General features: G+C 72.4%; 55 protein-coding genes (1 of these 55 running past the window's edge). 40 read left to right on the plus strand and 15 right to left on the minus strand.

What is annotated here, in order from left to right; all coding sequences use genetic code 11:
• The first annotated feature begins 602 nt into the window (after positions 1-602).
• From ACZ63J_RS19405 to ACZ63J_RS19435, 7 genes are all read left to right on the plus strand, one after another.
• Positions 603-1223: a prepilin peptidase gene (locus ACZ63J_RS19405; RefSeq protein ID WP_465405048.1), complete on the plus strand. Its 621-nt coding sequence runs from the start codon at positions 603-605 to the stop codon at positions 1221-1223.
• 48 nt (positions 1224-1271) lie between these two features.
• Entirely contained in the window at positions 1272-2459 is a 1188-nt protein-coding gene (gene aroC, locus ACZ63J_RS19410) for a chorismate synthase (RefSeq protein ID WP_465307129.1), read from the plus strand.
• Positions 2456-2980, plus strand: coding sequence for a shikimate kinase (locus tag ACZ63J_RS19415; protein WP_465307127.1), 525 nt, complete (start codon positions 2456-2458; stop codon positions 2978-2980). Before aroC ends, ACZ63J_RS19415 begins: the two co-directional genes overlap by 4 nt.
• 8 nt (positions 2981-2988) lie before the next feature.
• Positions 2989-4098, plus strand: a complete 1110-nt coding sequence (gene aroB / locus ACZ63J_RS19420; protein WP_465405050.1) for a 3-dehydroquinate synthase — start codon at positions 2989-2991, stop codon at positions 4096-4098.
• A complete protein-coding gene (gene aroQ / locus ACZ63J_RS19425) occupies positions 4095-4526 on the plus strand; it encodes a type II 3-dehydroquinate dehydratase (RefSeq protein WP_465307124.1) in 432 nt (143 codons plus the stop codon). The genes aroB and aroQ overlap by 4 nt, the downstream gene beginning before the upstream one ends.
• On the plus strand, positions 4523-5437 hold the full coding sequence (locus ACZ63J_RS19430) for a GNAT family N-acetyltransferase (protein WP_465405051.1): 915 nt from the start codon (positions 4523-4525) through the stop codon (positions 5435-5437). The genes aroQ and ACZ63J_RS19430 overlap by 4 nt, the downstream gene beginning before the upstream one ends.
• 593 nt (positions 5438-6030) lie before the next feature.
• Positions 6031-7512, plus strand: a complete 1482-nt coding sequence (locus tag ACZ63J_RS19435) for a beta-xylosidase (protein WP_465405053.1) — start codon at positions 6031-6033, stop codon at positions 7510-7512.
• A 102-nt stretch (positions 7513-7614) separates the two neighbouring features.
• Here ACZ63J_RS19435 and ACZ63J_RS19440 read toward each other — a convergent pair whose 3' ends face one another.
• Entirely contained in the window at positions 7615-8193 is a 579-nt protein-coding gene (locus tag ACZ63J_RS19440) for a B-4DMT family transporter (RefSeq protein ID WP_465405055.1), read from the minus strand.
• Between the two features lie 90 nt (positions 8194-8283).
• Between ACZ63J_RS19440 and ACZ63J_RS19445 the strand changes: the two genes are divergently transcribed.
• The 3 genes from ACZ63J_RS19445 to nusB are packed head-to-tail and all read left to right on the plus strand — an operon-like array spanning position 8284 to position 10424.
• Positions 8284-9360, plus strand: a complete 1077-nt coding sequence (locus tag ACZ63J_RS19445; RefSeq protein ID WP_465405057.1) for a M24 family metallopeptidase — start codon at positions 8284-8286, stop codon at positions 9358-9360.
• A 45-nt stretch (positions 9361-9405) separates the two neighbouring features.
• The gene (gene efp, locus ACZ63J_RS19450) at positions 9406-9969 is read left to right on the plus strand and encodes an elongation factor P (protein ID WP_323335269.1); all 564 of its coding nucleotides are present in this window, start codon (positions 9406-9408) and stop codon (positions 9967-9969) included.
• Positions 9969-10424, plus strand: coding sequence for a transcription antitermination factor NusB (gene nusB, locus ACZ63J_RS19455; RefSeq protein WP_465307114.1), 456 nt, complete (start codon positions 9969-9971; stop codon positions 10422-10424). The genes efp and nusB overlap by 1 nt, the downstream gene beginning before the upstream one ends.
• Positions 10425-10505: 81 nt before the next feature.
• Here the strand turns inward: nusB and bldD are convergent, their stop codons facing one another.
• The gene (bldD, locus tag ACZ63J_RS19460; protein WP_003096372.1) at positions 10506-10994 is read right to left on the minus strand and encodes a transcriptional regulator BldD; all 489 of its coding nucleotides are present in this window, start codon (positions 10992-10994) and stop codon (positions 10506-10508) included.
• Between the two features lie 249 nt (positions 10995-11243).
• Here bldD and pyrR point away from each other — a divergent pair, with 249 nt between their 5' ends.
• From pyrR to ACZ63J_RS19525, 13 genes are all read left to right on the plus strand, one after another.
• The gene (gene pyrR, locus ACZ63J_RS19465) at positions 11244-11858 is read left to right on the plus strand and encodes a bifunctional pyr operon transcriptional regulator/uracil phosphoribosyltransferase PyrR (protein ID WP_465405059.1); all 615 of its coding nucleotides are present in this window, start codon (positions 11244-11246) and stop codon (positions 11856-11858) included.
• Entirely contained in the window at positions 11855-12787 is a 933-nt protein-coding gene (locus tag ACZ63J_RS19470) for an aspartate carbamoyltransferase catalytic subunit (protein WP_465307109.1), read from the plus strand. Before pyrR ends, ACZ63J_RS19470 begins: the two co-directional genes overlap by 4 nt.
• The gene (locus tag ACZ63J_RS19475; protein ID WP_465405061.1) at positions 12784-14070 is read left to right on the plus strand and encodes a dihydroorotase; all 1287 of its coding nucleotides are present in this window, start codon (positions 12784-12786) and stop codon (positions 14068-14070) included. Before ACZ63J_RS19470 ends, ACZ63J_RS19475 begins: the two co-directional genes overlap by 4 nt.
• The gene (locus tag ACZ63J_RS19480; RefSeq protein WP_465337769.1) at positions 14070-14564 is read left to right on the plus strand and encodes a PH-like domain-containing protein; all 495 of its coding nucleotides are present in this window, start codon (positions 14070-14072) and stop codon (positions 14562-14564) included. The genes ACZ63J_RS19475 and ACZ63J_RS19480 overlap by 1 nt, the downstream gene beginning before the upstream one ends.
• Positions 14561-15682 (plus strand): glutamine-hydrolyzing carbamoyl-phosphate synthase small subunit, encoded by a 1122-nt coding sequence (carA, locus tag ACZ63J_RS19485; RefSeq protein WP_465337768.1) that lies wholly within the window; start codon positions 14561-14563, stop codon positions 15680-15682. The genes ACZ63J_RS19480 and carA overlap by 4 nt, the downstream gene beginning before the upstream one ends.
• Positions 15682-18996, plus strand: a complete 3315-nt coding sequence (gene carB, locus ACZ63J_RS19490; protein WP_465405063.1) for a carbamoyl-phosphate synthase large subunit — start codon at positions 15682-15684, stop codon at positions 18994-18996. Before carA ends, carB begins: the two co-directional genes overlap by 1 nt.
• An 8-nt stretch (positions 18997-19004) precedes the next feature.
• Positions 19005-19847 carry an orotidine-5'-phosphate decarboxylase gene (gene pyrF, locus ACZ63J_RS19495; RefSeq protein ID WP_465405226.1) on the plus strand — a complete coding sequence of 281 codons (843 nt, stop codon included), beginning with the start codon at positions 19005-19007 and terminating at the stop codon, positions 19845-19847.
• 107 nt (positions 19848-19954) lie between these two features.
• Positions 19955-20272, plus strand: a complete 318-nt coding sequence (gene mihF, locus ACZ63J_RS19500; protein WP_003096398.1) for an integration host factor, actinobacterial type — start codon at positions 19955-19957, stop codon at positions 20270-20272.
• Complete coding sequence (gene gmk / locus ACZ63J_RS19505; RefSeq protein WP_465405066.1) at positions 20269-20937, plus strand: guanylate kinase; 669 nt, start codon at positions 20269-20271, stop codon at positions 20935-20937. The genes mihF and gmk overlap by 4 nt, the downstream gene beginning before the upstream one ends.
• Complete coding sequence (gene rpoZ, locus ACZ63J_RS19510; RefSeq protein WP_005152353.1) at positions 20934-21203, plus strand: DNA-directed RNA polymerase subunit omega; 270 nt, start codon at positions 20934-20936, stop codon at positions 21201-21203. The genes gmk and rpoZ overlap by 4 nt, the downstream gene beginning before the upstream one ends.
• Entirely contained in the window at positions 21196-22416 is a 1221-nt protein-coding gene (gene coaBC, locus ACZ63J_RS19515; RefSeq protein ID WP_465337764.1) for a bifunctional phosphopantothenoylcysteine decarboxylase/phosphopantothenate--cysteine ligase CoaBC, read from the plus strand. Before rpoZ ends, coaBC begins: the two co-directional genes overlap by 8 nt.
• A gap of 94 nt (positions 22417-22510) precedes the next feature.
• The gene (gene metK, locus ACZ63J_RS19520; RefSeq protein ID WP_465405228.1) at positions 22511-23713 is read left to right on the plus strand and encodes a methionine adenosyltransferase; all 1203 of its coding nucleotides are present in this window, start codon (positions 22511-22513) and stop codon (positions 23711-23713) included.
• 88 nt (positions 23714-23801) lie between these two features.
• Complete coding sequence (locus tag ACZ63J_RS19525; RefSeq protein ID WP_465405068.1) at positions 23802-25895, plus strand: primosomal protein N'; 2094 nt, start codon at positions 23802-23804, stop codon at positions 25893-25895.
• 49 nt (positions 25896-25944) lie between these two features.
• Here ACZ63J_RS19525 and ACZ63J_RS19530 read toward each other — a convergent pair whose 3' ends face one another.
• Both ACZ63J_RS19530 and ACZ63J_RS19535 read right to left on the minus strand, forming a co-directional pair.
• Entirely contained in the window at positions 25945-27297 is a 1353-nt protein-coding gene (locus ACZ63J_RS19530) for a pyroglutamyl-peptidase I (RefSeq protein WP_465405069.1), read from the minus strand.
• An 80-nt stretch (positions 27298-27377) separates the two neighbouring features.
• Complete coding sequence (locus tag ACZ63J_RS19535; protein ID WP_465405071.1) at positions 27378-28193, minus strand: lysozyme; 816 nt, start codon at positions 28191-28193, stop codon at positions 27378-27380.
• 205 nt (positions 28194-28398) lie between these two features.
• Here ACZ63J_RS19535 and ggt point away from each other — a divergent pair, with 205 nt between their 5' ends.
• On the plus strand, positions 28399-30198 hold the full coding sequence (gene ggt, locus ACZ63J_RS19540) for a gamma-glutamyltransferase (protein WP_465405074.1): 1800 nt from the start codon (positions 28399-28401) through the stop codon (positions 30196-30198).
• A 1-nt stretch (position 30199) separates the two neighbouring features.
• Here the strand turns inward: ggt and ACZ63J_RS19545 are convergent, their stop codons facing one another.
• The gene (locus ACZ63J_RS19545) at positions 30200-30808 is read right to left on the minus strand and encodes a GNAT family N-acetyltransferase (RefSeq protein ID WP_465405076.1); all 609 of its coding nucleotides are present in this window, start codon (positions 30806-30808) and stop codon (positions 30200-30202) included.
• A 432-nt stretch (positions 30809-31240) separates the two neighbouring features.
• Here ACZ63J_RS19545 and fmt point away from each other — a divergent pair, with 432 nt between their 5' ends.
• Genes fmt through ACZ63J_RS19560 form a run of 3 tightly spaced genes read left to right on the plus strand, consistent with a single transcriptional unit; the run spans position 31241 to position 34082 of the window.
• A complete protein-coding gene (fmt, locus tag ACZ63J_RS19550) occupies positions 31241-32167 on the plus strand; it encodes a methionyl-tRNA formyltransferase (protein WP_465405078.1) in 927 nt (308 codons plus the stop codon).
• On the plus strand, positions 32164-33588 hold the full coding sequence (locus ACZ63J_RS19555; RefSeq protein WP_465405080.1) for an RsmB/NOP family class I SAM-dependent RNA methyltransferase: 1425 nt from the start codon (positions 32164-32166) through the stop codon (positions 33586-33588). The genes fmt and ACZ63J_RS19555 overlap by 4 nt, the downstream gene beginning before the upstream one ends.
• Positions 33585-34082 (plus strand): flavoprotein, encoded by a 498-nt coding sequence (locus ACZ63J_RS19560; protein WP_465405082.1) that lies wholly within the window; start codon positions 33585-33587, stop codon positions 34080-34082. The genes ACZ63J_RS19555 and ACZ63J_RS19560 overlap by 4 nt, the downstream gene beginning before the upstream one ends.
• Before the next feature lie 55 nt (positions 34083-34137).
• On the opposite strand, the gene ACZ63J_RS19565 is transcribed toward ACZ63J_RS19560, so the two are convergent.
• The 5 genes from ACZ63J_RS19565 to ACZ63J_RS19585 form a co-directional block, all read right to left on the minus strand.
• The gene (locus tag ACZ63J_RS19565; RefSeq protein WP_465405084.1) at positions 34138-35262 is read right to left on the minus strand and encodes a serine hydrolase domain-containing protein; all 1125 of its coding nucleotides are present in this window, start codon (positions 35260-35262) and stop codon (positions 34138-34140) included.
• 35 nt (positions 35263-35297) lie between these two features.
• Entirely contained in the window at positions 35298-36416 is a 1119-nt protein-coding gene (locus ACZ63J_RS19570; protein ID WP_465405086.1) for a serine hydrolase domain-containing protein, read from the minus strand.
• 156 nt (positions 36417-36572) lie between these two features.
• Positions 36573-37967 carry an alkaline phosphatase gene (gene phoA / locus ACZ63J_RS19575; RefSeq protein ID WP_465405088.1) on the minus strand — a complete coding sequence of 465 codons (1395 nt, stop codon included), beginning with the start codon at positions 37965-37967 and terminating at the stop codon, positions 36573-36575.
• Between the two features lie 156 nt (positions 37968-38123).
• Positions 38124-38783 (minus strand): response regulator transcription factor, encoded by a 660-nt coding sequence (locus tag ACZ63J_RS19580; RefSeq protein WP_465405090.1) that lies wholly within the window; start codon positions 38781-38783, stop codon positions 38124-38126.
• Positions 38780-39979, minus strand: coding sequence for a sensor histidine kinase (locus ACZ63J_RS19585; protein ID WP_465405092.1), 1200 nt, complete (start codon positions 39977-39979; stop codon positions 38780-38782). Before ACZ63J_RS19585 ends, ACZ63J_RS19580 begins: the two co-directional genes overlap by 4 nt.
• Positions 39980-40113: 134 nt before the next feature.
• Here ACZ63J_RS19585 and rpe point away from each other — a divergent pair, with 134 nt between their 5' ends.
• The 5 genes from rpe (at position 40114) to ACZ63J_RS19610 (ending at position 43768) form a co-directional block, all read left to right on the plus strand.
• A complete protein-coding gene (gene rpe, locus ACZ63J_RS19590; RefSeq protein ID WP_465405230.1) occupies positions 40114-40785 on the plus strand; it encodes a ribulose-phosphate 3-epimerase in 672 nt (223 codons plus the stop codon).
• Positions 40786-40864: 79 nt separating this feature from the next.
• Entirely contained in the window at positions 40865-41491 is a 627-nt protein-coding gene (locus ACZ63J_RS19595) for a riboflavin synthase (RefSeq protein ID WP_465337742.1), read from the plus strand.
• Positions 41488-42816 carry a bifunctional 3,4-dihydroxy-2-butanone-4-phosphate synthase/GTP cyclohydrolase II gene (locus tag ACZ63J_RS19600; RefSeq protein ID WP_465311156.1) on the plus strand — a complete coding sequence of 443 codons (1329 nt, stop codon included), beginning with the start codon at positions 41488-41490 and terminating at the stop codon, positions 42814-42816. Before ACZ63J_RS19595 ends, ACZ63J_RS19600 begins: the two co-directional genes overlap by 4 nt.
• A complete protein-coding gene (ribH, locus tag ACZ63J_RS19605; protein WP_465311157.1) occupies positions 42813-43319 on the plus strand; it encodes a 6,7-dimethyl-8-ribityllumazine synthase in 507 nt (168 codons plus the stop codon). The genes ACZ63J_RS19600 and ribH overlap by 4 nt, the downstream gene beginning before the upstream one ends.
• Before the next feature lie 47 nt (positions 43320-43366).
• Entirely contained in the window at positions 43367-43768 is a 402-nt protein-coding gene (locus tag ACZ63J_RS19610) for a PH domain-containing protein (protein ID WP_465311419.1), read from the plus strand.
• 27 nt (positions 43769-43795) lie between these two features.
• On the opposite strand, the gene ACZ63J_RS19615 is transcribed toward ACZ63J_RS19610, so the two are convergent.
• Together ACZ63J_RS19615 and ACZ63J_RS19620 are read right to left on the minus strand one after the other, a co-directional pair.
• Entirely contained in the window at positions 43796-44572 is a 777-nt protein-coding gene (locus ACZ63J_RS19615; protein ID WP_465405094.1) for an exodeoxyribonuclease III, read from the minus strand.
• 72 nt (positions 44573-44644) lie between these two features.
• Positions 44645-45367 (minus strand): S1 family peptidase, encoded by a 723-nt coding sequence (locus tag ACZ63J_RS19620; RefSeq protein WP_465311159.1) that lies wholly within the window; start codon positions 45365-45367, stop codon positions 44645-44647.
• A gap of 165 nt (positions 45368-45532) precedes the next feature.
• Between ACZ63J_RS19620 and uvrC the strand changes: the two genes are divergently transcribed.
• Genes uvrC through whiA form a run of 4 tightly spaced genes read left to right on the plus strand, consistent with a single transcriptional unit; the run spans position 45533 to position 50380 of the window.
• Complete coding sequence (gene uvrC, locus ACZ63J_RS19625; protein ID WP_465405096.1) at positions 45533-47494, plus strand: excinuclease ABC subunit UvrC; 1962 nt, start codon at positions 45533-45535, stop codon at positions 47492-47494.
• Positions 47495-47536: 42 nt separating this feature from the next.
• Positions 47537-48394, plus strand: coding sequence for an RNase adapter RapZ (gene rapZ, locus ACZ63J_RS19630; RefSeq protein WP_003101350.1), 858 nt, complete (start codon positions 47537-47539; stop codon positions 48392-48394).
• A gap of 1 nt (position 48395) precedes the next feature.
• Positions 48396-49388 carry a gluconeogenesis factor YvcK family protein gene (locus tag ACZ63J_RS19635; protein ID WP_465337736.1) on the plus strand — a complete coding sequence of 331 codons (993 nt, stop codon included), beginning with the start codon at positions 48396-48398 and terminating at the stop codon, positions 49386-49388.
• Entirely contained in the window at positions 49388-50380 is a 993-nt protein-coding gene (gene whiA / locus ACZ63J_RS19640) for a DNA-binding protein WhiA (protein ID WP_395923744.1), read from the plus strand. Before ACZ63J_RS19635 ends, whiA begins: the two co-directional genes overlap by 1 nt.
• Here whiA and ACZ63J_RS19645 read toward each other — a convergent pair.
• The gene (locus ACZ63J_RS19645; protein WP_465405097.1) at positions 50346-51203 is read right to left on the minus strand and encodes a hypothetical protein; all 858 of its coding nucleotides are present in this window, start codon (positions 51201-51203) and stop codon (positions 50346-50348) included. The genes whiA and ACZ63J_RS19645 overlap by 35 nt on opposite strands.
• A complete protein-coding gene (locus ACZ63J_RS19650; protein ID WP_465405099.1) occupies positions 51200-51610 on the minus strand; it encodes a DUF6086 family protein in 411 nt (136 codons plus the stop codon). The genes ACZ63J_RS19645 and ACZ63J_RS19650 overlap by 4 nt, the downstream gene beginning before the upstream one ends.
• Positions 51611-51767: 157 nt before the next feature.
• Here ACZ63J_RS19650 and ACZ63J_RS19655 point away from each other — a divergent pair, with 157 nt between their 5' ends.
• Positions 51768-52766 carry a glucosyl-3-phosphoglycerate synthase gene (locus tag ACZ63J_RS19655; protein WP_465405101.1) on the plus strand — a complete coding sequence of 333 codons (999 nt, stop codon included), beginning with the start codon at positions 51768-51770 and terminating at the stop codon, positions 52764-52766.
• 1 nt (position 52767) lies between these two features.
• Here ACZ63J_RS19655 and ACZ63J_RS19660 read toward each other — a convergent pair whose 3' ends face one another.
• Positions 52768-53628 (minus strand): sterol desaturase family protein, encoded by an 861-nt coding sequence (locus ACZ63J_RS19660; protein ID WP_465405103.1) that lies wholly within the window; start codon positions 53626-53628, stop codon positions 52768-52770.
• A gap of 70 nt (positions 53629-53698) precedes the next feature.
• Between ACZ63J_RS19660 and ACZ63J_RS19665 the strand changes: the two genes are divergently transcribed.
• The 3 genes from ACZ63J_RS19665 to ACZ63J_RS19675 all read left to right on the plus strand — a co-directional run.
• The gene (locus tag ACZ63J_RS19665) at positions 53699-54307 is read left to right on the plus strand and encodes a TetR/AcrR family transcriptional regulator (protein WP_465405105.1); all 609 of its coding nucleotides are present in this window, start codon (positions 53699-53701) and stop codon (positions 54305-54307) included.
• Positions 54308-54421: 114 nt separating this feature from the next.
• Complete coding sequence (locus ACZ63J_RS19670; protein WP_465405107.1) at positions 54422-54802, plus strand: hypothetical protein; 381 nt, start codon at positions 54422-54424, stop codon at positions 54800-54802.
• 133 nt (positions 54803-54935) lie between these two features.
• On the plus strand, positions 54936-56557 hold the 5' portion of the coding sequence (locus tag ACZ63J_RS19675) for an FGLLP motif-containing membrane protein (RefSeq protein WP_465405109.1). The gene runs 37 nt beyond the window's last position; the window shows 1622 of its 1659 coding nt (coding positions 1-1622); it begins with the start codon at positions 54936-54938; the stop codon falls past the right edge of the window.

A 56557-nucleotide genomic window follows, 5' to 3' on the forward strand; every position in this document is an offset into this window, starting at 1 on the left:
AGCGCAGCAAGAAACCCCCCCCCCCCCCCCCCCCCCCCCCCCCCCCCCCCCCCCCCCCCTCCCCCCCCTCTCCCCCCCCCCCCCCCCCCCCCCCCCCCACCCACCTCCGCTCGGCACGTGTCGTTCCCCCAGGTACGCGAGTCGTCCACCGACGTACGCGTGTCGTCCGCCGGAGCACGCGTGTTGCCCCTCCAGTCACGCGTGTTGCCCCTCCAATCACGCGTGTTGCCTTCTCGATCACGCGTGTTGCTCCTTCAATCACGCGTGTCGACCCTCTAGTCACGCGAGTTGACCCCTCAATCACGCGAGTTGACCGCTCAATCACGCGAGTCGACTCTCCGATCACGTGTGGTCGGCTGGCGAAGCCTTCGAACCGACCGGCGCAGGACACGAGCCGCCCCTTCGGGCACGTTGCCCGGCCCCTCCCGCGCGTGCCCCGACCCCAGCCACGCCGACCGAGCCTCCAAGCCCGCGTCGACCCGCCCTCCTCCACGCCTCCCCAGCCACCCACAGGAGTGAAATCCACCCCGGAACGCAGCGAACGGTCCGTTCGTGACGCCCGCCGTTTGCCCTGCTCAACCCGCCCGCCGCACGCTGGACCCATGACCTCCCCGATCCTCGTCACCACCGCGGCGGCCACGGCGGCCGCTGCCACCGCACCCGCCACCGCGGCCCTGCTGAAACGCGCCGCCGCGCCGATCCCCGTCGTGGCCACCGCGGTCCTCGCCGCCCTCGGCGTGGCCGTCGTCACGACCGCCCGGCTCGCCGGCGCCCTCCCGAGCTGGTGGCTGCCGGTGCCCGTCCTGCTGACCGTCGTCGCGGTCCCGCTCGCCCTCGCCGACCTGCGCCACCTCCGGCTCCCGGACGTGCTCACCCTCCCCGCCTACCCGCTCTTCGGCGCCGCCGTCGGAGCGGCCGCGCTCGGCGGCGGTGGCCCGTCGCTCGCCGTGCGTGCGGCCGTCGGCGCCCTGCTCTTCGGCGGCGCCCACGCGGTGGTCCGGCGGGCCGCGCCCCGAAGCCTCGGCGCTGGTGACGTGAAGCTGTCCGGCAGCCTCGGCGCCGTCCTGGGCGCGGCCGGCTGGCCCGCCCTCGCGCTCGCGGCCGTCCTGGCGGCGCCGCTCAGCCTGGCCGTCGCGATCGTGCGGAGACGCGGCCGCGTGCCGCACGGTCCGGCCCTGCTCACGGCCACCTGGCTGTGCGCGATCTTCCCGGCCGCGCAGTGACCGGAACACGTTTCCGCCCCCGTCGGCGCCCGTGACAGGATTGAGGACATGTTGCGCTGGATCACCGCAGGTGAATCGCACGGACCCGCGCTGGCCGCCGTGCTCGAAGGCATGCCCGCCGGCGTGGGGGTCACCACCGCCGACGTCACCGAGCAGCTGGCCCGGCGCCGCCTCGGCTTCGGCCGCAGCCCGCGGATGGGCTTCGAGACCGACCACATCGACTTCCTCGGCGGCGTCCGCCACGGCCTCACCCAGGGCGGCCCGGTCGCGATCCAGATCGAGAACGCCGAGTGGCCCAAGTGGGAGCAGGTCATGGCGGCCGACCCGGTCGACCCGCAGATCCTCGAAGGCCTCGCGCGCAACGAACCGCTCACCCGCCCCCGCCCGGGCCACGCCGACCTGCCCGGCATGCAGAAGTACGGCTTCGACGAGGCCCGCCCGGTCCTCGAACGCGCCAGCGCCCGCGAGACGGCGTCGCGGACCGCGCTCGGCACCGTCGCCCGCAACTTCCTCAAGCAGCTGCTCGGGGTCGAGATCCTCAGCCACGTCGTCTCGATCGGCGGCGCGGACGCGCCCGAAGGCCCGCTGCCGGTCGCGGCCGATCTGCCCGCCATCGACGAGAGCCCGGTGCGCGCCTTCAGCCAGGAAGGCACCGACGCGATGGTCGCCGAGGTCGACGCCGTGCGGAAGGCGGGCGACACCGTCGGCGGCGTGATCGAGGTCCTCGCCTACGGCCTCCCGCCGGGCCTCGGCTCCCACGTCCACTGGGACCGCCGGCTCGACGCGCGGCTCGCGGGCGCGCTCATGGGCGTCCAGGCGATGAAGGGTGTCGAGGTCGGTGACGGCTTCACCACCGCCCGTCGCTGGGGCAGCCAGGCGCACGACGAGATCGACCGCGGCTCCGGCCCGGTCGGCGTCACCCGCCGGTCGAACCGCGCGGGCGGCCTGGAAGGCGGCATCACCAACGGCGAACCGCTGCGGGTGCGCGTCGCGATGAAGCCGATCTCGACCGTCCCCAAAGCACTGTCCACAGTGGACGTCAAGACCGGCGAGCCCGCGGTGGCCATCCACCAGCGCTCGGACGTCTGCGCGGTGCCGCGCGCCGGCGTCGTGCTGGAGTCGGTGGTGGCGCTCGTCCTCGCCGACGCCGCGCTGGAGAAGTTCGGCGGCGACTCCCTCGTCGAGAGCAAGCGCAACGCCGAGGCGTACCTCAAAGCCCTCGAGGAGCGGTGGTGAGCCCTCGCGCGGTGATCGTCGGGCCGCCCGGCTCGGGCAAGAGCACGGTCGGGCCGATGCTGGCGGCGGCACTCGGTGTCGCGTTCCGGGACAGTGACGACGACATCGTCGCGCGCGCCGGGCGCAGCATCTCCGACATCTTCGCCGAAGACGGCGAACCGGCCTTCCGGGCACTGGAAGCTGAGGCCGTCGCCACGGCGCTGGCGGAGCACGACGGTGTGCTTTCCCTCGGCGGCGGCGCGCCGCTCACGCCCGGCACCCGGGCCCGGCTCGCGGAGCACACCGTCGTGTTCCTGAACGTCGGCCTCGCCGCCGGCGTGCAGCGCACCGGCCTGTCCTCCGCGCGGCCGCTGCTGGCCGGGGTGAACCCCCGCGCCACGTTCAAGAAACTGCTCGACGAGCGGGTGCCCGTCTACCGCGAGGTCGCCACCGTCGAGGTCGTCACCGACGACCGGACGCCCGCCGAGATCGTCGCGGACCTCGCGGCGGAGCTCGTCGTCCCCGCCGAAGCCAAGGAGTGAGTCACCCGATGTCCGACCCGGTGCGCATCCCGGTCGCCACCGCCCATCCCTACGACGTGGTGATCGGGCGCGGCCTGCTCGGCGACCTCACCACACAGCTGGCCGACGCCTCGAAGATCGCCCTGATCCACCCGCCCACGCTGACCACCACCGCGGAAGCCATCCGCGAGGAGCTGAACGCGGCGGGCCTCGACGCGCACCGCGTCGAGATCCCGGACGCCGAGGACGGCAAGGCGCTCACCGTCGCCAGCTTCTGCTGGGAGGTGCTCGGCCGGATCGGGCTGGACCGCCGCGGGGTGGTGGTCGGGCTCGGCGGCGGCGCCGTCACCGACCTCGCCGGGTTCGTCGCGGCGACCTGGATGCGCGGGGTGCGGCTGGTCAACGTGCCGACGACGCTGCTCGGCATGGTCGACGCCGCTGTCGGCGGCAAGACCGGCATCAACACCGAGGCGGGCAAGAACCTCGTCGGGGTGTTCCACGAGCCGAGCGCGGTGTTCGTCGACCTGGCGACGCTGGAGACGCTCCCGCCGAACGAGCTCGTCGCCGGGATGGCCGAGGTCGTGAAGACGGGCTTCATCGCCGACCCGCGGATCCTCGAGCTGATCGAGGCCGACCCGGCCGCCGCGCTCGACGCGACCGGTGACGTGCTGGCCGAGCTGGTCCGCCGCTCGATCCAGGTGAAGGCCGATGTCGTGGCCGCCGACCTGCGCGAGTCCGACCTGCGCGAGATCCTCAACTACGGCCACACCCTCGGCCACGCCATCGAGCGCCGCGAGCGGTACCGGTGGCGTCACGGCGCCGCGGTGAGCGTCGGGCTGGTGTTCGCCGCCGAGCTCGCGCGGCTGGCCGGGCGGCTCGACGACGCCACCGCCGAGCGCCACGCCGCCGTGCTGAAGCTGCTCGGCCTGCCGACGACGTACGACGCCGACGCGCTGCCCCAGCTGCTGGAGACCATGAAGGGCGACAAGAAGACCCGCTCGGGGGTGCTGCGGTTCGTCGTCCTCGACGGCCTCGGCAAGCCCGGCCGGCTCGAAGGCCCCGACCCGTCGCTGCTCGCGGGCGCCTACTCGGCGATCGCCGCCGACACCCCGAAGGCCGGCGGGAGCGTGCTGCTGTGAAGGCGTTTGTGTTCAACGGCCCCAACCTGGGGCGGCTCGGCAAGCGTGAGCCGTCGGTCTACGGCTCGACGACCCACGACGACCTCGCCGCGCTGTGCGTCAAGACGGGCGAAGAGCTGGGGATCGAGGTCGAGGTCCGGCAGACCGACTTCGAAGGCGAGCTGGTCGGCTGGCTGCACGAAGCCGCCGATGGCGGCAACCCGGTGGTCCTCAACGCCGGCGCGTGGACGCACTACTCGATCGCGGTGCGCGACGCCGCGGCGCAGCTGAGCGCGCCGCTGATCGAGCTGCACATCTCGAACGTGCACAAGCGCGAGGAGTTCCGGCACCACAGCGTGCTTTCCGACATCGCGACCGCGGTGATCGCCGGCCTCGGCGTCGACGGTTACCCGCTCGCCCTGCGGTGGCTCGCCGCGCACCCGGGATGACACTGCCGACGCTGACGACGGCGCGGCTGCGGCTGCGGCAGCTGGTCGAGGCCGACCGCGAGGCCGTGGTGAAGGTGTTCGCGGACCCGGAGATGAGCCGCTTCTTCGCGGCGGACTTCTCCGACCCGGCCGCGGCGGGCGCGATGGTGGACCGCCGCCTGGCCTACCGCGGCCCGGCCGGCCAGGGCCACTGGGTGATCGAGCGCGACGGCGAGGTCGTCGGCGTCGCGCACCTGCGCCCGTCGACGGAGCTGCCGGGCGCGGTGGCCGAGCTCGGCTACTACGTGACGGGCGCGCACACCGGGCAGGGCCTGGCGACCGAGGCCGCCCGCGCGCTGCTGGACCACGGCCTGGGCGCGCTCGGGCTCCCGGCGGTGTGGGCGCTGGTGCACGAGAACAACATGGCGAGCCGGAAAGTGGCCGGACGCCTGGGTTTCCTCGACGTAGGCACGGGCGTCCACTACGGCGACCTGCACCGCGTACTGGTGGCGCTCCCGACCGACCACGGGCGGCCGCACCACATCGAGCTGTGGGCACCGGACCTCGCGGCGGCGGAGCGGAGCTGGGGCTGGCTGCTGGGCGAGCTCGGCTGGCGGGAGTTCCAGCGCTGGCCCGCGGGAGTCAGCTGGCGGCGGGGCGGAACGTACCTGGTGGTCGAGGCATCACCGGCACTGAGCGCAACGGAGCACGAGCGCACCCGCCCGGGCCTGAACCACATGGCCCTGCACGTGGCCACCCGAGCCGAGGTCGACGCGCTGACAGAACAGGCCCCCGACCACGGCTGGCACCCGCTGTTCGCGGATCGCTACCCGTACGCGGGCGGCGAAGCGCACTACGCGGCTTACCTCGAGAACGACGCGGGCTTCGAGGTCGAGCTGGTCGCGATGGAAGGCCCACCACGGCCTGCTTGAGGCGGCCCGACCGCCCAGCTGCAAGCCGAGGTCGGCGCGGCCGGTCGCCTGAGGCGGCCGCGGCCCATCGGCGGTGAGCCGTGGATCGGCTCGGCTGGTCATCTGAGGCGGCCGCGCTGCATCGTCGGCGAATCGGGCCTCGGTGCGGCTGGTTACCTGCGGCGGCCGCGGCTCATAGGTGGCGGACCGGGGCTCGGGCGCGGCTGCTTACCTGCGGCGGTCATGCCCCGTCGGTGGCGAATCGGGATTGGTGCGGTCGGTCATCTGAGGCGGCCGTGCTGCGTCGTCGGCGAATCGGGCCTCGGTGCGGCTGGTTACCTGAGGCGGCCGCGGCCCACCGCCCGGCGAACCGGGGATCGCCGCCGCCGGGGCAAACCAAGCGCGAGGCTTGCGCTCCTACCCGACAACCGAATCGTCGCAGCTCCGCCGCCCGGCAACCAAGATCCTTGCCGCACAACGCCCCCAGCATCACCGGCGCACGAACGATCAGGCGACCCCCGACCGGGAGCGTCATCACTCGGTCGGGGGCGCTCTCGCTACACTCCGGTGTCGTGCGCCCGTTTCGTCGTGGGGGTCGGCGACCCGCTCGTGCCTTGCTCGCCAGTGCGCTGGTGGCTCTCCTGGTCGCGGGCTGCACCCAGGGTTACGCCCAGCCTCAAGCGGCGGGGGACCAGCCGGCCATCGCGGGCGGGAAGACCACCGCGCCGCCGCGGCCGATCGACGTGAAACTCCCTTCGGGTGACCCTCGGCAGAGTGGCGGGGTGATCGCCGCCGGTGGGGCGGATGCCGTTTACAACTACGGGCCTTCCGTCATGCTGGACCATGGCCAGACCCGGATGTGGTGGTGCAGCCAGTACGGCGGCGCCGGACCCGCCGGGGACGACATCCTCTACGCCCAAGCGCAGTCGATCGACGGCCCCTTCACCGCGCCCGGGGGCGGGATCCCCGCCGCCGTCTTCTCCGGGGCGCCCGGGCAGTTCGACGGCATGCACACCTGTGACCCGTCCGTGTTGCGGGTCGGCTCGACGTACTACCTCTACTACACCGGCGCCGCCGGTGACCACGCGCTCGGGAACGCCGTCGGGCTCGCGACCAGCACCGATGGGGTGCACTGGACGCGGGCGGCGAACGGGCGGCCGATCCTCGGGCCGTCGCACGACGTGCACCGCGCGAACGTCTACGGCGCCGGCCAGCCCTCGGCCGTCTACCTCGACGGCTGGTTCTACCTGATGTTCACCGACACCACCGGCCGCGCCGCCGGCTGGAACGGCGCCGGGCAGTTCGTGCTGCGCTCGCCCGATCCCGCGTTCGGCGGCGGCGTGCAGGCGCTGGACGTCGGCGGGTTCGTGCCGGTCTCGTCCACGGCGGCGCCGCGCGGCCGCTCGGTCGTCGACGGCTTCAGCGCCGACCTGATGTGGGTGGGCGCGCTCGACGCGTTCGTCGTCGCGCACGAGACCGACGCCGGGACCACGCTCACCTTCTGGACCGCGGACTTCACCGAGAACCCCTTCCGGCCGGTGGTGGTCCCCGGGCCGTGGAAGGAGGGCCCCGGGCTGGTGCGCCGGTCGGACGGGCACGCGCCGCTGTCGTCGGCCGACCCGTGCGACCGGGTGCCGTTCGACGTCGTGCGCGCGACCGCGATCGGCACCGCCGGCGCCCCGACCGGCCTGCGCCACTTCGGGCTGGACCTGCAGGACAGCCAGGCCTGCGCGAACCCGGCCCGGGTGGCCGCGACGTTCGACGGGGTCACGATGCCCTCGCCGGAACGCACGATGGACCTGGTCCGCGCCGGGAAGCGGGTGCGGGTCGACCGCCGCACGGTGGCTGCGGCCCTCGCCGGCGAACTGCTGGAGAAGGCGCCCCTCGCGGTCGGTGCCCTCCCGGTGGCGGCGCGGCTGCGCTCCGGCGCGGAGGCGGTCCAGGCTCCGGGCCGCGGGTACGCCTTGGTGCTCGACGATCGCCGGCTGTGGCGGGTCCCCGACCCCGGGGTGGTGGCGGGCAACGCCTCGACGGCCCGCCCGGTGACGACGGCCCAGTGGGACGGCTACCCGCGCGGAGCTTCCCTAGGCGGCTGAGTCCGGCTTTAGCCGGCGCCTGCCCAGTCAATAAGCGTCACTTTCCCTGAGAAAGTGATCCGGAGTTCCCGCTCCGAGGGGCACTTTCGGAGGAATGGACGGCTATCCGCGCGGAGCTTCCCGAGGCGGTTGACGGCGCCGCATCGGCCGTGGCGGAGTCCCGGAGCCATCGGCCCGATCGCCCGCGGCCACCGGGCGGCGAGCAGGCCGGGGCCGGGGCCGAGGCCGCGGCGAAGGCGCCTCCGCCGGTTCCTCGACCGGCTCGTCAACCGAGTCTTCCGAGACCGGCCGAGAGCGCCCGATCCGCCCGCCGACGAACAACCCCAGGCCCGCCGGGACCAGCACCAGCAACGCCGAGAACGCCGCGCCGCCGGTCAGTGCGCCGCCCAGCTCGGAAACCCCCGTCTGGTCGACGAACACCGCGCGCCCGATCACGTACAGGATTCCGGCCACCGGGCCCGCGATCAGCGCCGAGATGAACCAGACCTTGCCCCGGTCGGCCAGCCCCCGCCAGGCGTCCAGGGCGCTCCACAGCGCCGCGGCGCCGACCAGCACCGCCAGCGCCACCGACACCACCAGCGTCTGGTCGGTGGGGTGGTAGACGGCGTACTTGGCGAGGAGGGTGATGGCCGCGCCGTGGAGCACCGCCATCCCGAGCCCGCGAATCACCCAGGCGCTCATCCTGCGGAGTGTAGGCCAGGTTACTGACGAGTCGCTTCCCGGCGCGGAAGGCGACGAAGGTTGCCCGCCCCGCCCACTAGGCTGGACGTCGTGCCTGAAACCCATGGACGACGCCGGGCGGCGCTGCGCGGGCTTCTGACCGAAGCCGGCCTCGACGCGCTGCTGGTCACCGATCTGCTCAACATCCGCTACCTGACCGGCTTCACCGGCTCGAACGCCGCCGTGCTGCTGCGCGCCGAGGGCGACGAGAAGACGCTCTTCTGCACCGACGGCCGCTACACGACCCAAGCAGCCGCCGAGGTCCCCGACCTCGAACGGGTCATCGAGCGGCCCAGCGCCGACGCGCTCGTCCGGCGCGCCGCGAAGGCCGAGCGGGTCGGCTTCGAGAGCCAGCACGTCAGCGTCGAAGAGTACGAAACCCTCCGCGAGCACCTCGCCCTCGAGCGGACGCCGGGACTCGTCGAGCGGCTGCGGCTGGTCAAGGACGAAGCCGAGGTCGACGCGCTGCGCCAGGCGTGCGCCGCCGCGGACCGAGCGCTGGACGACCTCGTCGCGGCCGGCGGGCTGCGGCCCGGGCGGACCGAGCTGGACGTGGCCCGTGACCTGGAGAACCGCATGCTGGAGCACGGCTCGGCCGAGCCCAGCTTCGCCACCATCGTCGCCGCCGGCGCGCACTCGGCGATCCCGCACCACCAGCCCACGCACGCCGAGCTGAAGCGCGGGGACTTCGTCAAGCTGGACTTCGGCGCGACCGTCGACGGCTACCACTCCGACATGACGCGCACCTTCGTCCTCGGCGCGCCCGCGGACTGGCAGCGGGAGGTCTACGACCTCGTGCACGCCGCGCAGGCGGCCGGCGCCCGGGCCGTCGCGCCGGGCGCCGATGTGTCCGAAGTGGACGCCGCGGCGCGGGGCGTGATCGCGGACGCGGGCCACGGCGAGCACTTCGCGCACGGTCTCGGACACGGCGTCGGCCTGCAGATCCACGAGGCACCGAGCCTGGCCGCGACGGGCGTCGGTACACTGTCCGCCGGTATGGCGGTCACCGTCGAGCCCGGCGTCTACCTCGCGGGGCGCGGTGGCGTGCGCATCGAGGACACGCTCGTCGTGCGGGCCGGGGAGCCCGAGCTCCTCACCCTGAGCACCAAGAACCTCGTGGTCGTCTGACAGCGGCCCCGAACCCGAAGATTCGACACAGGAGACTGCAAGCTCGTGGCCACGACCAACGACCTGAAGAACGGGCTCGTCCTCAACCTCGAGGGCCAGCTGTGGACCGTCACCGCGTTCCAGCACGTGAAGCCGGGCAAGGGCGGCGCCTTTGTGCGCACGACGCTCAAGCACGTGCTCACCGGCAAGGTGGTCGACAAGACGTTCAACGCGGGCACGAAGGTCGAGACGGCCACGGTGGACCGCCGGAACATGACCTACCTGTACAAGGACGGCCAGGACTTCGTGTTCATGGACGGCGACACCTACGACCAGATCACCGTGCTGGCCGCGGTCGTCGGCGACAACGCCAACTACATGCTCGAGAACACCGAGGTCCAGGTCGCGGTGCACGAGAACGAGGCGCTCTACGTCGAGCTCCCGACCTCGGTCGAGATCCTCATCCAGCACACCGACCCGGGCCTGCAGGGCGACCGCTCGACCGGCGGCACCAAGCCGGCGACGCTGGAGACCGGCGCGGAGATCCAGGTCCCGCTGTTCCTGTCCACCGGCGAGAAGATCAAGGTCGACACCCGTGACGGCCGTTACCTGGGCCGCGTCTCCAGCTGATGCCGACTTCGAAGCCCCACCCGAACCGCGGCGGCGCGATCAGCCGGCGGCAGGCGCGCCGTCGCGCGGTGGAAATGCTCTACGAGGCCTCGCAGCGTGACGCCGACCCGGTGACGCTGCTGGCCGACCGCGTCGGGGCGACCGAGGTGGACCCGATCGGGGACTACACGATCAGCCTGGTCGAGGGCGTCACCGCCCGGAAGACGCAGATCGACGAGCTGCTGGCCGAGCACGCGCAGGGCTGGACCCTGGAGCGGATGCCGAAGGTCGACCTCGCGGTGCTGCGGGTCGGGGTCTACGAGCTGCTCTGGGCCGAGGACGTGCCGGACCCGGTCGCGATCGACGAGGCCGTGGGCCTCGCGAAGGAACTGTCCACGGACGACTCGCCGCGGTTCGTCAACGGCGTGCTGGGCCGGATCGGCACGATCGCCGACCGCCTCCGCGCCGTGCTCTAGGTGCTGCGAGCCCCCCGACGAGTCAGTGAGCGTCTCCGGTGCCCCACCGGGGGACGCTCACTGCGTCGGCGCAGCACCTGATCAGTCTTCCTTGGACGGGCGCGCCTCCGGGGGGAGGACACCCCAGTCGATGAGCTGCTCGGTCAGCTCGCCCGGCGTCATGTCGTAGATGATCGCCAGGGACCGCAGGTCCTCGGTCCGGATCGAGAGCACCTTGCCGTTGTAGTCGCCGCGCTGGCTCTGGATCGTCGCCGCGTAGCGGGCCAGAGGGCCCACCTTTTCGGCCGGCAGCTGCTGCAGGCGCTCGAGGTTGATCACGATCTTGGTGGCGGGCTCCGCGCCGGAGGGGACCCGGCCCTCGGGCAGCAGCTCGACCACCGGCACGCCGTAGAAGTCGGCCAGCTCGGCCAGCTTCTGCACGGTGACGGCACGGTCGCCACGCTCGTACGAGCCGACGACGACGGCCTTCCAGCGCCCACCGGACTTCTGCTCGACCCCGTGCAGGGACAGGCCCTGCTGCTGGCGGATCCCGCGGAGCTTGGCCCCGAGCGCCTTGGCGTAATCGCCCATCTGGTCGTTCTCCGTTCTCCACCCCCTTTCCGGTCGGGGTGACCGGTCCAGGGGACTCTTCGAGTCGAATACTCAGAGTAATGGTTACGCATTGTTGTCACCAGGTCAAGCGCGAGCTTGCCGCGAATCACGCCACACCACCCGTAAGACTGAGCAAAGTGCCTGCTACTGTCGGTGCGAAAGCCCCGACCAGCAGGGGAACAGACGTCCTTTAAGGACCCGTCCGGTGAGGCGGGGAAGGAGTCCGGTTTGTCGTCACGTCCGCGTGGCGCGGCTGGTTCGGCCGGGGAGCGCGAGCTCCTGACGGCCGGCGACGTCGCGCGCACGATCGCCCGAATGGCCCATCAGGTCATCGAAAAGACCGCGAACGGTGCGGAGAGCACTACCCCGCCCGTGTTGCTCGGCATCCCTTCCCGCGGCACGCCGCTCGCGAACCGCCTGGCCGGCAAGATCGGCGAGTTCTCCGGCCTCCGCCCGCCGACCGGCGCCCTCGACGTCACCCTCTACCGGGACGACCTGCGCCGCCGTCCGCCGCGCGCGCTCGAACAGACGCAGCTGCCGCCCGACGGCATCGACGACCGGGTGGTGATCCTGGTCGACGACGTGCTCTTCTCCGGCCGCACGATCCGGGCCGCGCTCGATGCCCTCCGTGATCATGGCCGCCCCCGCGCGGTCCAGCTGGCGGTCCTCGTCGACCGAGGTCACCGTGAGCTGCCGATCCGCGCGGACTACGTGGGCAAGAACGTGCCGACCGCCCGCACCGAGGGGGTGTCGGTCCTGCTGGCCGAGATCGACGGCCGCGACGCCGTGCTGCTGCGCCCGTCGGAAGGCGGCCCGGCCGAAGCCTCTGGAGAAGACTCGTGAAACACCTGCTCGCCACCGACGGGCTCGACCCGGCGGTCGCCACCGCCGTGCTGGACACCGCCGACGAGCTGAAGCACACCCTGCTCGGCCGCGAGGTCAAGAAGCTGCCGACGCTGCGCGGCCGCACGGTCATCACCCTGTTCTACGAGAACTCGACGCGCACCCGGGTGTCGTTCGAGATCGCCGGGAAGTGGATGAGCGCCGACGTGATCAACGTCTCGGCGTCCAGCTCCTCGGTCAACAAGGGGGAGTCCCTGCGCGACACCGCGCTGACGCTGGCCGCCGCGGGCGCCGACTGCGTGATCGTCCGGCACCCGGCCAGCGGCGCCGCCCAGCGGCTCTCGGAGTGGCTGGCCGAGCCCGGCACCTCGGTGGTCAACGCCGGCGACGGCACCCACGAGCACCCCACGCAGGCGCTGCTCGACGCGGCGACCCTGCGCGAGCGACTGGGTTCGCTGAAGGACCGCCGGGTCGCGATCGTCGGCGACGTCCTGCACAGCCGCGTCGCCCGCTCGAACATCCACCTGCTCGCCGCCCTCGGCGCAGAGGTGGTGCTGGTCGCGCCGCCGACGCTGCTGCCCTACGGCGTGGAAAGCCTGCCGGTGACCGTTTCGCACGACCTGGACGCCGAGCTGCCCGCGGTCGACGCGGTGATGATGCTGCGGGTCCAGGCTGAGCGGATGCACGGCGGCTTTTTCCCGAGCGCCCGCGAGTACTCGATCGCGTACGGCCTTTCGGAACGGCGGCAGAAGCTGCTGCCGGACCACGCGGTCGTCCTGCACCCCGGCCCGATGCTGCGCGGGATGGAGATCGCGAGCGCGGTCGCCGACTCCCCGGCCTCGGCCATCACCGAACAGGTCCGCAACGGCGTGCACGTCCGCATGGCGGTCCTCTACCACCTCCTGGCCAGCGAAGGAGCCGCCGCGTGACCATCCTGATCAAGGGCGCCCGGCCCTACGGCGAAGGCGACCCGGTCGACGTCCTGGTCGAGGACGGCGTGATCACCGCGATCGGCGCCGTCGACGCCCCCGAAGACGCCGAAGTCGTCGAAGCCGCCGGTCAGGTGCTGCTGCCGGGCTTCGTCGACCTGCACACCCACCTGCGGGAACCCGGCCGTGAAGACACCGAGACGATCGACAGCGGTTCGGCCGCGGCGGCGCTCGGCGGCTACACGGCGGTGTTCGCCATGGCCAACACCGACCCGGTCGCCGACAACGCCGTGATCGTCGACCACGTGTGGCGGCGCGGGCAGGAGGTCGGCCTGGTCGACGTCCACCCGGTCGGCGCGGTCACCGTCGGGCTCAAGGGCGAGAAGCTCGCCGAGCTGGGCACCATGGCCGCGTCGCAGGCGCGGGTCAAGGTGTTCTCCGACGACGGCCTCTGCGTCGCCGACCCGCTGCTGATGCGCCGCGCGCTGGAGTACTCGACCGCGCTCGACGTCGTCATCGCGCAGCACGCCGAGGAGCCGCGGCTGACCGTCGGCGCCCAGGCGCACGAGGGTGAGCGCGCGGCCCGGCTCGGCTACACCGGCTGGCCCGCCGCGGCGGAAGAGTCCATCGTGGCCCGCGACTGCCTGCTGGCGCTGCACGCGAACGCGCGGCTGCACGTCTGCCACGTGTCCACTTCGGGCACCGCGGACGTGCTGCGCTGGGCGAAGGACCGCGGCACCAAGGTGTCGGCCGAGGTCACGCCGCACCACCTGCTGCTCACCGACGAGCGCCTGGCCACCTACGACCCGGTCAACAAGGTGAACCCGCCGCTGCGCACCGGATCCGACGCCGAAAAGCTGCGGGCCGCGCTCGCGGAAGGCGTCATCGACTGCGTCGCCACCGACCACGCCCCGCACGCGGTGCAGGACAAGGACACCGAGTGGAGCGCCGCGCGGCCGGGCATGCTCGGGCTGCAGACGGCACTGTCCATCGTGGCCGAGACCATGGTCCGCACCGGGCTGCTCGACTGGCGCGGGGTCGCCCGCGTCATGAGTGAGCGGCCCGCCGAGATCGGGAACCTGCCCGACCACGGCCGGCCGGTCGCGGTGGGGGAGCCGGCGAACCTGGCCCTCGTCGACCCGGACGCCGAGTGGACGGTCCGGGGTGCGGAGCTGGCGAGCATCGCCGCCAACACCCCGTACGAGGGAATGCGGCTGCCCGGCGTGGTGACCGCGACGCTGCTGCGCGGGCGGGTCACCGCCCGGGACGGGAAGATCTGCTGATGGAACGCCTGTGGCTGGTGCTGGCGATCGTCGCCTTCTTCCTGCTCTGCCTGTGGGGCATGTACCTCGGCTGGCGGCGCAAGGCGCGCTCGCAGAGCGCGCAGGTGCCGCCGTTCGAGCAAATCCCCAGTGACCCCGGTGCGATCCTGCTCGAGTCCACCGGCGTCTACGTCGCCACCACGACGGCAGGCAACTGGCAGGACCGCGTCGTCACCCGGGGCGCGGGCCTGCGCACCGGCGCGGTCTGGCGGCTCCACGAAGGCGGCGTCGCGGTCGAACGCGGCGGCGCCCCCGACTTCTGGATCCCGCGGGCCGAGATCACCGGGATCCGGCGCGACAGCAAGATCGCCGGGAAGGTGATGGGCACCGACGCCCTGCTGGTCATCACCTGGCGAGCCGGCGAGACCGAGCTCGACACCGGCTTCCGCGGCGACGAGCTCGACGACTATCCACACTGGATCGACCAGCTGAAGATCAAGGGAGGTGCCCAGTGAACGCGCGCGCTCAGGCCGCACTGGTGCTCGAAGACGGCCGGGTGTTCCGCGGCGCCGCGTACGGCGCGCAGGGGCGGAGCCTCGGCGAGGCGGTGTTCTGCACCGGCATGACCGGCTACCAGGAGACGCTGACCGACCCGTCCTACCACGGGCAGATCGTGGTGCAGACCGCGCCGCAGATCGGCAACACCGGCTGGAACGACGAGGACGACGAGTCGGCGAAGATCTGGGTCAACGGCTACGTGGTGCGCGATCCCGCGCGCACGCCGTCCAACTGGCGCTCGAAGCGCACGCTGGACGACGAGCTGGTGAACCAGGGGATCGTCGGCATCGCCGAGGTCGACACCCGCTCGCTGACGCGGCACCTGCGGGAGCTCGGCGCGATGCGCGCCGGGGTCTTTTCCGGCGACGCGCTGGGCACCGTCGACGAGATGGTCGCCGAGGTGCTGGCGAGCCCGAAGATGGAGGGCGCCGACCTGGCCGGCCAGGTCTCGACGCCGAAGCCGTACGTCGTCCCGGCCGAGGGCGAGACGCGCTTCCGGGTGGTGGCGCTCGACCTGGGCATCAAGTCCAACACCCCGCGGCAGATGGTCCGGCGCGGCATCGAGGTGCACGTGCTGCCCTCGACGTCGACCTTGGACGAGCTCCTGGCCATCGAGCCGGACGGCGTCTTCCTCTCCAACGGCCCGGGCGACCCGGCCACGACGACGCACGCGACCGAGCTGACCAAGCAGGTCCTCGGGCGCGAGATCCCGCTGTTCGGCATCTGCTTCGGCAACCAGGTCCTGGGCCGCGCGCTCGGACTGGGGACGTACAAGATGCGCTACGGCCACCGCGGCATCAACATCCCGGTGATCGACGTCGCCACGAAGTCGGTGGCGATCACCGCGCAGAACCACGGCTTCGCCCTCGAAGGCGAGCCCGGGCAGCGCTTCGAGTCGCCCTTCGGCGCGGCTCAGGTCAGCCACTACTGCGCCAACGACGGCGCGGTCGAGGGCCTGCGGGCCTTCGACGTCCCGGCGTTCTCGGTCCAGTACCACCCCGAAGCCGCGGCCGGCCCGCACGACGCGGCCCCCCTGTTCGACGATTTCGTTTCGCTCATGGAGAAGAAGGCCTGATGCCGAAGAGAACGGACATCCAGCACGTGCTGGTGATCGGCTCCGGGCCGATCGTGATCGGGCAGGCCGCGGAGTTCGACTACTCCGGCACCCAGGCCTGCCGGGTGCTGCGCGCCGAAGGGCTGCGCGTCTCCCTGGTGAACTCGAACCCGGCGACCATCATGACCGACCCGGAGTTCGCCGACGCGACCTACATCGAGCCGGTGACGCCGGACTTCGTCGAGAAGGTCATCGCCGCCGAACGGCCGGACGCGATCCTGGCCACCCTCGGCGGGCAGACCGCGCTCAACTGCGCGGTCGCCCTGCATGAGCGCGGCGTGCTCGACAAGTACGGCGTCGAGCTGATCGGCGCCGACATCGACGCCATCCAGCGCGGTGAAGACCGGCAGAAGTTCAAGGACATCGTGCGCACCATCGGCGCCGAGGTCCCGCGCTCCCGCGTCTGCCACGACATGGACGAGGTCCGCGCGACCGTCGAGGACCTGGGGCTGCCGGTTGTCATCCGGCCGTCGTTCACCATGGGCGGGCTCGGCTCCGGCATGGCGCACACGCCCGAGGACCTCGAGCGGCTCGCCTCCACCGGGCTCACCGAGTCGCCGGTCACCGAGGTGCTCATCGAGGAGAGCGTGCTCGGCTGGAAGGAGTACGAGCTCGAGCTGATGCGCGACAAGCACGACAACGTCGTGGTCGTCTGCTCGATCGAAAACGTCGACGCGATGGGCGTGCACACCGGCGACTCCGTCACCGTGGCGCCGACCATGACGCTCACCGACCGCGAGTACCAGGTGATGCGCGACGTCGGCATCGCCGTGCTGCGCGAGGTCGGCGTCGACACCGGCGGCTGCAACATCCAGTTCGCGATCAACCCGGCCGACGGCCGGATGGTCGTCATCGAGATGAACCCGCGCGTCTCCCGAAGCAGCGCCCTGGCGTCGAAGGCCACCGGCTTCCCGATCGCCAAGATCGCCGCGAAGCTCGCCATCGGCTACACCCTCGACGAGATCACCAACGACATCACCGGCGAGACCCCGGCGGCCTTCGAGCCGACGCTGGACTACGTCGTCGTCAAGATGCCGCGGTTCGCCTTCGAGAAGTTCCCGGGCGCCGACCCGACGCTGACCACGACGATGAAGAGCGTCGGCGAGGCGATGTCGTTCGGCCGCAGCTTCCCCGAGGCGCTCGGCAAGGTGATGCGCTCGATCGAGACGAAGGCGACCGGCTTCTGGACGCTGCCGGACCCCGAAGGCGTCACGCTGGAGTCCACTTTGGACTCGCTGCGCACCCCGCACGAGGGCCGGCTGTACGAAGTGGAACGCGCGCTGCGGCTGGGCGGCACCGTCGCGCAGGTGCACGAGGCCTCCGGCATCGACCCGTGGTTCATCGACCAGATCGCCCTGATCGGCGAGGTCGGCGCCGAGGTCCGTGACGCGCCGGTGCTGGACGGCGACCTGCTGCGCCGCGCCAAGCGCACCGGCCTGTCCGACCGCCAGGTCGCCGCGCTGCGCCCGGAGCTGGCCGGTGAGGACGGCGTCCGCGCGCTGCGCCACCGCCTCGGCGTGCGGCCGGTGTTCAAGACCGTGGACACCTGCGCGGCCGAGTTCGCCGCCCAGACGCCGTACCACTACTCGGCCTACGAGTCCGACCCCGAGGCGCAGTCCGAAGTGACCGCGCAGACGGAAAAGCCGAAGGTGCTCATCCTCGGCTCGGGCCCGAACCGGATCGGCCAGGGCATCGAGTTCGACTACTCCTGCGTGCACGCGGCGATCGCGTTGCGGGAGGCCGGGTTCGAGGCCGTCATGGTCAACTGCAACCCGGAAACCGTGTCCACCGACTACGACACCTCCGACCGGCTGTACTTCGAGCCGCTGTCCTTCGAGGACGTGCTCGAGGTCGTGCACGCCGAGCAGGCGTCCGGCACGGTCGCCGGCGTGATCGTCCAGCTCGGCGGCCAGACCCCGCTGGGTCTGGCGAAGCGGCTCGCCGACGCCGGTGTCCCGGTGGTCGGGACCCCGCCGGAGGCCATCGACCTGGCCGAGGACCGCGGCGCGTTCGGCGAGGTGCTCACCGAGGCCGGGCTGCCCGCGCCGGCCTACGGCACGGCGACGTCGTTCGAGGGCGCCAAGCGGATCGCCGACGAGATCGGCTACCCGGTGCTCGTCCGGCCGTCCTACGTGCTCGGCGGGCGCGGCATGGAGATCGTCTACGACGAGGAGACCCTGGCCGGCTACATCCGCCGCGCCACCGAGGTCACCCCGGAGCACCCGGTGCTGGTCGACCGGTTCCTCGACGACGCCATCGAGATCGACGTCGACGCGCTGTTCGACGGCGAAGAGCTGTACCTCGGCGGGGTCATGGAGCACATCGAGGAGGCCGGGATCCACTCCGGCGACTCCTCGTGCGCGCTGCCGCCGATCACGCTCGGGCACACCGACCTGCAGACCGTCCGCAGCTCCACCGAGGCGATCGCGCGCGGTGTCGGGGTGCGGGGGCTGCTGAACGTCCAGTACGCGCTCAAGGACGACGTCCTCTACGTCCTGGAGGCCAACCCGCGCGCGTCGCGCACGGTGCCGTTCGTGTCCAAGGCGACGGCGGTGCCGCTGGCGAAGGCCGCCGCGCTGATCATGACCGGCTCGACGATCAAGGACCTGCGGGGCAGCGGGGTGCTGCCGGCCGAAGGCGACGGCGGGCAGATGCCGGCCGACTCGCCGGTCGCGGTGAAGGAAGCGGTGCTGCCCTTCCACCGCTTCCGCACACCCGAAGGCCACGGCGTCGACTCGCTGCTGGGCCCGGAGATGAAGTCCACCGGCGAGGTGATGGGCGTCGACGTCGACTTCGGCAAGGCGTTCGCCAAGTCCCAGAGCGCCGCGTACGGCTCGCTGCCGACGTCCGGGCGGGTGTTCGTCTCGGTCGCCAACCGCGACAAGCGCTCGCTGGTGTTCCCGGTGAAGCGCCTGGCGGACCTCGGGTTCGAGATCCTCGCCACGTCCGGCACCGCGGAAGTGCTGCGGCGCAACGGGGTCGCCTGCACAGTGGTGCGCAAGCACTACGAGGGTTCGACCGAGGCCGAGCCGAACATCGTGGACGTCATCCTCAACGGCGACGTCGACATGGTGATCAACACGCCTTACGGCAACAGCGGTCCGCGCGTCGACGGCTACGAAATCCGCACCGCGGCGGTGTCCCGGGACATCCCGTGCGTCACCACGGTGCAGGGCGCCGCGGCGGCCGTGCACGGCATCGAGGCGCTGATCCGCGGTGACATCGGGGTCAAGTCCCTGCAGGAGCTGCAGGCGGCGCTCAAGGCGAAGTCGTGACGGCTTCGGTGGGGGAGCGGTTCGGGGCGCGGCTGGCGAAGGCCGTCGCGGCCCGGGGCCCGCTGTGCGCCGGGATCGACCCCCACCCGGGCCTCATCGAGGCCTGGGGGCTCCCGGTGGACGCGTCGGGCCTGGAACGCTTCGCGCTGTCCGCCACGGAGGTCCTGGCGGCGCACACGGCGATCGTGAAGCCGCAGTCGGCGTTCTTCGAAAGTTTCGGGGCGGCCGGTGTCCGCGTCCTCGAACGGGTCGTGGAAACGGCCCGGGACGCGGGCGCGCTCGTGCTGCTGGACGTCAAGCGGGGCGACATCGGCTCCACGATGGCGGCCTACACGGCCGCGTACGTGGCCGACGGCGCGGCGATCGCGGCCGACGCGATCACCGTTTCGCCCTATCTCGGGTTCGGCTCTTTGGCCCAATGCGCCGAAACGGCGGTCGCCGCGGGGCGCGGCATCTTCGTGCTTGCGCGAACTTCCAACCCCGAAGCGGCCGCCGTGCAGAACGCGAAACTGCCCGACGGGCGCACCGTCGCGCAGGCGATCGTCGACGAAGTGGCGGCACTCAACGACGGAGCCGCGCCGCTCGGCGATGTGGGTGTGGTCGTCGGAGCCACCGTTGCGCCGGGAGAGCTCGCGCTCGCCGGGCTGAACGGACCGGTCCTGGCGCCCGGTTTCGGGGCCCAGGGAGCCACTGTGGCCGATTTGCGGGCCCTTTTCGGTACCGGACTACCTGGTGTGCTGCCCGCATCGTCCCGTGACCTGCTGCGGCACGGACCGGAGCAACCCGCTTTGCGCCAAGCGGTCGAACGTGTCGCCGAAGTGCTGGCCGACCCGCAGGAAAACGGCCAATAGCAGGCCCCGGAAACCAGTCCCACCAGCCACCCCCGCATTGTGGCCGGTGCTCACGGGTGGGTACCGTCGCGTCACCCACCCAGATTTGAGAACTACCGGAGGAAAACGTGGCACTTCCCCAGCTGACAGAGGAACAGCGCGCTGCGGCGCTGGAGAAGGCCGCCGCCGCCCGCCGCATCCGTGCTGAGCTGAAGGAGCGGCTGAAGCGGGGCGGTACCACTCTGGTCGACGTGCTGAAGCAGGCCGAGGAGAACGAAGTCCTCGGCAAGATGAAGGTTTCGGCTCTGCTCGAGGCCCTTCCGGGCGTCGGCAAGGTCCGCGCGCAGCAGACCATGGAACGACTGGAGATCGCCCCCAGCCGTCGTCTCCGCGGCCTCGGCGACCGGCAGCGCAAGGCGCTGCTGGCCGAGTTCAGCGGCGAGTGAGCGGCGTCGGTCGTGACCACCCGGTGAACCCGGGCACCGACCGCGGCAGTGAGCCGGTGGCGGGGGACTTCCCCCGGCACCGGCTCACCGTCGTATCGGGGCCTTCGGGGGTCGGGAAGTCGAGCGTGGTGGGGGAGCTGCGCAAGCTCGAGCCCGACGTCTACTTCAGCGTTTCGGTCACCACGCGCAAGCCGCGGCCCGGCGAGGTCGACGGCGCGCACTACCACTTCGTCGACCGTCCCGAGTTCGACGCGATGGTCGGCGACGGCAGGCTGCTCGAGTGGGCCGAGTTCGCGGGCAACTGCTACGGCACCCCGCGCGAGCCGGTCGAGAAGGCCCTCGCCGAAGGGCGCCCGGCGGTCCTGGAGATCGAACTGCAGGGCGCGCGCCAGGTCCGCGCGGCGATGCCGGAGGCCCGGCTGGTGATGCTGATGCCGCCGTCGTGGGACGAGCTGGTCGGCCGGCTCACCGGACGCGGCACGGAGAACGAGGCCGCCGTCAAGGCGCGGCTGATGGAAGCGGAGCGTGAGCTGGCCGCCGCCGGGGAGTTCGACCACCGCCTCGTCAACGCCGACGTGCGGGAGGCCGCTGAGCACTTGCTAAACTTGATTACCGGCGAGCAGTTTGCCGCCGGTAGTCCCACAGATTCGGAGCACCAAGAGTGACGACTCAGGCGACGCTGCACGAAGAGCTCGAGGGCATCACCAACCCGCCGATCGACGACCTGCTCGAGAAGGTCAGCTCGAAGTACGCGCTGGTGATCTACTCGGCCAAGCGTGCCCGCCAGATCAACGACTACTACGCCCAGCTGGGCGAGGGGCTGCTCGAGTACGTCGGCCCGCTCGTCGAGCCGGGCCCGCGCGAGAAGCCGCTCTCGATCGCGCTGCGCGAGATCCACGGTGGCCTGCTCGAGCACACCGAGGGTGAGTAAACCCAAGGTCGTCCTGGGCGTGGGCGGCGGCATCGCCGCCTACAAGGCCTGTGAGGTCCTGCGGGGGCTGACCGAGTCCGGTCACGACGTCCGCGTGGTACCCACCGAAGCCGCGCTGAACTTCGTCGGCGCGGCCACCTTCGAGGCTCTCTCGGGGCACCCGGTGCACACCGGCGTGTTCACCGAGGTGCCCGAGGTCCAGCACGTCCGCGTCGGCAAGGAGGCCGACCTCGTCCTGGTCGTCCCGGCGACGGCGAACCTCCTCGCGAAGGCCGCCCACGGCCTCGCGGACGACCTGCTGACCACCACGTTGCTCACCGCCCGGTGCCCGGTTGCCTTTTTTCCGGCGATGCATACCGAGATGTGGGAGCACCCGGCAACCCGCGACAATGTTGCCGTCCTGCGCTCACGCGGCGTGACCGTCGCCGAGCCGGACTCCGGCCGGCTGACCGGCGTCGACACCGGCAAGGGCCGCCTCGCGAACCCCGCCGAGATCGTCGACCTCGCCCGGTTGCTGCTGGCCAGGCCGGACGCGCTGCCCCGTGACCTCGAAGGCGTCCGCGTGGTCGTCTCGGCCGGCGGCACCCGCGAACCGCTGGATCCAGTCCGTTACCTGGGCAACCGTTCCTCCGGCAAGCAGGGGTACGCGCTGGCCCGCGTCGCCGCGCAGCGCGGCGCCGAGGTCACGCTGGTCACGGCGCACACGATCGCGCTGCCCGACCCGGCGGGCGCGGTCGTGAAGCACGTCTCGACGGCCGAAGAGCTGCGGCAGGCCATGCACGCCGAAGCCGCCGCGGCCGACGTCCTCGTGATGGCCGCCGCCGTCGCCGACTTCCGGCCGGCGAACCGGGCCGACGTCAAGATCAAGAAGTCCGATGACCAGCCGGATCCCGTGCTCACGCTGGACCGCAACGCCGACATCCTGGCCGAGCTGGTCCGGGGCCGGCGGCCCGGTCAGGTGGTCGTCGGGTTCGCCGCGGAGACCGGCGACGAGCACGGCAGCGTCCTCGACCACGCCCGCGTGAAGCTCAAGCGCAAGGGCGCCGACCTGCTGGTCGTCAACGCCGTCGGCGACGGCAAGGCGTTCGGCACGGAGGACAATTCGGGCTGGCTGCTCGGGTCCGACGGCACGGAAATCCCTATACCTCTCGGTGCGAAGGCCGAACTCGCGTCCACGTTGTGGGACGCTGTTGTGAGCTTCATGAAGCGTTGACTGTCCCCAGAGCGATAGTCAGTACGCTTGCACTAATTAAGGGGTGCCTAACTTGCCGGGCATCCGACGTCTAGGTGAGGAAGTGACGGCCACCGTGACCGCGTCTAGCAGCAGATTGTTCACCTCGGAGTCGGTGACCGAAGGGCACCCCGACAAGATTTGTGACGCCATCAGCGACTCGATCCTCGACGGGCTCCTGTCGAAGGACCCGCGCAGCCGCGTCGCGGTCGAGACCCTGATCACCACCGGCCAGGTCCACGTGGCGGGCGAGGTGACCACGGAGGCGTACGCCGACATCCCCACGATCGTCCGCGACGTCATCCTGAAGATCGGGTACGACTCGTCGGCCAAGGGCTTCGACGGCAACTCGTGCGGCGTGAACGTCGCGATCGGCTCCCAGTCGCCCGACATCGCCCAAGGCGTCGACACCGCGTACGAGTCGCGGGTCGAGTCCGACGAGGACGAGATTAACCGCCAGGGCGCCGGCGACCAGGGCCTGATGTTCGGCTACGCCTGCTCGGACACCCCCGAGCTGATGCCGCTGCCGATCGCGCTGGCCCACCGCCTGTCCAAGCGGCTGACCGCGGTCCGCAAGGACGGCGTGCTGCCGTACCTGCGCCCGGACGGCAAGACCCAGGTGACCATCGAGTACGCCGGCGACCAGCCGGTGCGCCTCGACACCGTGGTCGTGTCGACCCAGCACGCGGACGGCATCGACCTCGACCGCATGCTCGGCGTCGACGTCAAGGAGCACGTCGTCGCGCCCGAGCTCGAGGGCCTGGGCATCGACACCTCCGGCGCGCGGCTGCTGGTCAACCCGACTGGCCGCTTCGTCATCGGCGGCCCGATGGGTGACGCCGGCCTGACCGGGCGCAAGATCATCGTCGACACCTACGGCGGCATGGCCCGCCACGGCGGTGGCGCGTTCTCGGGCAAGGACCCGTCCAAGGTCGACCGCTCCGCCGCGTACGCGATGCGCTGGGTGGCGAAGAACGTCGTCGCGGCCGGGCTGGCCACGCGCACCGAGGTCCAGGTCGCGTACGCGATCGGCAAGGCGGCCCCGGTCGGCCTGTTCGTCGAGACGTTCGGGACCGAGACGGTCGACCCGTCGAAGATCCAGCAGGCCATCACCGAGGTCTTCGACCTGCGGCCGGCGGCGATCATCCGCGACCTCGACCTGCTGCGCCCGATCTACGCCCCGACGGCGGCGTACGGCCACTTCGGCCGTCCCGAGCTCGGCCTGCCGTGGGAGAGCACCGCCCGCGCCGAGGCGCTGAAGAACGCCGCGGGAGCCTGACGCACGATCCGGTGAAGGCCACCTCGACCCCGTCGAGGTGGCCTTCCTGGCGTCCGGGGTGTCGGAGGGGTCTGGTAGAGATCACGGCGTGAGTAGCTCCGAGCCCGCCGCTCTCTGGGACCTCCCGGAGAAGCCGCCCGCCGCTCAGGCGGCGCCGTCGCGTGCCCGGAAACCGAAGCCGGGGCAGAAGGCGAAGGGCGCCCAGTCGCCCGCGCCCGAGCGGCCGGTCGCGCGGATCGTCGTCGACATCCCGCTGGCGCACCTGGACCGCACCTTCGACTACCTGGTGCCGGAGAAGCTGCACGAGACCGCCGTGCCCGGTTGCCGGGTGCGTGTCCGGTTCGCCGGGCAGCTCGTCGACGGGTACCTGGTCGAGCGGGGCGAGTCCAGCGACTACGACCGGAAGCTGGCGTTCCTGGACCGCGTCACCTCGGCCGAGCCGGTGCTGCCGCCGTCGCTGCGCGGGCTGTGCCGTGCGGTTGCCGACCGCTACGGCGGCACGCTGTCGGACGTCCTGCGGCTGGCGATCCCGCCGCGGCACGCGAAGGTCGAAGGCGAGCCGCCGCTGCCGCCGGCGGCGCTCCCGGAGGCGCCGGACACCACGGCCTGGGCGCGCTACCAGCGTGGCCCGGCGTTCCTGGAGGCGCTGGCCGAGGGCAAGCCCGCGAACGCCGTCTGGCAGGCCCTGCCGGGTGAGGACTGGCCGCGCCGGCTCGCCGAAGCGGCGGCGTCCGTGGCCGCGGCGGGCCGCGGCGCGGTGCTGGTGGTGCCCGACCACCGTGACCTGACGCGGGTGCACGAGGCGTGCGCTTCGCTGGTGGGTGAGGAAGGCGTCGTGGCGCTGATCGCCGGGCTCGGGCCCGCCGAGCGGTACCGGCGCTGGCTGGCGGTGCTGCGCGGCGCGGTGCGCGTGGTGGTCGGGACACGCGCGGCGATGTTCGCGCCGGTCCACGACCCGGGCCTGTTCGTCGTCTGGGACGACGGCGACGACCTGCACCTCGACCAGCACGCGCCGTACCCGCACGTCCGGGACGTGCTGATGGACCGTGCCCACGCGGCGAAGGCGTCCCTGCTGGTCGGCGGGTTCGCCAGGACGGCGGAGGCCCAGCTGCTCGTCGAGTCCGGCTGGGCGGCGCCGGTGCTGGCGGACCGCACGGTGCTGCGCTCGGCCGCCCCGCGCGTCACGCCGGTGGGCGAGGACTTCGACGTCGCCCGCGACGAGGCCGCCCGCGTCGCCCGGCTGCCGGCGGTGGCGTTCGAGGCCGCGCGGCAGGCGTTCGCGGCGGGCCACCCGACGCTGGTGCAGGTGCCACGGCGCGGCTACGTGCCGGGCCTGGCCTGCGGAAACTGCCGTACGCCCGCGCACTGCCGCCGGTGCGCAGGTCCGCTGGCACTGCCCGGCGGCTCGATCGACGGCCAGCCGAAACCCCCGGCGTGCCGCTGGTGCGGCGTCCCGGAGACGGCGTTCCGCTGCACGGCGTGCGGCTCGGTCCGGCTGCGCGCGGTGATCGTCGGCGCGAAGCGGACGGCGGAGGAGCTCGGCCGCGCGTTCCCGGGCATCCCGGTCCGCACGTCCGGAGCGTCGGAGGTCCTGGCTTCGGTGCCGGGCAAACCGGCGCTGGTGGTGTGCACGCCGGGAGCGGAACCGGTGGCGGAAGGCGGCTACGGCGCGGCGCTGCTGCTGGACGGCTGGGCGTTGCTCGGCCGCCAGGACCTGCGAGCGGCGGAGGAGGCCCTGCGCCGCTGGATGGCAGCGGCGGCCCTGGTGCGCCCGTCGTCGTCGGGCGGCCGCGTGATCGTCGGCGCGGAGGCGGGGATGCCGGTGGTCCAGGCATTGGTCCGCTGGGACCCGGCCTGGCACGCGGCCCAGGAGCTGGCCGAGCGCCAGGAGCTCGGCTTCCCCCCGGCGATGCGCATGGCGAGCGTGGAGGGCAGCCCGGACGCAGTGGCTTCGGTGCTGGACGACCTGCCGCTGCCGTCGTCGGGAGAGGTCCTCGGCCCGGTCCCGCTGGGCGAGGTGGACGAAGAGGGCAACGCTTCGCGCGAACGGGCGTTGGTGCGCGTGTCCCGAGCGGAGGGAAAGGCACTGGCGGCCGAAATCCACGCGGCGGCGGCGCGCCGGGACGCCCGGAAGGCCACGGAGCCGATCCGCATCCAGCTCGACCCCCTGGACCTCATCTAGCCCGTGTCGACCCTTCAGTCACGCGTGTCGACCCTTCAAGCACGGTGGCTCAGCCCGGAAGGACTGTGCCCGGCAGGGATTCCACCGCCGCCCGCGGGGATTCCGTTGCCTGGACCGGGATCGCCGCGGAAGAAGCATCCGCCGCTGCGGTCGCCAACGTGATCACCTGTGCCGCGATCGCCTGGCGGCGGGACTCGAAAGCCGGGTCCGTCAGCGCCGCCGGGTCGGCCGGCTGGCCCAGCACCGGCGTGTGCAGGTGCCCGCCCGCCACCGACGTCAGGCCCAGCCCCAGCCGGACGCGGTTCGCGCGGAACATCGATTCGTTCGACAGGTAGTTGCCGCCGCCGCCCGACGCCGCGATCTCGTCCGGCGCCGGGGCGTCCAAACGGCACACCGGCGTTCCCGTGCCCGGGTGCGAAGAATCCGGCCACACGCAGAACGCCTGGTTGAAGTTCACCGGGTACGCGCCCTCGGGCGCGGCCAGCATCCGCTGGTACGGCAGAGTCGTCTCGATGAACTGGACGTCCGGCTGCGGCCAGCCCGCCGCCGGCGGGACCCCGCCAGTGACGGACACGTTGTTGTTGTCCGGGAACCCGCCGCGCCACGCGCCGGCCCAGCGTTCGATGTCGAAGCGGCCCGGGCGGCCCTGGCTGATCGTCAGGACCACGTCCGGCCGTCGCGCGCGGTCGCGCAACGCCGTGCCGTACGCCGCTTCGACGATTCCGTCGTCGAAGTAGCCCCACACCACCGGAAAGCTCACCGCCTGCATCACCGCGCGCCCGGACGGCGTGTCCAGCACCCGGCCGTCCAGCTGCAGCGCCGACGCCCCGGCCGGGTTCGAGATGGTCAGGCCCGGGCCGTCGAGCTGGAACGGGTCGAAGCCGCTCACCATGACCCGCCGCGTCTTCCCGAGCGGGAACCGGACGTCGTCGAGGCCGCGCGAGCCGCGGTCGAACGCGGTCAGCAGGGAAGTGCGGTCCGGCAGGGAAAACGCCGGCTTCCACTGCCGCAGCGCGCTGCTGAGCTGCAGCCGCGCCCAGTACAGCGGCCGGTCGTCGAAGCGGTCGAGCGTCCCGAGGTCCGGACGGCGCCCCTGCGCGCGGTCGACCGCCGTCCGCCACAGCCGATCGCCGGCCTGGGTGACCACCCGCTCGGCCCGACGCGGGGTGCGTGCCGCGCAAAGGTCGCGCTTCACCTCGGCGACCAGGGGATCGAACCCGGCCAGCCGCACGAGCTCGGGCCCGACGGCGGGCCCACCGGCCGGCAGGGTGGCGGTGAGCCGCTGTTCTTCCACGGTCAGCGGAACACCGGCGTCGAAGCACCCGGGCGCGGCAGTGGCCACGGCGGGGAAGGCGAAGAGCGGAACGGCGGCGAGCAGGGGGAGCAGGGCGGTCAGGCGCACGGGTTTCCCTCCACGGCGTGGGTGACGCGGTCGAGTCTTCCGCCGACCGCGCCACCCGCGTAACCCGCGGAAGTCGGGGATCAGCCCGTCGCGAGGACCTTCAGCCGTGAAATGTCCGCGCTGAACGAGTCCTGGTCGATCGGTGAGGAGCTGTACTGCCAGAACGTGTAGAAGCCCCAGTTGTACGGCAGCGTCCCCGCCGACGACGCGTACCGCGCCACCCACAACGGGTTCGTCGAGCTGAAGTCGCCCGTGTTGCCCGTGCACTGGCTCCACCAGCTTGTCGCCGTGTAGATCACCGGCCAGCGGGTCGTCTTCGCGTGGTACTCGTCGGAGAACGCCTTGATCCACGCCACCATCTGGGCCGGTGTCTTGCCGTAGCAGGCGTTGTTCGGGCCCCATTCGATGTCGAGCGTGCCCGGGAGCGTCTTGCCGTCCTTCGACCAGTTGCCGCCGTGGGCGACGAAGTAGTCGGCCTGGGCCGCGCCGCCCGAGGTGTCCGGGCGGCCGTAGTGGTACGCGCCGCGGATCATGCCCACGTTGTAGGAACCCGTGTACTGCTGGGAAAAGTAGGCGTTCTGGTAGCCGGTGCCCTCGGTCGCCTTGACGTAGGCGAACTTCTTGCCCGCGCTCCAGTACGACGCCCAGTTGACGTTGCCCTGGTAGGAGCTGACGTCGATGCCGGGGACGCTCGCGTCCACCGACGCCGGCGCGAGCCCCGCCGGGGGCACCCCGTCGTGGGCGCGGATCGCCGCGCCCATCTCGTGGTTGTTCGACGCGTCCTGGTCCGGCAGCCCCGGTGAAGCCGAGGCGCCGGCGGCGGTCACGACCAGCAGGGAGGCCGAGACGGCCATGGCGGCGCCGAGCAGGCGGCGCCACCGTCGTGGTGCAGTCATCTTGAATTGTTCCCTTCGAATCACCCTCGCGGTGCGCGGTGTGCAGGCCGCGCCGCATGATTCTGTTACGCCGGGGGCCACAACGTCACTGCTCCATGTGATTTAATTTCGTACCCCCCTGAATCACGTGAAAAGTTGACAAAGCGGGCGAACCGGCCCCTTTGGCGTCTTGAAGGCGGCCGGTGCGAGGGGCAGACTCGCCCGCATGCCGCCGCTCAGACGCCGCCGCGTCCTCCTCGTCGCCGCCACCGCCGTGCTCGCCACGGGCGTCGCGGCCGGACCCGCCTCCGCCGCCACGCCCACCCCGAAGTCGCCGGTCGCCGTCGGCTTCGGCGGCGCCGTGGCCAGCATCGACGCCGACGCCACCGCGATCGGCACCAAGGTCCTGCGCGACGGCGGCAACGCCGTGGACGCGGCCGTCGCGGTCGCCGCCGCGCTCGGCGTCACCGACCCGTTCTCGGCCGGCGTCGGCGGGGGCGGGTTCTTCGTCTACTACGACGCGAAGACGCACCGCGTGCACACACTGGACGGTCGCGAGACCGCGCCGAAGTCCGCCGACGCGAACCTCTTCGTCGAAAACGGCCAGCCGCTGCCGTTCAACGACGCCGTCACGAGCGGGCTCAGCGTCGGCGTGCCCGGCACCCCCGCGACGTGGTCCGAAGCCCTGCGCAAGTGGGGGACGCGCTCGCTCGCGAAGTCCCTGAAGCCCGCGGAAGACCTGGCGCGCAAAGGTTTTGTCGTCGACCCGACGTTCCAGACGCAGATCGCGAACAACGCCGCGCGGTTCTCCGCGTTCCCGTCGACGCGGTCGCTGTACCTGCCGAACGGCGCGCCGCCGGCGCCCGGGACGGTCTTCCGGAACCCCGACCTCGCGGACACCTACGCGCAGCTCGAGCGCCGCGGAGTCGACGCGCTCTACCGGGGCCCGATCGGCGCGGACATCGCCAAGACCGTCCAGCAGCCGCCGAAGGACCCGGCGTCGACGCTGAACGTGCGGCCCGGCAAGCTCACCGCGCGCGACATCGCCGACTACCGGGCGATCGAGCGCACGCCGACCCACGCCGAGTACCGCGGCCTGGACGTCTACGGCATGCCGGCGCCGTCCTCGGGCGGGCTCACCGTCGGCGAGGCGCTCAACATCCTCGAGAACTACGACCTCAGGCACGCGAGCAAGGCCGACTACCTGCAGTACTTCCTGGAGTCGACGCGGTTCGCCTTCGCCGACCGCAACCGCTGGATCGGCGACCCCGCCGTCATCGACGTCCCGGCCAAGGAGCTGCTGAGCCAGCGCTTCGCCGACACGCGGGCCTGCCTGATCTCGAAGGACAAGGCCGCGACCAGCCCGGTCGCGCCCGCCGACCCGCGGCACCCGACGCCGTGCGCGGCCGGGACCACCGGCGCGCCGACGCCGTACGAGGGTGAAAACACGACGCACCTGACCGTCGCCGACAAGTGGGGCAACGTCGTCGCCTACACGCTGACCATCGAGCAGGAGGGCGGCAGCGGGATCGTCGTGCCGGGCCGCGGGTTCCTGCTCAACAACGAGCTGACCGACTTCTCGTTCACGCAGGTGACGCCGGGCGTGCCCGACCCGAACCTGCCCGGCCCGGGCAAGCGGCCGCGCTCCTCGATGGCGCCGACGATCGTGCTCAAGGACGGCCGCCCGTTCTTCGCCACCGGCTCGCCGGGCGGCGCGTCGATCATCACGACGGTGCTGCAGGTGCTGACCGGCCGGATCGACCGCGGCCTGTCGCTCGAGGACGCCATCGCGGCGCCGCGCGCGTCGCAGCGGAACTCGGCCCAGGCCCAGGTCGAGCAGCAGTTCCTGGACCTGCCGGAGACGGCGGCGCTCAGGGCCCGCGGCCAGGGCTTCTCGACGGCGCCGGCGGAGATCGGCGCGGCGACGGGCGTGGAGCGGCTGCGCGACGGCCGCTGGCTGGCCGCGGCGGAACCGGTCCGCCGCGGCATCGGCTCGGCCCAGGTGGTGTGGCCCGCGCACTGGTAGCTCAGGCTTCGAGAGCCCAGCGGACGTACGGCGCCTTCGGGACGAACCCGGCCCGCTCGAACACCCCGGAGGCGCCGGACGGGCTCGCCGAGTCCACCACCAGGCTCGCCTGGTCGTAACCCTGCTCCTTGGCGGCGTGCAACGCGTGCGCCAGCAGGGCGGCCGCGATACCGCGCTTGCGGTGGTCCGGCAGCGTCCCGACGACCATGAAGTGCGCGTCGCGGAGGCCGGTGGCCTCGGTGTCGGCGTCCCAGGACAGCGTCACGAGCAGGCCGACCGGCTCCCCGTTCGCGTCGCGGAACAGGAAGCTGACCTCGGGCCGGAACGTCTGGTTGACGATCTTGTTGCGCCACTGGTCGGCGGGCATCGGCGCCGCACCCCAGCAGTCCTCGAACGCCGCGTTCCGGACGCGCCGGAAGTCCTCGTCGGTCTCCGGCTCGATCCGCACCTGAGCCGCCGGTGCGCCGAGCGGGTGTTCCCTGCGCACGAACCGGCGGCGGGCGCGAAGCCGCGGGACCGCATCAGCCCGGCGATGTGCTCGCCGCCGGTGCACGTCGACCACGAGCTTCGCCTCCGTGTGGTGCCGGGTGTGCAGGACCTTCGCCGCCACCCCGGCTTCGACGAGCCGGTGCCGAGCCCACGGCGCCGGTGGCCGGGTGGACCCCGCCGTCGAGGAAGACCCGGTGGACCTCGTCGGCAGTGGGCTTGAAGCGGATCTTCGGACAGCCGGCGATCACCCTCGCCGTCGAAGGCCGCGAGGCTCCCGAGCGCCAGGTCCACGCGTTGACGACACCGGTGGCGGGCCGGTGCCTGCCCGAACGCAGCCCCCGCCCTCTCCGGGGGTCCGGCCCCGCTTCCAGCCTACTGGGGGCACCCGACGAGAAGCCGCGAAAGTGGTCTTGTGGGGCCTGGTTGTCCACATCACGGTGATGCTGTGGACAACCAGGTGGGCGCGAGCGCGCCGTGATCATCGGGGCCTTCTAGACTCGGGCGCGATGTTCCAGTCACGTGAATCCTCCCCGCTCCCGCCGGGGGTGGGCCGATGAAGCTCGTCTTCGCCGGCACCCCCGATCCGGCGGTCCCCGCGCTGCGCGCCCTGCTCGACTCCGGGCGGCACGAGATCGTCGCCGTCGTCACCCGGCCCGACGCCCAGGCCGGGCGCGGGCGCCGGGTCGTCCGGTCACCCGTCGGCGCGCTCGCCGACGAACACGGCATCGAGGTGCTGACCCCGGCGCGCGCGAGCGACCCGGCCTTCCTCGCCCGGCTCACCGAGCTCGCGCCGGACGCCTGCCCGGTCGTCGCCTACGGTGCGCTGCTGCCGCAGGCCGCCCTCGACATCCCGCGCCTCGGCTGGGTGAACCTGCACTTCTCGCTGCTGCCCGCCTGGCGCGGGGCCGCGCCGGTGCAGGCCGCGATCCGGGCCGGGGACGAGATCACCGGCGCGTCGACCTTCCGGATCGTCAAGGAGCTGGACGCGGGCCCGGTCTTCGGCGTGGTCACCGAGACGATCGGCGCGACCGACACCGCGGGCGGCCTGCTCGGCCGGCTGGCGGAGTCCGGCGCCAAGCTGCTGCTGTCCACCATGGACGGTCTGGCCGACGGCAGCCTGGTCGCGCGCGAGCAGCCCGCCGAGGGGCTCAGCTACGCGCCGAAGGTGACGGTCGAGGACGCGCGGGTGTCCTTCGCCGACCCCGCCTCGGCGGTCGACCGGCAGATCCGGTCGGTCACGCCGGAGCCGGGCGCGTGGGCGGAGTTCCGCGGGGAACGCTTCAAGCTCGGCCCGGTCACGGTGCTCGACGAACCCGGCCCGCCGCCGGGCGAGATCGTGGTCGAACGCAAACGGGTGCTGGTCGGCACGGCGACGAAGCCGCTGCGGCTCGGCGAGGTGCAGGCGCCCGGCAAGAAACGGATGGCGGCCACCGACTGGGCCCGCGGAACCAGGATCGACCAGGGAGAACGCCTCCGGTGAACGACAGCAGGGAACGACGGCCGTCACGGCCGCAGCGGGGCCGCCCGGCCCCGCGCAAGGAAGGCCCGCGCCGCCCGCCGGAGGTGGACCCGGCCCGGCAGGCCGCGTTCGACGTCCTGGCCGCGGTGCGGACCAAGGACGCCTACGCCAACCTCGTCCTGCCGGACCTGCTGCGCGAGCGGCGGATCGGCGGCCGGGACGCCGCGCTGGCCACCGAGCTGACCTACGGCACCGCGCGGGCGCAGGGCCTGCTCGACGCCGTGATCGCCGCGTGCGCCGAGCGTCCGCTGTCCCAGACCGACCCGGCCGTGCTGGACGCGCTGCGCCTCGGCGCCTACCAGCTGCTGCGCACGCGCATCCCGGAGCACGCCGCCGTGACGTCCACTGTGGACATGGTGCGGGCCGAAGCCGGTTCGTGGGCCACGGGTTTCGCGAACGCGATCATGCGCAAGGTGTCCGAAAAGGACGAACAGACCTGGCTCGACGAGCTGGCGCCGGACGAGGGGACCGACCCCATCGGGGCCTACGCGCTGCGCACCGCGCACCCGCGCTGGATCGCCCGGTCGTTCGCCGAAGCGCTGGGGGACAAGGGCGCCGGCCTCAAGGCCGCCCTCGAAGCCGACGACGCGCGGCCCGAGGTGCACCTGGTCGCCCGGCCCGGCGAGATCAGCGCCGACGAGCTGGCCGCGATCACCGGCGGCGACCCGGCGCCGTACTCGCCCTACGGCGTGCGGCTACCCGCGGGCGCCGGTGACCCGGCCGACGCCGAGCCGGTCCGCGAACGCCTGGCCGCGGTGCAGGACGAGGGCAGCCAGCTCTGCGCGATCGCCGCGACGAAGGTGCCCGTCGAGGGCACCGACGAGCGCTGGCTCGACCTGTGCGCCGGCCCCGGTGGCAAGGCCGCGCTGCTCGGCGCGCTGGCCGCGCTGAGCGGGGCGACCGTGGACGCCGTCGAGAAGGCGCCGCACCGCGCGAAGCTCGTCGAGAAGGCCACCAGCGGGTTGCCGGTGAAGGTGCACGTCGCCGACGGGCGCGAGAGCGGCTTGGAACCGGGTTACGACCGGATCCTCGTCGACGCGCCGTGCAGCGGGCTCGGCGCGCTGCGGCGGCGGCCGGAGGCGCGCTGGCGTCGGCAGCCGTCCGACGTCGCGGACCTCACGAAGCTGCAGGGCGAGCTGATCACGGCGGCGTACGCGCTGCTGCGGCCCGGCGGCGCGCTCACCTACGTCGTGTGCTCGCCGCACCTGGCCGAGACCGAGGGTGTCCTCGGCGAGACGGCGCGGCGGCTCAAGGCCGAGGTGCTGGACTCGCGGGAGTTCTTCCCCGGGGTGCCGGAGCTCGGGGACGGGCCGTACGTGCAGCTGTGGCCGCACCGCCACGGCACCGACGCGATGTTCTGCGCCGTGCTGCGCAAACCGTGAGAGATCTCGGGCTGGTCGCCGGCTCGTGCGGCGGGCTGGACGTCCGGTTCGCCGCCGAGCTGGTCCGGCCCGCCGCCGCCCGTGGCTGGCGGACGGCGATCACCTTGACGCCGACCGCGCACCGCTGGCTGGAGTCCACCGGCGCGCTGGCCGACGTCGAAGCCGCGACCGACTTGCCGGTCCGCAGTGTGTCGAGGCTGCCGGGGGAGCCTCGGCCGCACCCCGATCCGGCGGTGTTCCTCTTCGCCCCGGCGTCGGCCAACTCCGTGGCGAAGCTGGCGCTGGGCATTGCGGACAACCAGGCGCTGACCGTGCTCGGCGACGTCCTCGGGGCGCCCGGGATCACGGTCGTGGTGGCGTACCAGATCCAGGACACCCGGGTGCACCACCCGGCGTGGCAGCGCCACCTCGACACCCTCGCGGGCGCCGGGGTGACGCTGCACCGGCTCGACGTCGGGCGGCCGTGGACCGAAGCGCTCGATCTGCTGCCCTGAAGCTGGGGCGCCGCCCCCCGGTTTCCACGCTACCGGCAGGCACCGACAGTTCCGGCTACCTCCGGGCCAGCGCGACTTCGAACGCCGTCTCGGTGTTCTGCTGCACGCCGTCGGGGACGGGGAGCTCGTTGACCGACACGGCGGCGGCCCGGCCGCCGTCGAGGGCGCCGGCCAGCGTGGCGAAGCCGAAGATGCCCCCGTCGTGGCCCCAGTACGGCGTGCCGTCCGGCAGGGTCCGGCGGATCAGGCCGAGGCCGTAGTCGGCGCCCGGCTCGCTCGGCGCCGGGACCGTGCGCCGCATCTGCGCGAGCTGCGCCGCCGGCAGCAGCCGGCCGGCGAGCAACGCCGAGAAGAACGTGTCCAGGTCCCGGCCGCTCGACACGAGCCCGCCCGCCGCACCGGCGATCGACGGGTCGAAGTCGGTGAAGTCGACCGGGGGTCCGCCGAGTGACACGTAGCCACGCGGGTGCGGCGCCGGCAGCCGCTCGTCGCCACGGCGGGGCAGTGCCGTGTCGCGCAGGCCGAGCGGCCGGGCGATCCGGCGGTCGATCTCGGTGGCGAGACCGCGTCCGGTGACCTTTTCGACGAGCATCCCGGCGACGATGTAGTCGGTGTTCGAGTAGGACCAGGAACTGCCGGGCGCGAACAGCGGCGCGTGCTTCAGCGCGATCGCGACCAGCTCGCCTGGCTCGGCGCCGCGGTGGCGCAGGGACTCGGGGTCCTCGGTCAGCACCTCGTCGGTGTAGTTGTGGAGGCCGCTGGTGTGCTGCAATAGGTTCCGCACGGTGATCTGCCGGCCGTCGTTGCCGTTGCCGGTGATCAGCCCGGGCAGGTAACGCTCGATCGGGTCGTCGAGCCTGACCTTTCCCTCGGCGACGAGCTGCAGCACCACCGTCGCGACGAACGTCTTGGTGACGCTGCCGACGCGGAACTTCGCGTCCCGCGGGTACGGCTTCCCGGTGCTCAGGTCGCCGACCCCGCTGCGCGTCTCGGTGACGCGCCCGTGGTCGGTGACGACGGCTTCGGCGCCGGGCGCGCCACCCTGGGCGGTGACCCGGTCCAGCGCCCGCTGCAGCGGGTTCGTGGTGGTGGCGAGCGCGGGTGCCGCCGTGGTCGCCGCGAGGAGTGCGACGAGTGTTCCGCACGCGACGATCTGCTTGCCGCGCAATGACTTCCGCATGGAGCAACCCCTGGGGTCTCGATGGTTTCCCGGACCTACTGTCCTGAACAGAGCGCCGTGTCGGTGGCGGCCAGCAGGTGCTGGTTCGCGTTCCCGGGCGCCGGATCCTGGTTGAGCACCACGGTCGCCCGGCGGCCGTCTGGGCCGACTCCCGCCAGGTTCGTGAAGCCGACGATCCCGCCCTCGTGGCCCCAGAACAGCCCGCACGACACCGGGATGCTCCCCAGCCCCAAGCCGTAGCGCGCACCCGGAATCCCGAGCTCGTCCGCGGGAACCGTCCGCTGCATCTCGGCGAGCTGGGCCGGGCGCAGCAGACGGCCGTCGAGCAGGGCGCCGTAGAACCGGTCGAGGTCGGCCGGAGTGGACACCAGACCGCCCGCCGCCCCGGCGATGGTCGCGTCGAAGTCGCTGAAGTCCACCAGTTTTCCGGCGATCGCCGTGTACCCGACCGCGTGCGGGTCCGGCAGCTTCTCGTCGCCGCGGCGTGGCAGGTACGTGTCGTGCAGGCCCAGCGGGCGTGTGATCCGCCGGGTGATCTCGTCACCCAACGCGTGCCCGGTGACCTTCGAGACGAGCATCCCGGCCACGATGTAGTTCGTGTTCGAATACGACCAGCCCGCGCCGGGCTCGAACAGCGGCGGGTGCGCGAGCGCCATCGCCACCAGCTCGGCCGGCTCCGCGCCGCGGTGCCGCAGGCTTTCCGGGTCTTCGAGGGCGAGGTCGCCCAGGTAGTCGTAGAGCCCGCTCGTGTGCTGCAGCAGCTGCCGGACGGTGATCCGGTGGTCGGGCAGCAGCCCCGGCAGGTACCGCTCGACCGGCGCGTCCAGCTTCACCCGGCCCTCGCCGACGAGCTGCAGGACGACCGTCGCGACGAACGTCTTGGTGACGCTGCCCGCGCGGAAGGAACCGTTGCGCGGGAACGGTTTCCCGGTCGCGACGTCGCCGCGGCCGCTGCGCACCACCCGGGTGCGGCCGTGGTCCTGGATCACCGCTTCGGCGCCGGGGACGCCGTCCTGGGCGGTGAGCACGTCGAGCCGGCGCTGGACCGGGTCGGCGGTGGTGGCGGCGAGCGCGGGTGCCGCGGTGGTCGCCGCGAGGAGCGCGACGAGCGTGCCGCACGCGAGGACTCGCTTGCCGGGCAAGGACTTCCGCATGAAAGAACCCCCTGGTGTCGTGGTGCTCCCCAACCTAGGGAGCCCATCACCAGGGGGCATTGGGGCAGGCCGCCGAACCGTTCCGGGGGCCAGCCCTACCGCACTCGTCGTGAGTGGTAATTCGGGTTCTAACCCGAATTACCACTCACGAGCGGGTCAGCGCAGGCGCAGGGCCCGCTTCAGGGTGCCGAACAGGTCGGTCTGGTTGGTCAGGCCGACGACGTTGGCCGCCTGCGGGCCCATGGCCGCGATGCGGACCTGGGTACCCGTGTGCGACTGCGAGCCGCCGGTCTCGGCGGTGCCGTAGGCCAGGGTCATGTTCGAGCCCTCGTTGGTGACCAGCGTCGCGGTCAGGCCCGGGGTGGCGGTCGGCTCGACGATCTGGGAGCTGTGGCCGTGGTCGGCGGTCACCAGCACCAGCGTGTCGGGGTGGCTGCGGGCGAACGCCGTGCCCGCCGCGATCGCCGCGTCGAAGTCGATCGTCTCGCCGATCTGGCCGCACGGGTCGGCGGCGTGGTCCTGCTTGTCGATGCTCGCGCCCTCGACCTGGAGGAAGAAGCCCTTGTCCGAGTGGCGGTCGTCGAGCAGCTCGAGCGCCTTGCGGGTCTGGTCGGCCAGCTTCGGCTGGGTCTTCGGCAGCGCCGGGTTCGGGGTGCAGCGCGACGGCGGGGTGCCGCCGTGGACCGCGGCCGGGCCGGTCCAGTTCACCGGCATGTTGTTCTTGGCGAACAGGCCGAGGACCGGCTTGCCCTTCTTCGCCGCGGCCAGGTCGGCCGCCGTGTTCACGACGTTGTAGCCGGCCGCCTTGGCCTGGTCCAGGACGGTCTTGCCCTTGAACTTGCCGGCCGTGACGGTCTGGTCGAAGAACGTCGCGCCGCCGCCCAGCAGGACGTCGGGGCGGGTCTGGACGAGCTGCTCGGAGATCGAGCCGGCGCCGCCGTTCTCCTTCGCGTTCTTCGCGCACTTCGCGGTCGTCTCGACCGGGCCCTTGCAGTCGCGGCTGACGACGTGCGCACCCAGCACCGCCGGCGTGGCGTCCTGGACCTCGGCGGTGGTGACGTCACCGGTGCGCAGCCCGCCGCGCTTGGCGAGCTCGAGGATCGTCGGCACGGAGTTGCCGTACGCGTCGACCGAGATGGCGCCGTTGTAGGTCTTGACGCCGGTGGCCCAGCCGGTGCCGGACGCGGCCGAGTCGGTCACGTAGTTCGGCTTGCCGGGGTTGTTCTGCTCGACGGCGTAGGTCGTGTAGTCGCCGGTCAGCGGCAGCTCGTCCATCGCGAGCCGGCCCGCGGCGCCGCGCTCGTAGTTGCGCGCGGAGGTGATCTCGGACTGGCCCATGCCGTCACCCAGGAACAGGATGACGTTGCGGGCGGAGCCGCCCTGGATCGCCGAGCGGACGTCGTTGGTGCGGTCCCCGGCGCCGGCCGACGAGCGCGTGTCGGCGGTGCCGGAACCACTGGCGGCGATGGCGACCGGCGCGGCGGCGATCAGCGCGGCGCCGAGCGCGCCCGCGACCAGCCACCGGCGGCGGCCGGTGAGCAGCGAAGCCATGTTTCTCCTCATTGGGGGACTTCGGGAGGTACAGCCCGGATTTCGGACACGCGTTATTAGTCCCTTTGCATGTGTGCCGGGCGCGGCCGTCAGGTGAGCACCAGGTGGCCGGTGCCCGAACTCATGGCTTCCCGCGGGTGACCAAGAGCACGTCGGTTATTGACCGGCGAGGTGCCCCGGCCGGACGACGCCCGATTCGTACGCTATGACCACTGCCTGGGCGCGGTTGCCCGCGCCGAGCTTCGCGAAGACGTTGCCCACGTGCGTCTTCACCGTCTCGAGGCTGATCACCAGCGCGGCCGCGATGTCCTGGTTGGACAGTCCGGTGGCGATCAGCCGGAGCACCTCGGCCTCGCGCCGGGTCAGCGTCTTCGCCGCCCGCGCGTGCGTCCCGCCCGGCTGCCGGGCGGTCACCAGCCGCCGGATCGCTTCGGGGAACAGCAGCGACTCGCCGGCGGCCACGGTCCGGACGGCGTGCGCGATCTCCTCCTTGCGGGCCCGCTTCAGCAGGAACCCGCTGGCCCCGGCCAGGAGCGCTTCGTGCACGTAGTCGTCGTTGTCGAACGTCGTCACGACGAGGACCTTCGGCGGCTCGGTGGTCGCCGCGAGCAGCTGCCGGGTGGCCTCGATGCCGTCGGTGCCGGGCATCCGGACGTCCATCAGCACGACGTCCGGGCCGGTCCGGCGCACCGCGGCCAGGACCTCCGAGCCGTCGGCGGCCTCGCCCGCCACGGGGATGCCCTGCTGCTCCAGCAGCGCCCGCAGGCCGGTGCGGACGAGCGGCTCGTCGTCGACGAGCAGCACGGTGGGGCTCATGCGCCCGTGCGCAGCGGGATGGTCGCGCGCAGCCGCCACCGCTCGCCGTCCGGCCCGGCGTCGAGCTCGCCACGCAGGGCTTCGACGCGCTCCGCGAGCCCGGCCAGCCCGTGCCGCCCGGGCCGCGGCTCCGCGCCGCGCAGGGGGTTGACCACGGCGATCGCCAGCCGCTCGGGCCCGGCGAAGACACGGACGTCGACCGTGCCCGGGCCGGCGTGGCGCAGGGCGTTGGTCAGGCCCTCCTGGACGATCCGGTACCCCTCGCGCGACACCGCGGCCGGCAGCGCGCCGACCGGCCCGTCGACGGTCAGCCGGACGTCGAGCCCGGCTTCGCGGGCGCGCACGGTGAGGACGTCGACCTCGGCCAGCGTGCGGGTCGGCTCCTTCGTGGCAGGCTCTTCACGCAACAGGCCGAGCACGTGGTCGAGGTCTTCGAGCGCGCCGCGGGAGCTTTCTTCGATCGTGCCGAGCGCGCGCCGGACCTGCGCGGGATCGGTCTCGACCAGGTCGGCCGCGGCGGCCGCCTGGATGGTCGACGTCGTGAGCGTGTGCCCGATCGAGTCGTGCAGCTCGCGGGCCAGCCGGTTGCGCTGGGCGAGCACGGCCGCGCGGCGCTCGGCCAGCGCCGCGCGCTCGGCCGCGGACGGGCCCAGCAGCGCCGCCGCGCCGGCCCGGAAGCCGCGGGTGGCGGCGGCCGCGAGCAGCAGCGCGGCCACGAGCATCACCAGGGCGACCGGCACCGTCCACGGCCCGGCTTCGGCGGTCGCGCCGAAGAACGAGAACTGCCCCTGGTCGCCGTTCAGCCACATCACCGGCACGAGGACGCCGAGCAGCAGCACCCCTTCGACCACGAGCAGCAGCCCGCCCAGCGCGGCGTGCAGCACCAGCCAGGCGGCCGAGCGCAGCCGGTCCGGCCAGGCGGGCCGGGCCCGTCCCGGCGCGGGCAGGTCGGTCCCGAGCATGGCGTTGGCCACGGCCACGCCGAAGCGCCGCGTGGGCGCGGCCAGCCCGGCGAGCCCCAGCAAGAGGGCGAGCGCGGCCAGCGCGAGGACGAAGTGCAGCTGGGGCGGGCCCGGGATGAGCGCCACGACGAGGGCGAAGGGGAACGCGGGCAGCGTCAGAGCGGTCCCCAGCAGGGCGTAGGGCACGCTGAGGTAGCCGCCGGGACGCAGCAGGGAACGCGGGAAACCGGACATGACCCCGAGGTTATGGGGACTCCGGCCCCGGGTGCTTCCCCCTGCGGAGCCAGATCGGGAGCCGGATCCTGGTCACAACCGGTTAGCGAGCGTTAGCAGTGCCCTCCTACACTCAGGACGTGGCTGACCGACCCCTGATCGCCCCCAGCATCCTGTCCGCGGACTTCGCCCGGCTCGGCGAGGAGATCGCCGCCGTGGCCGGTGCGGGGGAGACCCGCGCCGACTGGGTCCACGTCGACGTGATGGACGCGCACTTCGTGCCCAACCTGACCCTCGGCCTGCCGGTGGTCCAGGCGCTGCTCAAGAGCACCGACGTGCCGATCGACTGCCACCTGATGATCGACGACCCGGACCGCTGGGCGATCGGGTACGCCGAGGCCGGCGCCTACAACGTCACCGTGCACGCCGAGGCCGCGAAGGACCCCATCGGGCTGGCGAAGAACCTGCGTGCCGCGGGCGCCAAGGCCGGTCTGTCGGTCAAGCCGGGCACCGCGCTCGAGCCGTGGCTCGACGCGCTCAAGCACTACGACACGCTGCTGGTGATGTCGGTCGAGCCGGGCTTCGGCGGGCAGTCGTTCATCGCCGACGTCCTGGAGAAGGTCCGCACCGCGCGGCGGCTGGTCGACACCGGGCACCTGAAGCTGGTCGTCGAGATCGACGGCGGGATCAACACCGACACCATCGAGCAGGCCGCCGAGGCGGGCGTCGACTGCTTCGTCGCCGGGTCCGCCGTCTACGGCGCCGAAGACCCGGGCAAAGCGGTCGCCGCGCTGCGCGAGCAGGCGGCCCGGGGCCGGGCCGGCTGATCACGCGGCGGCACCGGAGAAGCTTCCGGGCCGCGGCGGGTGTTGGATGGGAGGACCGGCTCACTAGGAGGCAGCGGACGTGTTCACCGGCATAGTCGAGGAGATCGGCGAGGTCACCGCGGTCGAGCAGCTGACCAACGCGGCGCGGCTGCGCGTGCGCGGCCCGCTGGTCACCAGTGACGCCGGGCACGGCGACTCGATCGCGGTCAGCGGCGTCTGCCTGACCGTCGTCGAGGTGGCCGGCGGCGAGTTCACCGTCGACGTCGTGCACGAGACGCTGCAGCGCTCGAGCCTGGCCAAGGTCGCGGTCGGCGACCGGGTCAACCTGGAACGCGCGACCCCCGCGGGCGGCCGGCTCGGCGGGCACATCATGCAGGGGCACGTCGACGGGACCGGCGTGTTCCTCTCCCGCGACGAAACCGGCGTCACGACCTTCGCGCTGCCCGGGCACCTGGCGCGCTACGTCGTCGAGAAGGGGTCGATCGCGGTCGACGGGATCTCCCTGACGGTCGCGGCGATCACCGACGAGCAGTTCAAGGTCGCGCTGATCCCGACCACGCTCGAGGTGACCACGCTCGGCGGCCGCGAAGCCGGCGACCTGGTCAACCTCGAGGTCGACGTGGTCGCGAAGTACGTGGAAAAACTCGCCACGCCGCACCTGCGGCAGGGGAACAATGACGGCGGCGGCACGGAGGAGCGGTCATGAGCGAGACGAGTGCGGCAGAGCCCGAGGCGGGCTGGACCCCGTGCGGGACCGGCGCGGTGTTCGACGCCGACGCCATCGAGCGGGCGATCGCCGACGTCGCGGCGGGGCGTCCCGTCGTCGTGGTCGACGACGAGGACCGCGAGAACGAGGGTGACCTCATCTTCGCGGCCGAAAAGGCGACGCCGGAGCTGCTGGCGTTCATGGTCCGCTACACCTCGGGCTACGTCTGCGTGGCGCTGACCGAGGCCGAGGCCGACCGGCTGGACCTGCCGCCGATGTACCACACGAACCAGGACGCGCGCGGCACCGCGTACAGCGTCACGGTCGACGCCGCCGACGGCATCAGCACCGGCATCTCCGCCGCCGACCGCGCGCACACGATCCGGCTGCTGGCCGACCCGGCGTCCACCGCGAAGGACTTCCGCCGTCCCGGCCACGTCGTGCCGCTGCGCGCGAAGGAAGGCGGCGTGCTGCGCCGCCCCGGGCACACCGAGGCCTCGGTCGACCTCGCCCGGATGGCCGGCCTCGCGCCGGCGGGTGTGCTCTGCGAGATCGTGTCGCAGAAGGACGAAGGCGACATGGCCCGCCGCGACGAGCTCGAAGTCTTCGCGGCCGACCACGACCTGGCGATCATCACCATCGCCGACCTGATCGCCTACCGCCGTCGCACCGAGAAGCAGGTCGAGCGGGTCGCCGAGGCGCGCATCCCGCTGGCCGCGGGCACGTTCCGCGCCGTCGGCTACGACAGCCTGCTGGACGGCATCGAGCACGTCGCGTTCGTCTACGGCGAGATCGGCGACGGCCAGGACATCCTCGTGCGTGTCCACTCCGAATGCCTGACCGGCGACGTCTTCGGCTCGCTGCGTTGCGACTGCGGGCCGCAGCTGGAGGCGGCCCTGGAAGCGGTGGCCGCCGAAGGCCGCGGCGTCGTGCTCTACATCCGCGGCCACGAAGGCCGTGGCATCGGCCTGCTGCACAAGCTGCAGGCCTACCAGCTGCAGGACGACGGCGCCGACACCGTCGACGCCAACCTCGCGCTCGGCGTCCCGGCCGACGCCCGCGACTACGGCACCGGCGCGCAGATCCTCTGCGACCTCGGCGTCCGCACCATGCGGCTGCTCTCGAACAACCCGGCCAAGCGGATCGGCCTGGAGGGCTACGGCCTGCGCGTCACCGGGCGGGTGCCGCTGCCGATCTCGCCGAACCCGGAGAACCTGCGTTACCTGCGGACCAAGCGCGACCGGATGGGCCACGACCTGGCCCAGCTGGAGCACTACGACCAGGTCGGTGCGGGCGCCGAGCACCCCGACGGAGGAGCGCTGTGAGCGGCGAAGGCCGGCCGGAGGTCTCCCTGGACCTGACCGGCTGCAAGACCTTGAAGCTCGGCATCGTCGCCACCCGGTGGAACGCGGACATCACCGACGTCCTGCTGGAGCGCGCGCTGGTCGCCGCCCGTGAGGCCGAGCTGGAAGAAGACCCGACGGTCGTCCACGTCGCGGGCGCGATCGAGCTGCCGGTCGTGGTGCAGGCGCTGGCCCGCAACCACGACGCGGTGGTCGCGCTCGGCGTGGTGATCCGCGGCGGCACCCCGCACTTCGAGTACGTGTGCGACGCGGTGACGGCGGGCCTGACCCGGGTGGCGCTCGACGAGAGCACCCCGGTCGGCAACGGCGTGCTGACGTGCGACACGCACGAGCAGGCCGTCGACCGGTCGGGCCGTCCCGGGGCGAAGGAAGACAAGGGTTACGAGGCGACCGTGGCCGCGCTGGACTCCGCGCACGTGCTGCGGAGCCTGCGCCAGCCGTGGACCGAGCGGGGTTTTGTGTGAGCGTGGCTACTTCGACGGCGACCCTGGTGTTCCGGCCCCGCCGGGCGATGATCATGTGCAGCGTGATGGCGGTGGCGCTGCTGGCGGTGTTCGTGGTGGTGGCGGTGCTGCTGCGCAACGGCGACACGGGCGTCCACTTCCAGCGCTCCGACCAGGCGGCGATGATCGGCATCGGCATCCTGCTGGCGTGCGGCGTGATGCTGTTCGCGATCGCCCGCGTGCGCGCGGACGCCGAGGGCATCGAGGTCCGGAACGTCCTGGTGACCCGGCGGTTCGCGTGGACCGAGGTCCTGTCGGTGAGCTTCCCGGACGGCGCCTCGTGGGCCCGGCTGGAGCTCCCGGACGACGAGTACCACTCGGTGATGGCGGTGCAGGCCGTCGACCGGGGCCGGGCGGTGGAAGCGGTCCGGGCCCTGCGGAAACTGCACCGCGCGGCCATCGGCGGCTGACCGCTCGGCCCCCGTTTCGGGGAGCGGTCAGAGGTCCAGGTCCACGACGATCGGCGCGTGGTCCGACGGGCCCTTGCCCTTCCGGGCCTCACGGTCCACATAGGAATCCGTCACGGCCGAGGTGAACCCCGCGTTGCCGTACACCAGGTCGATCCGCATGCCCTTGTTGTTCGGGAAGTTCCCGGCCCGGTAGTCCCAGTACGTGAACGGGTGGTCGTACTTCAACGGCCGCGGGAACACGTCCGTCAGCCCCAGGTCCCGCAGCCGGGCCAGGGCGTCGCGCTCCGGTTTCGTCACGTGGGTCGACTCCGCGAACAGCGTGATGTCCCAGACGTCCGCGTCCGTCGGGGCGACGTTGAAGTCACCCAGCACCGCGAACGGCGCGTCCGAAAGCTCCGAAGAAACCAGCGACCGCAACGCCTCCAGCCACTCCAGCTTGTACGCGTAGTGCGGGTTGTCCGGCTCGCGCCCGTTCGGCACGTACACCGACCACACCCGCACGCCGCCGCAGGTCGCCCCGATCGCGCGGGCCTCGGCCGCGCCGTCGAACTCCGGCTCGCCCGGCAGGCCGCGGACGACGTCGGACAGCCCCACCTTCGACACGATCCCGACGCCGTTCCAGCGCCCGAGCCCGTACGCCGCGACCTCGTAGCCCAGCGCCTCGACCTCGGCGGCCGGGAACTTCTCCGTCGTGTTCTTCAGCTCCTGCAGGCACAGCACGTCCGGCGCGCTCTTCTCCAGGAAGTCCAGCACCCGGGGCAGGCGGGGGACGATGGAGTTCACGTTCCAGGTGGCGATCCGCATGCCCGCGAGTTTCGCACACCCCACCGACAAAACCGGGGCGGCGCCGAAGCGCCGCCCCGGAAGAACCCGGCCTCAGACGCCCGCGGTCGACCGGATCCAGGACCGGCTCGACGCGACGCTCGCGTAGTTGTTCGTGCCGCGCGTGTTCGTCCCGCTCTGGTTCTGGACCGTCGAGGCGACGCCGACCTGCACGCCGTTGGCGACCTCGGGGCCGCCCGAGTCGCCCTTCCACGCCGCGCCGTTGATGCCGACGCTCTGGATCGCCCGGCCGCCGTAGGCGTCCGACGACCGGCCGGTGACCTGCACGTTCGCCACCTTCAGCGCCGACGCCGGCGGGCCGGTCGGGGTGGTGCGGCCCCAGCCGTAGAGCTGGTTGGTGCTGCCCGTCGCCGGGTCCGCGCTGCCGAGCGAGATCGGCCCGGTGCCGGTCGCCGAGGCCAGGTGCAGCAGGGCGATGTCGCCGTTCGGGGACTCGTACTTGCCGTCGACGGCGATCTCGGTGCCGGCGAACAGCGTGTTGCTGCCGACCTTCACGTGCATGCCCGAGCCGTCCTGGTCGAGGCAGTGCACGGCCGTCATGACCCAGCGGGCGGCGATCACGGTGCCGGAGCAGTTGAAGCCCTCGAAGTCGCGGCCGGGGGTGTTGACGTAGACCTGGGCGCCCCAGGAGACGGCCGGGGCGGTCCCGCCGCCGACGATGTTCGGCTGGACGCCGGCGGAGGCGGCCGCGCCACCGGCGAGGGTCAGCGCGACGGCGGCCGCGGAAGCGGCGCCGAGGATACGAAGAGAGCTCACGGTGGTGATCCTTTCGGATGGGACCCGAACCTGCTGGGTCGGAAAGTAACCACCGCGTCACCCGGGGCGACACCGCCGAAGGTCGCAACCGGACGAACACCCTACTTCCGGCGGGCGAACCGGGGGCGTGCGAGAACTGTCGGTGCCGCGCCATAGGCTGGGGGAGTGGCTGACCCGACCACCTACCGTCCCTCGCCGGGGAGCATCCCGGATGCCCCTGGCGTGTACAAGTTCCGTGACGCGACCAGGCGGGTCATCTACGTCGGCAAGGCGAAAAGCCTGCGCAGCAGGCTGAACTCGTACTTCGCCGACCTCGCGGGCCTGCACCCGCGCACGCGGCAGATGGTCACCACCGCCGCGAGCGTCGAGTGGACCGTCGTCACCACCGAGGTCGAGGCGCTCCAGCTCGAATACAACTGGATCAAGGAGTTCGACCCCCGGTTCAACGTCCGCTACCGCGACGACAAGAGCTACCCGGTGCTCGCGGTGACGCTGAACGAGGAGTTCCCGCGGCTGCACGTCTACCGCGGCGCGCGCAAGAAGGGCGTCCGCTACTTCGGGCCGTACGCGCACGCGTGGGCCATCCGCGAGACGCTCGACCTGCTGCTGCGGGTGTTTCCCGCGCGCACCTGCTCGGCCGGGGTGTTCCGGCGCCACGGCCAGATCGGCCGGCCCTGCCTGCTCGGCTACATCGACAAGTGCTCGGCGCCGTGCGTCGGGCGCGTCTCGGCCGACGAACACCGGGACATCGTCGAGGACTTCTGCGACTTCCTCGCGGGCAAGACCGACGCGATGATCCGGCGCCTCGAGAACGAGATGGCCGCGGCGTCGGACGAGCTGGAGTTCGAGCGCGCGGCCCGGCTGCGCGACGACCTCGGCGCGCTGCGCCGCGCCATGGAGAAGCAGGCCGTGGTGTTCGGCGACGGCACGGACGCCGACGTCGTGGCGTTCGCGCACGACGAGCTCGAGGCCGCCGTCCAGGTCTTCCACGTGCGCGGCGGCCGGGTCCGCGGCCAGCGTGGCTGGGTGATCGACAAGGCCGAGGAGATGGACGTCCCGGCGCTGGTCGACCACTTCATCACGCAGTTCTACGGCGAGCAGGCCGAGCTCGACGCGCGCGACGACGTCGACGCCGGGCCGGTCGTGCCGCGTGAGGTGCTGGTGCCCGAGCTCCCCGCCGACGCGGACGCGCTCGCCGAGTGGCTCACCGGCCTGCGTGGCTCGCGGGTGCAGGTCCGGGTGCCGCAGCGCGGGGACAAGAAGGCCCTCGCCGAGACGGTCGAGCGCAACGCGGGGGAGGCGTTCACCCAGCACAAGCTGCGCCGCGCCGGCGACCTGACGGCGCGCTCGGCGGCGCTGACCGAGCTGCAGGAGTTCCTGGCCCTGGACACCGCGCCGCTGCGCATCGAGTGCATCGACATCAGCCACATCCAGGGCAGCGACGTCGTGGCGTCGCTCGTGGTGTTCGAAGACGGGCTCGCGCGCAAGTCCGAGTACCGGCGCTTCGCGCTGCGCGAGGCGGCCGAAGAGGGTGACGTCGCGTCGATCGCCGAAGTCGTGCGAAGGCGCTTCTACCGCTACTTGAAGGAAACCGCCGAAGAGACGGACTCGTCGAAGCCCGGCATCGACCCGGAGACCGGGCGGCCGAAGAAGTTCGCCTACCCGCCGAACCTGCTGGTCGTCGACGGCGCGGGCCCGCAGGCCACGGCGGCCGCGGACGTGCTCGCGGAACTGGGCATCACCGACATCGCCGTGATCGGGCTGGCGAAGCGGCTGGAAGAGGTCTGGCTGCCCGCCGACCCCGACCCGGTGATCCTGCCCCGGACGTCGGAGGGGCTCTACCTGCTCCAGCGGCTGCGCGACGAGGCGCACCGGTTCGCTATCGCCTACCACCGCGAGAAGCGCTCCAAGCGGCTGCAGACGTCCGAATTGGACAGTGTGCCCGGGCTGGGGCAGGCTCGCCGCACCGCGCTGATCAAGCACTTCGGCTCGGTCAAGAAGCTCAAGCAGGCCAGGATCGAAGAGATCGAGGCGGTGCCCGGCTTCGGCAGGCGCACCGCGGAGGCCGTGGTCGCCGCGCTGGCCGGGGAGTCCGGCGCGAGCAACGGCACACAAGCAGGGGAGTAGGGAAAGACAGTGAGTGCGCAAGAGGAGATCCGCGGGTCCGGCATGGAGGTCGCGGTGGTGTCCGGGCTGTCCGGGGCCGGCCGCAGCACCGCGGCCAAGTGCCTTGAGGACCTGGGCTGGTTCGTCGTCGACAACCTGCCGCCGGAGCTGATCGCCACCATGGTCGAGCTGGGCGCGCAGGCGCGCGGCGCGATCACGAAGGTGGCCGTCGTCATGGACGTGCGCTCGCGCGCGTTCACCGACGACCTCGCCTCGGTGATCAAGGACCTGGACGCGCGGGGCTACAAGCCGCGCGTGCTGTTCCTGGAGGCGACCGACGCGGTGCTGGTGCGGCGCTTCGAGGCCGTGCGCCGCGGGCACCCGATGCAGGGTGACGGCCGGCTCGCCGACGGCATCACCGCGGAGCGGACGCTGCTGGAGCCGCTGCGCGAGGAGGCCGACCTGGTGCTCGACACGTCATCGCTGTCGGTGCACGACCTGCGGGCCAAGATCGAGGACGCGTTCGGGTCCGAGGCGAGCACGCAGACGCGCGTCACGGTGCTGTCGTTCGGCTACAAGTACGGCCTGCCGATGGACGCCGACCTGGTGATGGACGTCCGGTTCCTGCCGAACCCGTTCTGGATCCCGGAGCTGCGCGAACACACGGGCCTCGACGGCGAGGTCCGCAACTACGTCCTGTCCCAGGAAGGCGCCGAGGAGTTCCTCGACCGCTACCACCAGCTGCTGCGGCTCATCGGCGCCGGTTACAAGCGCGAGGGCAAGCGGTACCTGACGCTCGCCGTCGGCTGCACCGGCGGCAAGCACCGCAGCGTGGCGCTGTCGGTCGAGCTCGCCCAGCGTCTGTCCAAAGAGGACGGTATGGCCGTGAAGGTGGTGCACCGCGACCTTGGTCGTGAATAACGTGCGGGCGGTCGCCCTCGGGGGCGGCCACGGGCTGCACGCCACGTTGTCCGCGGTGCGGCGGGTGACCCCCGACGTCACCGCGATCGTGACCGTGGCCGACGACGGCGGGTCGTCTGGCCGGCTGCGGCGCGAGCTCGGGCTGCTGCCGCCGGGCGATCTCCGGCAGGCCTTCGCCGCCTTCGCGGCGGAGGACGGCGGCACGCTCTGGGCCGAGGTCTTCCAGCACCGCTTCGGCGGAGACGGCGCGCTGGCCGGCCACGCGGTGGGGAACCTGCTGCTGGCCGGGCTCTTCGAGGTGCTCGGCGACCCGGTGGCGGCGCTCGACGAAGCGTGCCGCCTGATGGGCGTCTCGGGCCGCGTGCTGCCGATGTCGCCGGAGCCGCTGGAGATCGAAGGCCAGGTCAGCGGCCTGGACAGCGAAAACCCCGAGGCGCTGCGCACGATCCGCGGGCAGGTCGCGGTGGCGTCGACGCCGGGGCAGGTGCAGCGCGTCAGCCTGCGGTCGCCGGGCGGCTCGGGGCGGCCGCCGCTGGCGTGCGAGGAAGCGGTGGAGGCGGTGCTCGGCGCCGACGTCGTTTTCCTCGGTCCGGGCTCGTGGTTCACGAGCGTTTTACCTCACCTGCTGGTGCCCGGCCTGCACGACGCGCTCGTGAAGACCACCGCGACGAAGGTGCTCGTGCTCAACCTTGTCCCCCAGCCGGGGGAAACCGCGGGATTCTCGCCGGAGCGGCACCTGGACGTACTCTTCGAGCACGCGCCCGATCTGCGGGTCGACGCGGTGATCGCGGACCGCGATTCCGTGCCCGACCCGGCGAATCTCCGGCGCGCGGCGGAACGGCTCGGCGGGCGCGCGCACCTGGGGGCGGTGGGCGACCCGGAAGTGGCGGGACGGCATGATCCTGATGCGCTCGCGCGATGCATGCGGGAGGCTCTCGGTCTCGGCAGGGACGGGGAGCACGGGGGAGGAGCGAAAGGCAGGGAGGGGCAGTAATGGCGATGACCGCCGCGGTGAAGGACGAACTGAGCCGGCTGGAGATCACGAAGATCGGGCCGCGCCGGGCGGAGGTCGCGTCGCTGCTTCGCTTCGCCGGCGGGCTGCACATCGTGGCCGGCCGGGTGGTCGTGGAGGCGGAGCTGGACACGGGCTCGGTGGCCCGGCGGCTGCGCAAGGAGATCCACGAGCTGTACGGCCACCACTCGGACGTCCACGTCATCACCGCCAGCGGCGGCCTGCGCAAGGGCACGCGCTACGTCGTGCGCGTGGTGAAGGACGGTGAGGGCCTGGCCCGCCAGACCGGGCTGATCGACCAGCGCGGCCGGCCGGTGCGCGGGCTGCCCGCGGCCGTGGTGTCCGGCGGGGTGGCCGACGCCGAAGCCGCGTGGCGGGGCGCGTTCCTCGCCCACGGCTCCCTGACGGAACCGGGCCGCTCGTCGTCGCTCGAGGTGACGTGCCCCGGTCCGGAAGCGGCGCTGGCGCTCGTCGGCGCGGCGCGCCGGATGGGCATCCAGGCGAAGTCCCGCGAGGTCCGCGGCGCCGACCGCGTGGTGGTCCGCGACGGCGACGCGATCGGCGCGCTGCTGACCCGCCTGGGCGCGCACACGAGCGTGCTGCAGTGGGAAGAACGGCGCATGCGCCGCGAGGTCCGCGCGACGGCGAACCGCCTGGCCAACTTCGACGACGCGAACCTGCGCCGCTCGGCCCGCGCGGCCGTGGCGGCGGCGGCCCGCGTGGAGCGCGCGCTGGAGATCCTCGGCGACACGGCCCCGGACCACCTCCTGGCGGCGGGCAAGCTCCGGTTGTCGAACCGGCAGGCGTCGCTGGAGGAGCTGGGTCAGCTGTCGGACCCGCAGATGACGAAGGACGCGGTGGCCGGGCGCATCCGCCGCCTGCTGGCGATGGCGGACAAGCGGGCCAAGGACCTGAGCATCCCGGACACCGAGTCCGCGGTCACGCCGGAGATGCTCGAAGAAGAAGACGCCTGACGAGGTCGCGCAGCCACGGCTCGGTGATGGCGGGCTCGCGCTGCAGGGTGTGGGCGAGCCGTTCCCGGACCGCGGGAGTGCGTCCGGCTTCGACGATCGCCACGGCTTCGGCCAGCGCGCGGCGGGTCCGGTCGTCGCGCGCCGGTTCGCGGACGTCCGGCGCGGCCCACAGCTCCCGGCCGAACGAGCGCGTCAGTTTCTGCTGGCGGTCGGCGAGGTAGCTGAACAACGCGGACTCGACGGAGACGTTCCGGATCGTCAGCTCGCGCGCCCAGTCCACGTGCTGGTGCCAGCGGTGGGTGTTCGGGCTGGTGTGGGTGCGCCGCGTCAGGCCGACGATCCGGATCCGGCGGAGGACGGCCGGCCAGTCCGTGCGGTCGTCCTCGGCCCAGTCCCGCAGGATGTCCAGCAGCTGCTTCAGCGTCCGGCCGGTCGACACGACGTCGGCGAAGACGATCGGCCTTGCTCCGCGGGCGAGGAGCGTGGGACTCAGCCCGTGCGCGGCCAGGTTGGCGCGCAGCTGCGCCACTTCGGCCGGGTGGAGGCGGCCGAAGAACCAGCTGTCGATCGACGCTGTCGACAGCGGCAGCAGGTGCAGCCGCGCCGGGTCGGGCAGGGCGCCGCCGAGCAGGTCGAACACCGAGTCCGCGGACCGGCCGACGAAGTACAGCTCGCCGTCGTCGGAGCGGGCGAGGACCTTGGCGGCGCAGTCGACGAGGTCCTGGAGGAACCACAGGTCCGGTTCGGGGAGGCCGTCGAGCAGGGTGCCGAGGTGGTCGGGGCGCAGGAGGTCCCAGCGGAACGGGCGGACCGGTTCGATCATGCCGGCATCGAGCGTTCGTGCTCGGCCATCAGCTCGGCGAGCCGGTCCGGACCGGCGGCGCCGGCGCCCGGGACGTCGCGCGGGGAAGTGCCGGCCGGGCCGTCGAGCGCGGGCAGGGCGAGCGCGCCGCGACGGGCCAGGACGGCCGCCGTCGCCACGAAGCCCTCCAGCAGCGCCCGCTGGATCGGGTGTGACGTCGCGCGGTACTCGGCGACCAGGGTGTCGGCGAACTTCGCGAAGGTCGCGCCGTCGATCGGGTGGTCGTCGGGATCGCCCGGGGTCACGCCGATCCCGGAGGGCAGGCCCGCGAGCGGGACCAGCGCCTCGGCGAGGTGCGCGAACAGGGTGCCGGGCCCGTTCGAGGGGTTCCAGACGGCTCGGCCGTCGATGCTGAAGTACTGGCTCATCACCGGCGAGCCTACGGACCGCCGCCAACCGGTTTTGGCGCGTCGCGTTAACGGGACCCGCCACTTCGTAACACCCCGGTAGCACCACGGCGCGATCGCCGAAACGCGGGACCTCGAACCTCGGGAAGGGATAGGCCGAACGAGGGAAGGGGAAAGCATGCGTGACGCACGCTTGCAGGTGTCGCCGGAGGTCGGCACCTGGCTCGCCCGTCGGAGCAGCAAGGTCGGCGACCGCACGATCGACGAGCTGGTCGCGGCCAAGCGCGGCACCACCGTCTCCGTGGTCATCCCGGCCCGGAACGAGGAAGCCACCGTCGGCGCGATCGTCACGGCGATCCGCGAGGAGCTCCAAGGGGTGCTCGTCGACGAGATCCTCGTCGTCGACAGCCATTCCACGGACGCGACGGCCTCGGTGGCCGCGGCCGCGGGTGCGGCGGTCGTCGCGCAGGACGCCGTCTTCCCGGCGCTCGACGGCCTGCAGGGCAAGGGCGAAGCGCTGTGGAAGGGTGTCGCGGCGACGACGGGCGACCTGGTCGTCTTCGTCGACGGCGACCTCTACGACTTCACGACGGACTACGTCACGGGTCTGCTGGGCCCGCTGCTGACCGACCCGTCGGTGGCCTACGTCAAGGGGTTCTACCACCGCCCGCTCAAGGGCGAGGCCGACGGCGGCGGCCGGGTCACCGAGCTCGTCGCGCGGCCGCTGCTGAACATGTTCTGGCCGGAGCTGGCCGGCTTCGTCCAGCCTCTGGCCGGTGAGTACGCGGGACGGCGCGAGGTGCTGGAAAGCATCCCGTTCGTGGTGAACTACGGCGTCGAGATCGGCCACCTCATCGACCTGACGGAGCTGCGCGGCCTCGACGCGCTGGCCCAGGTCGACCTCGGCCACCGCGTGCACCGCCACCAGAGCACGCAGGCCCTGGGCCGCATGTCGGGCCAGATCATGCAGACGCTGTTCGACCGCCTGGAACGCTACGACCGCCTGGTGACAGCGGTCCCCCCGGCGACGATCCTCGCCCAGTTCCAGCGCGGGACGTCGGCGGACGGCGTCGAGCGTGAGCTGGTGCTGACGGACGTGACGTCCCGCCAGCGGCCGCCGCTGAACAGCTTGCCGGCGGTGATCCGGCCGGAGAACGCCCTGCAGGAGACGGCGTAGGTCAGGCGGGCACCCGCTCGGGCCGCCACCCCGGCGGCCCGAGCACGTACCCGGCCCGCTCCCGCCACGTCCGGGCCCCGTGCAGGTCGCGCAGGATCGACCCGTACTCGTGGAAGCCGACCTTCAGCAGGTTGTACGTGTTGATGTTCTTCGTCAGCCCGTACGTCGGCCGCCTGCCCTCCGGGACGAAGCTGCCGAACATCCGGTCCCAGATGATCAGGATGCCGCCGTAGTTGGCATCAAGATATTCGGCGTCGCTGCCGTGGTGGACGCGGTGGTGGGACGGGGTGTTGAAGACGTACTCGAACCAGCGTGGCAGCTTGCCGACCTTCTCCGTGTGCACGAAGAACTGGTAGACCAGGTCGATCGACAGCCCGGTCAGGATCATCCACGGCGGGATCCCGCACAGCGCCAGCACCGACCAGAACGGCAGCTGGAAGTACGGCGTCCACTTCTGGCGCAGCGCCGTCGAGAAGTTGTAGTGCTCGCTCGAGTGGTGCACCTGGTGCCCGGCCCACAGCAGCCGCACGCGGTGGCTCGCCCGGTGGTAGGCGTAGAAGACCAGCTCCTGGCCGAGCAGCATGAGCACCCACGTCCACCAGTCGCGCGGGTCCAGCCGCACCGGGGCCAGCTCGAACAGCGCCGCGAAGACGAAGAGCATCACCAGCCGGAACAGCGCGTTGACGCCGACCGCGACCGTGCCCATCAGCATGCTCGTGCGGGTGTCGGCGGGGCTGTAGCCGATGACGTTGTCGTCGTGGCCGAGCACGTGCACCGCGACGATCTCGATCACCACGAACAGCAGGAACACCGGCACCGCGAACAGCACGGGGTCGCGCAGGTGCGCCAGGAACTCGGCCACGTCGCCTCCTCGGATCTGACCTGACGGTAACTTACCCTAGGGTCACTTTACGCACGGTAGGCTCTCGGGCGTGACGGAGTCAAGGGCGGTCGGGACCAAGGGCATGCCGCGCGAAGAGCGCGAGGCCCAGCTCGTCGTGGCCGGCACCGAGGAGTTCGGCCGGGCGGGCTACGCGGGTGCGTCCATGGTCGAGATCGCGCGCCGGGTCGGCGTCACGAAGCCGTTGCTGTACCAGTACTTCGGCTCGAAGGAAGGCCTGTACCTCGCCTGCCTGCACCGCGCGGGCGACCGGCTGACCGAAGGTGTCGCGACGACCATGGCGGCGGGCGGCGAGCCCGACCAGATGCCGCTGAAGGTGCTTTCGGCGATCTTCACGACGTTCGACCACGACCGGTACGCCTGGCGCCTCCTGCGCGACGAGACAGTGCCGGGCAGCGGCGACATCGCCGCCGCGGCGGCGGACTACCGGCGTCGCCTGGACGCGTTCGCCGTGCTCGGCGCGACGCAGCTGATGACTTCGCGCGGCCTGGCCGACCCGGTGGACATCGAGGCGATAGCGCAGGTCTGGACCGGGGTGGTCGACTCGCTGATCAGCTGGTGGATCGACCGCCCGGACGAGGACGCGGACGCGATGTCGGCCCGCTGCGCGCGCATCATGGCCGGCCTTTTCGGCTGGTGACGGCCCTGGCGACCACGGACAGTTGCCCGTTCGCCGATCCGTACCGCTAACGGCGTAGCGAAACGGGTCCCGTTCGCGATTAATCAGGGAAGCCGTCCCGTCGAGAGGTGTCCCATGCCCGAACCCGCCGATCCCGCCGTCCAGCGTCTCGCCGCGCGGTTCACCGAGGACCTGCTCGACGGCTGCCGGGTGCTGGCCAGGGACTACGGCTACCGGCCCGCCCAGTTCGAACGCATGGTGCGCGACCACGGCGGCGTCGAGGCGGCCCGCCTGCTGCTGCGCGGCGCGGGCACCGCCGGCGGGTTCACCGTGCTCTGGGAGAAGAACCAGCTCGGCCGCAGCTCCGAAGCGACCATGCTGCGCGAGGAGTACGCGGACCTGTTCACCGCCGACGAGCTGCTGCTCGCGCGACGGCGGCTGGAGGAGCACGGCTTCGACGTCGACGCCCACCTCCGCCGGATCGCCGGCAGCGGGCCCGCGCCGGCGGGCATCTGAGCGTATTCCCGCCGAGGTTGCCTTTTCGGATAACGAATTCTTCACGAAAGAAGATCTCCGGATTCCGGTCAGCCCCTTCGGGTGATTGGTGTGCCATTTCCCCGTCCCTATTCTGGGAGGCGAAGGGGGTCGGATGCGCACATTCATCATCGGTTTCGCGGTCCTGCTCGGTTTTGTGTTCCTTCCGCCCGCGGCGGATGCCGATTCGACGATTCCGGGGCTGGCCGTCACGCTCAGTCCACGCCAGGGGCCGCCGGGCACGGCCATCGCGGTGACCGGCAGCGGTTACCACGCCTGTCCCGATTACGGGAACCGCACGGTTTCGCTTTCCTGGGACGGGTGGGGCAGCCAGGCCGTCGTCCCGATCCGGTCCGACGGCACGTTTTCCGGCACGGTGACGGTGCCCGCCAACGCCGCGCAGGGCGGCGGGCACACCGTCGTGGGCCAGTGCGTCGACGGCGGCGACTGGGCCCGCACCGCCTTCACCGTCGGCCCGGCCGCCCAGCAACCGCCGCCACCCCGGCCGGGCCCGACCACGCCGAGCCGGCCCGTCACGACGGCGAATTCGTTACCACCCGCGACAACCGTGCCAGGCACGACCGCCGCGCCACCGCCGGCCACACCGCCGCCCGGGGTGACCACCACGGTCGTTCCCCCGGCCACCCGGCCACCGGAGGCCACGCGCTCCCAGGCCGTCGGGCCACCGGCCGCGACGCCGGGAAACCCGCCGCCACCGGGCAACCCGCCGCCGGACAGCCACGATGGCCTGCCGCAGACCGGGCTGGAGAAGTCCCTTCCCCGGCTGGGAGAGATCCACTATTCCTTGCTGCAGGCCGGAATCCTGCTCGGCGTCCTCGCGCTGGTGGCCTGGTTCGCCCTCGGCTGGCCCGCCGAGCTGGCCAACGAGACGTACAAGCGCCACGAGGCCACCATCCACCGCTGGCTGGGCATCACCGCGGCCCGGCGCCGGCTACGCCGTCCGGAAAAGCCGAAGGAGAAACGCGCGTCGGCGTGGCCGGTCGTCGTGCTGTTCTCGGCCGCGGCCGCGTTCCTGACCGCGTACGGCCAGGAAGAACTGTTCTCCCGTGATTTCTACCTCCAGGCCGGGTGTTTCCTGGTCGCCGTTCCGCTGGTCGTGCTGAGCTACGAGTTCGCGATCGAGTCCTACCACCGCGACGGCGACGCCGAGCGCGTCCGGATCGTGCTTTCGGCGCTGGTGCTCGCGGCGGGCTGCGCAGCGGTGTCGCATTGGCTGCGCTTCGAGCCCGGATACGTCTACGGCCTCGTTCTCGGCTACACCGCGCTGCGGAACCGGAAACCGACGGAGAAGCAGAAGGCCGTCGGCGTGCTGCGCGGGGTCGCGGTGCTGCTGGCGATCAGCCTCGGAGCGTGGGCGCTGTGGCAGTTCGGCACCCGGCCCGTCGCGGGTGACGGCGCGCCGCTCGGGCTGCGCGTGCTCGACCTGCTGCTGGCGCAGGTCACCGTCGTCGGCATGGAGACGCTGCTGATCGGCCTGCTGCCGCTGAGGTTCCTGCACGGCCACGCGCTGTGGGCGTGGCGGCGCCCGGTCTGGTACGCGACGTACGTCGTGGTCGCCGGCGCGTTCCTGTTCGGCGTCCTCGGACCGCGGCTGGTCGCGAAGCCCACGAGCGAGGTGCTCGCGTCGCTCTGGCTGTTCCTGGGGTTCTGCCTCGGTTCGTTCGCGTTCTGGGGCTTCTTCGCCTGGCGCGACCGGCGGCTCCGGGAAGAACGGCG

It is taken from the genome of Amycolatopsis sp. NPDC104863 (assembly GCF_055582965.1).

Coding starts and splice junctions, on each gene's coding strand:
- ACZ63J_RS19440 (WP_465405055.1), bottom strand. CDS start 8,193: ATGAGCGCCTGGGTGATTCGCGGGCTCGGGATGGCGGTGCTCCACGGC.
- ACZ63J_RS19670 (WP_465405107.1), top strand. CDS start 54,422: ATGCCCGAACCCGCCGATCCCGCCGTCCAGCGTCTCGCCGCGCGGTTC.
- rapZ (WP_003101350.1), top strand. CDS start 47,537: ATGGAGGTCGCGGTGGTGTCCGGGCTGTCCGGGGCCGGCCGCAGCACC.
- ACZ63J_RS19405 (WP_465405048.1), top strand. CDS start 603: ATGACCTCCCCGATCCTCGTCACCACCGCGGCGGCCACGGCGGCCGCT.
- ACZ63J_RS19585 (WP_465405092.1), bottom strand. CDS start 39,979: ATGTCCGGTTTCCCGCGTTCCCTGCTGCGTCCCGGCGGCTACCTCAGC.
- aroC (WP_465307129.1), top strand. CDS start 1,272: ATGTTGCGCTGGATCACCGCAGGTGAATCGCACGGACCCGCGCTGGCC.
- ACZ63J_RS19650 (WP_465405099.1), bottom strand. CDS start 51,610: ATGAGCCAGTACTTCAGCATCGACGGCCGAGCCGTCTGGAACCCCTCG.
- ACZ63J_RS19430 (WP_465405051.1), top strand. CDS start 4,523: ATGACACTGCCGACGCTGACGACGGCGCGGCTGCGGCTGCGGCAGCTG.
- ACZ63J_RS19610 (WP_465311419.1), top strand. CDS start 43,367: ATGATCATGTGCAGCGTGATGGCGGTGGCGCTGCTGGCGGTGTTCGTG.
- ACZ63J_RS19645 (WP_465405097.1), bottom strand. CDS start 51,203: ATGATCGAACCGGTCCGCCCGTTCCGCTGGGACCTCCTGCGCCCCGAC.
- ggt (WP_465405074.1), top strand. CDS start 28,399: ATGCCGCCGCTCAGACGCCGCCGCGTCCTCCTCGTCGCCGCCACCGCC.
- ACZ63J_RS19600 (WP_465311156.1), top strand. CDS start 41,488: ATGAGCGAGACGAGTGCGGCAGAGCCCGAGGCGGGCTGGACCCCGTGC.
- phoA (WP_465405088.1), bottom strand. CDS start 37,967: ATGGCTTCGCTGCTCACCGGCCGCCGCCGGTGGCTGGTCGCGGGCGCG.
- ACZ63J_RS19570 (WP_465405086.1), bottom strand. CDS start 36,416: ATGCGGAAGTCCTTGCCCGGCAAGCGAGTCCTCGCGTGCGGCACGCTC.
- carB (WP_465405063.1), top strand. CDS start 15,682: ATGCCGAAGAGAACGGACATCCAGCACGTGCTGGTGATCGGCTCCGGG.
- nusB (WP_465307114.1), top strand. CDS start 9,969: ATGCCGACTTCGAAGCCCCACCCGAACCGCGGCGGCGCGATCAGCCGG.
- ACZ63J_RS19565 (WP_465405084.1), bottom strand. CDS start 35,262: ATGCGGAAGTCATTGCGCGGCAAGCAGATCGTCGCGTGCGGAACACTC.
- ACZ63J_RS19480 (WP_465337769.1), top strand. CDS start 14,070: ATGGAACGCCTGTGGCTGGTGCTGGCGATCGTCGCCTTCTTCCTGCTC.
- ACZ63J_RS19580 (WP_465405090.1), bottom strand. CDS start 38,783: ATGAGCCCCACCGTGCTGCTCGTCGACGACGAGCCGCTCGTCCGCACC.
- aroB (WP_465405050.1), top strand. CDS start 2,989: ATGTCCGACCCGGTGCGCATCCCGGTCGCCACCGCCCATCCCTACGAC.
- ACZ63J_RS19535 (WP_465405071.1), bottom strand. CDS start 28,193: ATGACTGCACCACGACGGTGGCGCCGCCTGCTCGGCGCCGCCATGGCC.
- whiA (WP_395923744.1), top strand. CDS start 49,388: ATGGCGATGACCGCCGCGGTGAAGGACGAACTGAGCCGGCTGGAGATC.
- ACZ63J_RS19655 (WP_465405101.1), top strand. CDS start 51,768: ATGCGTGACGCACGCTTGCAGGTGTCGCCGGAGGTCGGCACCTGGCTC.
- fmt (WP_465405078.1), top strand. CDS start 31,241: ATGAAGCTCGTCTTCGCCGGCACCCCCGATCCGGCGGTCCCCGCGCTG.
- ACZ63J_RS19615 (WP_465405094.1), bottom strand. CDS start 44,572: ATGCGGATCGCCACCTGGAACGTGAACTCCATCGTCCCCCGCCTGCCC.
- bldD (WP_003096372.1), bottom strand. CDS start 10,994: ATGGGCGATTACGCCAAGGCGCTCGGGGCCAAGCTCCGCGGGATCCGC.